Source organism: Aquamicrobium zhengzhouense (assembly GCF_016124105.1).
Taxonomy (GTDB): Bacteria; Pseudomonadota; Alphaproteobacteria; order Rhizobiales; family Rhizobiaceae; genus Aerobium; species Aerobium zhengzhouense.
In genome coordinates, this window is record NZ_JADGMQ010000013.1 from 55,483 (window position 1) to 111,113 (window position 55,631).

60 protein-coding genes (1 of these 60 running past the window's edge) are annotated in these 55,631 nt (G+C 59.1%); 37 read left to right on the plus strand and 23 right to left on the minus strand.

The genetic code is table 11. The features are described 5' to 3' along the window. From IOD40_RS15725 to tesB, 4 genes are all read right to left on the minus strand, one after another. Nucleotides 1–208 carry the beginning of an FtsK/SpoIIIE family DNA translocase gene (locus IOD40_RS15725; RefSeq protein ID WP_198477646.1) on the minus strand. The gene continues 2,423 nt to the left of window position 1, outside the view, so the window shows 208 of its 2,631 coding nt (coding positions 1–208); its start codon is at nt 206–208; its stop codon lies beyond the left edge, outside the window. A gap of 192 nt (nt 209–400) precedes the next feature. Next, nucleotides 401–1,741: an ammonium transporter gene (locus IOD40_RS15730; protein WP_198477647.1), complete on the minus strand. Its 1,341-nt coding sequence runs from the start codon at nt 1,739–1,741 to the stop codon at nt 401–403. 30 nt (nt 1,742–1,771) lie between these two features. Further along, nucleotides 1,772–2,110, minus strand: a complete 339-nt coding sequence (locus IOD40_RS15735) for a P-II family nitrogen regulator (RefSeq protein WP_198477648.1) — start codon at nt 2,108–2,110, stop codon at nt 1,772–1,774. A 216-nt stretch (nt 2,111–2,326) separates the two neighbouring features. Continuing rightward, nucleotides 2,327–3,199 (minus strand): acyl-CoA thioesterase II, encoded by an 873-nt coding sequence (gene tesB, locus IOD40_RS15740; protein ID WP_198477649.1) that lies wholly within the window; start codon nt 3,197–3,199, stop codon nt 2,327–2,329. 100 nt (nt 3,200–3,299) lie between these two features. Here tesB and IOD40_RS15745 point away from each other — a divergent pair, with 100 nt between their 5' ends. The 5 genes from IOD40_RS15745 (at nt 3,300) to IOD40_RS15765 (ending at nt 7,326) form a co-directional block, all read left to right on the plus strand. Next, entirely contained in the window at nt 3,300–4,544 is a 1,245-nt protein-coding gene (locus IOD40_RS15745) for a ubiquinone biosynthesis hydroxylase (RefSeq protein ID WP_198477722.1), read from the plus strand. Nucleotides 4,545–4,581: 37 nt separating this feature from the next. Beyond that, nucleotides 4,582–5,040 (plus strand): YbaK/EbsC family protein, encoded by a 459-nt coding sequence (locus IOD40_RS15750; RefSeq protein ID WP_198477650.1) that lies wholly within the window; start codon nt 4,582–4,584, stop codon nt 5,038–5,040. A 67-nt stretch (nt 5,041–5,107) separates the two neighbouring features. Next, nucleotides 5,108–5,533, plus strand: coding sequence for an OsmC family protein (locus IOD40_RS15755; RefSeq protein WP_198477651.1), 426 nt, complete (start codon nt 5,108–5,110; stop codon nt 5,531–5,533). Between the two features lie 391 nt (nt 5,534–5,924). Continuing rightward, the gene (locus IOD40_RS15760; RefSeq protein ID WP_198477652.1) at nt 5,925–6,959 is read left to right on the plus strand and encodes an aspartate-semialdehyde dehydrogenase; all 1,035 of its coding nucleotides are present in this window, start codon (nt 5,925–5,927) and stop codon (nt 6,957–6,959) included. A 115-nt stretch (nt 6,960–7,074) separates the two neighbouring features. Beyond that, the gene (locus IOD40_RS15765) at nt 7,075–7,326 is read left to right on the plus strand and encodes a GlsB/YeaQ/YmgE family stress response membrane protein (protein ID WP_198477653.1); all 252 of its coding nucleotides are present in this window, start codon (nt 7,075–7,077) and stop codon (nt 7,324–7,326) included. Between the two features lie 44 nt (nt 7,327–7,370). Here IOD40_RS15765 and IOD40_RS15770 read toward each other — a convergent pair whose 3' ends face one another. From IOD40_RS15770 to IOD40_RS15780, 3 genes are read right to left on the minus strand one after another with little or no spacing between them, the layout of a single operon-like run. Then, nucleotides 7,371–8,606, minus strand: a complete 1,236-nt coding sequence (locus IOD40_RS15770) for a TraB/GumN family protein (protein WP_198477654.1) — start codon at nt 8,604–8,606, stop codon at nt 7,371–7,373. Between the two features lie 45 nt (nt 8,607–8,651). Beyond that, nucleotides 8,652–9,095, minus strand: coding sequence for a DUF1801 domain-containing protein (locus IOD40_RS15775; protein WP_198477655.1), 444 nt, complete (start codon nt 9,093–9,095; stop codon nt 8,652–8,654). 56 nt (nt 9,096–9,151) lie between these two features. Continuing rightward, complete coding sequence (locus IOD40_RS15780) at nt 9,152–10,090, minus strand: tyrosine recombinase XerC (protein ID WP_198477656.1); 939 nt, start codon at nt 10,088–10,090, stop codon at nt 9,152–9,154. A gap of 97 nt (nt 10,091–10,187) precedes the next feature. Here IOD40_RS15780 and rimM point away from each other — a divergent pair, with 97 nt between their 5' ends. The 15 genes from rimM (at nt 10,188) to lpdA (ending at nt 27,428) form a co-directional block, all read left to right on the plus strand. After that, nucleotides 10,188–10,724 (plus strand): ribosome maturation factor RimM, encoded by a 537-nt coding sequence (rimM, locus tag IOD40_RS15785; protein WP_198477657.1) that lies wholly within the window; start codon nt 10,188–10,190, stop codon nt 10,722–10,724. Continuing rightward, nucleotides 10,721–11,416: a tRNA (guanosine(37)-N1)-methyltransferase TrmD gene (trmD, locus tag IOD40_RS15790; RefSeq protein WP_198477658.1), complete on the plus strand. Its 696-nt coding sequence runs from the start codon at nt 10,721–10,723 to the stop codon at nt 11,414–11,416. The genes rimM and trmD overlap by 4 nt, the downstream gene beginning before the upstream one ends. Next, the gene (locus IOD40_RS15795) at nt 11,413–11,766 is read left to right on the plus strand and encodes a DUF4260 domain-containing protein (RefSeq protein ID WP_198477659.1); all 354 of its coding nucleotides are present in this window, start codon (nt 11,413–11,415) and stop codon (nt 11,764–11,766) included. The genes trmD and IOD40_RS15795 overlap by 4 nt, the downstream gene beginning before the upstream one ends. A 168-nt stretch (nt 11,767–11,934) precedes the next feature. Continuing rightward, nucleotides 11,935–12,426 (plus strand): 50S ribosomal protein L19, encoded by a 492-nt coding sequence (gene rplS / locus IOD40_RS15800; RefSeq protein ID WP_198477660.1) that lies wholly within the window; start codon nt 11,935–11,937, stop codon nt 12,424–12,426. Between the two features lie 126 nt (nt 12,427–12,552). Further along, nucleotides 12,553–13,074, plus strand: a complete 522-nt coding sequence (locus tag IOD40_RS15805) for an MgtC/SapB family protein (protein ID WP_198477661.1) — start codon at nt 12,553–12,555, stop codon at nt 13,072–13,074. A gap of 221 nt (nt 13,075–13,295) precedes the next feature. Then, nucleotides 13,296–14,705, plus strand: coding sequence for a 3-isopropylmalate dehydratase large subunit (leuC, locus tag IOD40_RS15810; RefSeq protein ID WP_198477662.1), 1,410 nt, complete (start codon nt 13,296–13,298; stop codon nt 14,703–14,705). A 184-nt stretch (nt 14,706–14,889) separates the two neighbouring features. Then, nucleotides 14,890–16,068, plus strand: coding sequence for a GGDEF domain-containing protein (locus IOD40_RS15815; RefSeq protein ID WP_198477663.1), 1,179 nt, complete (start codon nt 14,890–14,892; stop codon nt 16,066–16,068). Nucleotides 16,069–16,215: 147 nt separating this feature from the next. Continuing rightward, nucleotides 16,216–16,764, plus strand: coding sequence for a protease inhibitor Inh/omp19 family protein (locus IOD40_RS15820; protein ID WP_198477664.1), 549 nt, complete (start codon nt 16,216–16,218; stop codon nt 16,762–16,764). A gap of 95 nt (nt 16,765–16,859) precedes the next feature. After that, complete coding sequence (zapE, locus tag IOD40_RS15825; RefSeq protein WP_198477665.1) at nt 16,860–18,053, plus strand: cell division protein ZapE; 1,194 nt, start codon at nt 16,860–16,862, stop codon at nt 18,051–18,053. A gap of 208 nt (nt 18,054–18,261) precedes the next feature. Then, nucleotides 18,262–19,230, plus strand: a complete 969-nt coding sequence (gene mdh / locus IOD40_RS15830) for a malate dehydrogenase (RefSeq protein ID WP_198477666.1) — start codon at nt 18,262–18,264, stop codon at nt 19,228–19,230. Nucleotides 19,231–19,240: 10 nt separating this feature from the next. After that, entirely contained in the window at nt 19,241–20,437 is a 1,197-nt protein-coding gene (sucC, locus tag IOD40_RS15835) for an ADP-forming succinate--CoA ligase subunit beta (RefSeq protein WP_198477667.1), read from the plus strand. Nucleotides 20,438–20,443: 6 nt separating this feature from the next. Then, entirely contained in the window at nt 20,444–21,346 is a 903-nt protein-coding gene (gene sucD / locus IOD40_RS15840) for a succinate--CoA ligase subunit alpha (protein WP_198477668.1), read from the plus strand. Between the two features lie 146 nt (nt 21,347–21,492). Next, complete coding sequence (locus tag IOD40_RS15845; RefSeq protein ID WP_198477669.1) at nt 21,493–24,480, plus strand: 2-oxoglutarate dehydrogenase E1 component; 2,988 nt, start codon at nt 21,493–21,495, stop codon at nt 24,478–24,480. 42 nt (nt 24,481–24,522) lie between these two features. Next, the gene (gene odhB, locus IOD40_RS15850) at nt 24,523–25,749 is read left to right on the plus strand and encodes a 2-oxoglutarate dehydrogenase complex dihydrolipoyllysine-residue succinyltransferase (RefSeq protein ID WP_198477670.1); all 1,227 of its coding nucleotides are present in this window, start codon (nt 24,523–24,525) and stop codon (nt 25,747–25,749) included. 272 nt (nt 25,750–26,021) lie between these two features. Next, on the plus strand, nt 26,022–27,428 hold the full coding sequence (gene lpdA / locus IOD40_RS15855; protein ID WP_198477671.1) for a dihydrolipoyl dehydrogenase: 1,407 nt from the start codon (nt 26,022–26,024) through the stop codon (nt 27,426–27,428). 13 nt (nt 27,429–27,441) lie between these two features. On the opposite strand, the gene IOD40_RS15860 is transcribed toward lpdA, so the two are convergent. Next, nucleotides 27,442–27,828 (minus strand): hypothetical protein, encoded by a 387-nt coding sequence (locus IOD40_RS15860; protein WP_198477672.1) that lies wholly within the window; start codon nt 27,826–27,828, stop codon nt 27,442–27,444. Nucleotides 27,829–27,953: 125 nt separating this feature from the next. Between IOD40_RS15860 and holA the strand changes: the two genes are divergently transcribed. Continuing rightward, the gene (gene holA / locus IOD40_RS15865; protein ID WP_198477673.1) at nt 27,954–28,994 is read left to right on the plus strand and encodes a DNA polymerase III subunit delta; all 1,041 of its coding nucleotides are present in this window, start codon (nt 27,954–27,956) and stop codon (nt 28,992–28,994) included. Nucleotides 28,995–29,009: 15 nt separating this feature from the next. Here the strand turns inward: holA and IOD40_RS15870 are convergent, their stop codons facing one another. The 8 genes from IOD40_RS15870 to hemE form a co-directional block, all read right to left on the minus strand. Continuing rightward, nucleotides 29,010–29,888, minus strand: coding sequence for a ParB/RepB/Spo0J family partition protein (locus IOD40_RS15870; RefSeq protein ID WP_198477674.1), 879 nt, complete (start codon nt 29,886–29,888; stop codon nt 29,010–29,012). Nucleotides 29,889–29,927: 39 nt separating this feature from the next. After that, nucleotides 29,928–30,740, minus strand: a complete 813-nt coding sequence (locus IOD40_RS15875) for a ParA family protein (protein WP_407649213.1) — start codon at nt 30,738–30,740, stop codon at nt 29,928–29,930. 8 nt (nt 30,741–30,748) lie between these two features. Continuing rightward, nucleotides 30,749–31,393 (minus strand): 16S rRNA (guanine(527)-N(7))-methyltransferase RsmG, encoded by a 645-nt coding sequence (gene rsmG, locus IOD40_RS15880; RefSeq protein ID WP_198477676.1) that lies wholly within the window; start codon nt 31,391–31,393, stop codon nt 30,749–30,751. After that, nucleotides 31,393–33,261: a tRNA uridine-5-carboxymethylaminomethyl(34) synthesis enzyme MnmG gene (gene mnmG, locus IOD40_RS15885; protein ID WP_198477677.1), complete on the minus strand. Its 1,869-nt coding sequence runs from the start codon at nt 33,259–33,261 to the stop codon at nt 31,393–31,395. Before mnmG ends, rsmG begins: the two co-directional genes overlap by 1 nt. Nucleotides 33,262–33,375: 114 nt before the next feature. Continuing rightward, complete coding sequence (gene mnmE / locus IOD40_RS15890; RefSeq protein ID WP_198477678.1) at nt 33,376–34,683, minus strand: tRNA uridine-5-carboxymethylaminomethyl(34) synthesis GTPase MnmE; 1,308 nt, start codon at nt 34,681–34,683, stop codon at nt 33,376–33,378. 337 nt (nt 34,684–35,020) lie between these two features. Continuing rightward, nucleotides 35,021–36,286: a transcription termination factor Rho gene (rho, locus tag IOD40_RS15895; RefSeq protein WP_198477679.1), complete on the minus strand. Its 1,266-nt coding sequence runs from the start codon at nt 36,284–36,286 to the stop codon at nt 35,021–35,023. A gap of 200 nt (nt 36,287–36,486) precedes the next feature. Then, nucleotides 36,487–37,008, minus strand: a complete 522-nt coding sequence (gene hemJ, locus IOD40_RS15900) for a protoporphyrinogen oxidase HemJ (protein WP_198477680.1) — start codon at nt 37,006–37,008, stop codon at nt 36,487–36,489. A gap of 1 nt (nt 37,009) precedes the next feature. After that, entirely contained in the window at nt 37,010–38,035 is a 1,026-nt protein-coding gene (gene hemE / locus IOD40_RS15905) for a uroporphyrinogen decarboxylase (protein WP_198477681.1), read from the minus strand. 407 nt (nt 38,036–38,442) lie between these two features. On the opposite strand from hemE, the gene IOD40_RS15910 reads away from it, so the two are divergent. Genes IOD40_RS15910 through dnaQ form a run of 5 tightly spaced genes read left to right on the plus strand, consistent with a single transcriptional unit; the run spans nt 38,443 to nt 42,090 of the window. Further along, entirely contained in the window at nt 38,443–39,264 is an 822-nt protein-coding gene (locus IOD40_RS15910; RefSeq protein WP_198477682.1) for a pyruvate, water dikinase regulatory protein, read from the plus strand. A 23-nt stretch (nt 39,265–39,287) separates the two neighbouring features. Then, a complete protein-coding gene (locus tag IOD40_RS15915) occupies nt 39,288–39,887 on the plus strand; it encodes a Maf-like protein (RefSeq protein WP_198477683.1) in 600 nt (199 codons plus the stop codon). Continuing rightward, nucleotides 39,880–40,725 carry a shikimate dehydrogenase gene (locus IOD40_RS15920; RefSeq protein WP_198477684.1) on the plus strand — a complete coding sequence of 282 codons (846 nt, stop codon included), beginning with the start codon at nt 39,880–39,882 and terminating at the stop codon, nt 40,723–40,725. The genes IOD40_RS15915 and IOD40_RS15920 overlap by 8 nt, the downstream gene beginning before the upstream one ends. Continuing rightward, the gene (gene coaE / locus IOD40_RS15925; RefSeq protein WP_198477685.1) at nt 40,722–41,312 is read left to right on the plus strand and encodes a dephospho-CoA kinase; all 591 of its coding nucleotides are present in this window, start codon (nt 40,722–40,724) and stop codon (nt 41,310–41,312) included. Before IOD40_RS15920 ends, coaE begins: the two co-directional genes overlap by 4 nt. A 52-nt stretch (nt 41,313–41,364) precedes the next feature. Next, nucleotides 41,365–42,090 carry a DNA polymerase III subunit epsilon gene (dnaQ, locus tag IOD40_RS15930; protein ID WP_198477686.1) on the plus strand — a complete coding sequence of 242 codons (726 nt, stop codon included), beginning with the start codon at nt 41,365–41,367 and terminating at the stop codon, nt 42,088–42,090. Nucleotides 42,091–42,145: 55 nt separating this feature from the next. On the opposite strand, the gene secB is transcribed toward dnaQ, so the two are convergent. Continuing rightward, complete coding sequence (secB, locus tag IOD40_RS15935; protein WP_198477687.1) at nt 42,146–42,652, minus strand: protein-export chaperone SecB; 507 nt, start codon at nt 42,650–42,652, stop codon at nt 42,146–42,148. A gap of 96 nt (nt 42,653–42,748) precedes the next feature. Further along, nucleotides 42,749–43,243 carry an FxsA family protein gene (locus IOD40_RS15940; RefSeq protein WP_198477688.1) on the minus strand — a complete coding sequence of 165 codons (495 nt, stop codon included), beginning with the start codon at nt 43,241–43,243 and terminating at the stop codon, nt 42,749–42,751. A 154-nt stretch (nt 43,244–43,397) separates the two neighbouring features. Here IOD40_RS15940 and IOD40_RS15945 point away from each other — a divergent pair, with 154 nt between their 5' ends. Genes IOD40_RS15945 through IOD40_RS15960 form a run of 4 tightly spaced genes read left to right on the plus strand, consistent with a single transcriptional unit; the run spans nt 43,398 to nt 46,127 of the window. Then, nucleotides 43,398–44,099 (plus strand): Tim44/TimA family putative adaptor protein, encoded by a 702-nt coding sequence (locus IOD40_RS15945; protein ID WP_198477689.1) that lies wholly within the window; start codon nt 43,398–43,400, stop codon nt 44,097–44,099. A 20-nt stretch (nt 44,100–44,119) separates the two neighbouring features. Next, entirely contained in the window at nt 44,120–45,217 is a 1,098-nt protein-coding gene (mltA, locus tag IOD40_RS15950; RefSeq protein WP_198477690.1) for a murein transglycosylase A, read from the plus strand. Continuing rightward, entirely contained in the window at nt 45,214–45,771 is a 558-nt protein-coding gene (locus IOD40_RS15955) for a Smr/MutS family protein (RefSeq protein ID WP_233714021.1), read from the plus strand. Before mltA ends, IOD40_RS15955 begins: the two co-directional genes overlap by 4 nt. Beyond that, entirely contained in the window at nt 45,768–46,127 is a 360-nt protein-coding gene (locus IOD40_RS15960) for a helix-turn-helix domain-containing protein (protein ID WP_198477691.1), read from the plus strand. The genes IOD40_RS15955 and IOD40_RS15960 overlap by 4 nt, the downstream gene beginning before the upstream one ends. A 9-nt stretch (nt 46,128–46,136) precedes the next feature. On the opposite strand, the gene IOD40_RS15965 is transcribed toward IOD40_RS15960, so the two are convergent. From IOD40_RS15965 to hslV, 4 genes are all read right to left on the minus strand, one after another. Next, nucleotides 46,137–47,096 (minus strand): DUF1402 family protein, encoded by a 960-nt coding sequence (locus tag IOD40_RS15965; RefSeq protein WP_198477692.1) that lies wholly within the window; start codon nt 47,094–47,096, stop codon nt 46,137–46,139. A 172-nt stretch (nt 47,097–47,268) separates the two neighbouring features. Continuing rightward, nucleotides 47,269–48,579, minus strand: coding sequence for an ATP-dependent protease ATPase subunit HslU (gene hslU / locus IOD40_RS15970; RefSeq protein ID WP_198477693.1), 1,311 nt, complete (start codon nt 48,577–48,579; stop codon nt 47,269–47,271). Nucleotides 48,580–48,581: 2 nt separating this feature from the next. Next, nucleotides 48,582–49,172: a DUF2585 domain-containing protein gene (locus tag IOD40_RS15975; RefSeq protein ID WP_198477694.1), complete on the minus strand. Its 591-nt coding sequence runs from the start codon at nt 49,170–49,172 to the stop codon at nt 48,582–48,584. A 532-nt stretch (nt 49,173–49,704) separates the two neighbouring features. Beyond that, nucleotides 49,705–50,253 (minus strand): ATP-dependent protease subunit HslV, encoded by a 549-nt coding sequence (hslV, locus tag IOD40_RS15980; RefSeq protein ID WP_198477695.1) that lies wholly within the window; start codon nt 50,251–50,253, stop codon nt 49,705–49,707. A 150-nt stretch (nt 50,254–50,403) separates the two neighbouring features. Here hslV and hisB point away from each other — a divergent pair, with 150 nt between their 5' ends. From hisB to coaA, 7 genes are read left to right on the plus strand one after another with little or no spacing between them, the layout of a single operon-like run. After that, the gene (gene hisB / locus IOD40_RS15985) at nt 50,404–51,003 is read left to right on the plus strand and encodes an imidazoleglycerol-phosphate dehydratase HisB (protein ID WP_198477696.1); all 600 of its coding nucleotides are present in this window, start codon (nt 50,404–50,406) and stop codon (nt 51,001–51,003) included. A gap of 8 nt (nt 51,004–51,011) precedes the next feature. Further along, a complete protein-coding gene (locus tag IOD40_RS15990; RefSeq protein ID WP_198477697.1) occupies nt 51,012–51,485 on the plus strand; it encodes a DUF2628 domain-containing protein in 474 nt (157 codons plus the stop codon). A 2-nt stretch (nt 51,486–51,487) separates the two neighbouring features. Beyond that, complete coding sequence (hisH, locus tag IOD40_RS15995; protein ID WP_198477698.1) at nt 51,488–52,138, plus strand: imidazole glycerol phosphate synthase subunit HisH; 651 nt, start codon at nt 51,488–51,490, stop codon at nt 52,136–52,138. Further along, nucleotides 52,135–52,872: a 1-(5-phosphoribosyl)-5-[(5-phosphoribosylamino)methylideneamino]imidazole-4-carboxamide isomerase gene (gene hisA, locus IOD40_RS16000; protein ID WP_198477699.1), complete on the plus strand. Its 738-nt coding sequence runs from the start codon at nt 52,135–52,137 to the stop codon at nt 52,870–52,872. The genes hisH and hisA overlap by 4 nt, the downstream gene beginning before the upstream one ends. Beyond that, nucleotides 52,869–53,654 (plus strand): imidazole glycerol phosphate synthase subunit HisF, encoded by a 786-nt coding sequence (gene hisF / locus IOD40_RS16005; RefSeq protein ID WP_198477700.1) that lies wholly within the window; start codon nt 52,869–52,871, stop codon nt 53,652–53,654. Before hisA ends, hisF begins: the two co-directional genes overlap by 4 nt. A gap of 9 nt (nt 53,655–53,663) precedes the next feature. Beyond that, nucleotides 53,664–53,987, plus strand: a complete 324-nt coding sequence (locus tag IOD40_RS16010) for a phosphoribosyl-ATP diphosphatase (RefSeq protein WP_198477701.1) — start codon at nt 53,664–53,666, stop codon at nt 53,985–53,987. A 12-nt stretch (nt 53,988–53,999) separates the two neighbouring features. Next, nucleotides 54,000–54,971 carry a type I pantothenate kinase gene (coaA, locus tag IOD40_RS16015; RefSeq protein ID WP_198477702.1) on the plus strand — a complete coding sequence of 324 codons (972 nt, stop codon included), beginning with the start codon at nt 54,000–54,002 and terminating at the stop codon, nt 54,969–54,971. 8 nt (nt 54,972–54,979) lie between these two features. Here coaA and IOD40_RS16020 read toward each other — a convergent pair whose 3' ends face one another. Beyond that, nucleotides 54,980–55,600, minus strand: coding sequence for an alpha-ketoglutarate-dependent dioxygenase AlkB (locus IOD40_RS16020; protein ID WP_198477724.1), 621 nt, complete (start codon nt 55,598–55,600; stop codon nt 54,980–54,982). Between the last annotated feature and the right edge of the window lie 31 nt (nt 55,601–55,631).

Here is a 55,631-nt window from a genome sequence, read left to right on the forward strand (position 1 = left end):
CCGGATAGCCCATCGCATTCTGAACGACATTGTCGGTCGCATGGCTGAAGCTTGGATCGGCAACATTCCAGGTCCCCAGCGCAGCGAGGCAGAACGCCACCAACGTGAATGCAACGAGTCCAGATGCGCGCGTCAACATTCGGCGGATGAAGCCCCTCAGGCCATACCCGTCATCGATCGTCAATTGCGCGGTCGCACTTGAACGCATGAGACATCCCCGTACTAACTCGAACGGCGCCCGATGGGGCGCACTGAATCGAGCCAAACTTACGAAGGCGATGGTTAAGACCCCTTTAACCATGATGGGGTCCCGGCCAAACAAAAAGGAGCCCAGATGCCTCCGGGCTCCAACTGAGTTTTTCAGGACACACCCTTTCGGGCGCGCCGCCGCAATGATCGGTCAGGCGTGGTAGGCAACTTCCCCGTGCGAGGAGAGATCGAGACCCGCTGCCTCGTCTTCCGGTGCTGGGCGCAGTCCGACGAGCGCATCGACCAGCTTGTAGAGAATGGCCGAAACGACGCCGCACCAGATGATGGTGATCGCGACAGCGAGGATCTGGGTCCAGATCTGCGCACCCATCGTCACCCCTTCGGCATAACCGACACCGCCGAGAGTGGGCGAGGCGAAGATCGCGGTACCGATCGCGCCAACGATGCCCGCAACGCCGTGGATTCCGAACACATCAAGCGAGTCGTCATAACCCAGCCTGTGCTTCACCACCGCCACGAAATAATAGGCAACGACGCTGCCCAGCGCGCCAAGAGCGATTGCACCGACCGGGCCGACGAAACCGGCTGCCGGCGTCACAGCGACAAGACCGGCAATGACACCCGAGGCCCCGCCAAGCAGCGAGGACTTGCCACGAGCAACCTTCTCGACCAGCGCCCAGGCAATAACGCCGCCCGCAGTTGCGGTGAAGGTGTTGATCATCGCAAGACCTGCCGCACCACCAGCGGCCAGCGCCGAACCTGCATTAAAGCCGAACCAGCCCACCCAAAGAACGGCAGCACCGGTCAGTGTCAGCGGCAGGTTGTGCGGCGCCATGTTCTCGCGTCCATAGCCATCACGACGACCGATAATGATCGCACCAACCAGAGCTGCGATACCGGCGTTGATATGCACGACCGTGCCACCCGCAAAGTCCATCGCATCCCATCCGAAGAAGAGACCGTTCGCGTCCCATGCCATGTGGGCGATCGGGAAATAGACAATGCTCACCCACAAGATGACGAACATGACCACCGCGCCAAACTTCACACGCTCGGCAAAGCCGCCAATGATCAGGGCTGAGGTGATACAGGCGAAAGTCATCTGAAAGCAGATGAAGACAAGTTCCGGGATCGTTCCCGATGCCGAATCCGGCGTTACGCCAGCAAGGAACAGCTTGTCGAACCCGCCAAAATAAGCGCTCTCGCTGCCGCCAAAGGCGAAGGAATAGCCCCACAGCACCCAGACAACGATCACGGTCGCCGTGATCATGGTGGTCTGCATCAGCACAGACAGCATGTTCTTGGCGCGTACCAGGCCACCGTAAAACAGCGCGACACCGGGCAGGATCATGAACAGGACCAACAAGGTCGAGACAAGCATCCAGGCCGTGTCGCCACTGTCGATAGCTGGTACTGCCTCAGGTGCCGCTTCGACAGCTTCCTGCGCCCATAAGGGCAAGGCTGAACCAGCCGACAGCGCGATCGCGCCGAGAGCGGCACGAGAGTGCGAAGAAAAATCTGCAAGCTTCATATTGCAATCTCCATGAGAGGACTGCGCCGCTCAAAGCGCGTCGGTGTCTGTTTCGCCGGTACGGATGCGAACGGCCTGATCGATGCCGAAGACAAAGATCTTGCCGTCGCCGATCTGGCCCGTTTTGGCGGCTGCGGAGATCGCTTCGACTGCCTTGTCGACGAGCTCGCTGGCCACAGCGATTTCGATCTTGAGTTTTGGAAGGAACGAGACCGCGTATTCTGCGCCGCGGTAAATCTCGGTATGCCCTTTCTGGCGACCGTAGCCCTTCACTTCAGTAACGGTCAGGCCCTGGATCCCGATGCCGGTTAGCGCTTCGCGCACCTCGTCGAGCTTGAACGGCTTGATGATGGCCATCACGATTTTCATCAAGTTCACCCTTTGCTTATGCGGGTCCCCGCGTTGCCGTACTTCACCGGCTGCGTCAGCAACCGGAGGTGCAAAGGGCAATTCAAGACGCGTGCCAATTTGGCTGCTGCGGCTTAGATCTTTGAAATATCTCAAGAAATGCAAACGGCGACCCAAAGGGCCGCCGTCAAATGCGCGTCATATCAGTATGATTTTTAGGCAGCTAATTGTGCATGCCTATTTTTTAGCCGTGCGCAGACGGATAAGCCCTTCCTGTACAGTGGAAGCGATCAAACGACCGTCGCGGCTGTACAGAAATCCACGCGCCAGACCGCGCGAGCCAATGGTGGTCGGGCTGTCATGGGTATAGAGCAGCCAGTCATCGAGCTTGTGCGGCCGATGAAACCACATTGCGTGATCAAGGCTCGCCATCTGGATTTCCGGATCAAACCCGATGCGCCCATGCGCAAAGGTCGCGGTGTCGATCAAAGTCATATCTGACGCGTAAGCGAGGATTGCAGATTGCAGCTGCCGGCTGTCCGGCACCGGCCCGTTCATCCGCATCCACACGCTCTGGTAAGGCGGAAGCTTTTCGCGGGTGGTATAGTGCTTGGTGTTGACAGGCCGAATTTCCAGCGGCCGCTCACGCGCCCAAAATTTGCGCACCGATTCCGGGATTTCGTGGCCCGTATTTTCGAGAAGCTCGAAATAGGAGGCCAGTTCCTCAGGCTGCGGCACGTCGAGCGGTGCGGGCAGCTGATGCTCGAGCCCTTCCTCTTCGACCTGGAATGAGCATTCCAGCGAGAAGATCGCATGGCCATGCTGGATGGCGGTCACGCGCCTTGTCGTGAACGAGCCACCGTCGCGCAACCGATCCACCTGGTAGATGATCGGCACCGCCGGATCGCCGGCCCGCATGAAATAGCAGTGAAGCGAGTGCACAAACCTGTCATCGGCAACGGTGCGCTGCGCTGCAATCAGCGACTGGCCAATGACCTGCCCGCCAAAAACGCGCTGCCATCCCACCTGCGGGCTGCGACCACGATAAAGGTTGTGTTCCAGCTGCTCGAGGTCGAGTATGTCGAGAAGTTCGTGAATTGACTGCGTCACCACACCTAGTCCCGTCCTGCAAATCAAGTTGGGTTTCTGCTAGATGGGAGGCGGGAGTCAAGGTGGCATGACTGCATGCCAGGAGAAGGTATTCGGATCGATGACTGATAAGGCGGACAGCTTCGACGTGATAATTGCCGGGGCCGGCTACGTCGGTATGGCGATGGCGGTGTCACTGGCTCACGCTCGGTCGAGCATGTCCATTGCGGTTGTCGATGCTGCCCCAGCGGGAGTGTGGAAGAAGGACGGCCGGGTTGTTGCCATTGCGGCGGCGGCGGTGCGGATGCTTGAAACGCTTGGTTGCTGGGAAGAGATCGCTCCGCGCGCGCAGGCAATGACCGAGATGCTGATCACGGACTCAAAGACTGCCGATCCTGTCCGCCCGGTGTTTCTAACCTTCGATGGCGAGGTCGCGCCAGGTGAGCCTTTTGCCTACATGGTCGCAAACAAGGACCTGAACGCGGCATTGCGCCGGCGCGCCGACGAACTGGGCGTGGCGCTGATTGAAGGCGTTGGTGTCACCAGCTTCGATACTCTCGCCAAGGATACCATCGTTCACCTCGCCGACGGGGTATCGCTGAACACCCGCTTGCTCGTTGCCGCCGACGGCGTGCGGTCGCGGCTGCGTGAAATGGCCGGCATCCGCACCGTTCAGTGGGACTACGGCCAGTCTGGTATCGTTTGCACGGTCGCCCATGAAAGGCCCCACGACGGACGCGCGGAGGAGCATTTCCTGCCCGCGGGCCCCTTTGCGATCCTACCGCTTGCCGATGACGAAGAGGGCAATCACCGCTCCTCGATCGTCTGGTCGGAACGCACCGAAGATGCAAACCGCTTGATCGCGGAAGACGAGATCGTCTTTGAGGCGGAACTTGAAACACGTTTCGGGCTCAAGCTTGGCGAGATCCGCGTCCTCGACAAGCCACGCGCCTGGCCGCTGGGCCTCACTCTCGCCCGTGACTTCGTCAAGCCGCGCTTTGCGCTCGCTGGCGACGCAGCGCATGGCATTCACCCTATTGCCGGGCAGGGCCTCAATCTTGGCTTCCGGGATGTCGCGGCGCTTGCCGAGATCGTGGTCGAGGCAGATCGCCTCGGTCAGGACATCGGGGCCATTGACGTTCTGGAGCGTTACCAGCTCTGGCGCCGCTTCGACACGTTCCGCATGGGGGCAACCACGGACGTGCTGACACGCCTGTTCTCCAACGACTTCGCACCGGTTCGCGCGGTCCGCGATATCGGGCTTGGCTTTGTCGACCGCCTGCCTAAGCTGAAGAACTACTTCATCAAGCAGGCCTCCGGTCTGTCGGACAAGTCCCCGCGCCTCCTGCGCGGCGAGCCGATCTGACCCGCCACATTTCCCGTCATTAACTCAGGTGCAACGCATGAGCCTTGAATCCGTACGTGCATTTTTTGCCGAGAAAGCTCCCGAAATCGAAGTCATCCTCACTGAACAGAGCTCTGCGACCGTCGAACTGGCCGCCATCGCCCATGGGGTCGAGCCGGACCAGATCGCAAAGACGATCTGCCTGCGGGCAGGCGACCAGGTCATGCTGGTGGTCGCAAAGGGAACCGCCCGCCTCGACAACCGAAAGTTCAAGGACGCATTCTCCGCCAAGCCGCGCATGCTGGGTGGCGACGATGTCGTTGAACTGACGAGCCATCCGATCGGCGGCGTCTGCCCGTTCGGTTTGCCTCAGCCGCTACCTATCTATTGCGACGTTTCTCTCAAGGCATTCGACATTGTGGTGCCCGCCGCCGGCGCTACCAATTCCGCCGTACGCATCGCGCCGCAGCGGATCGTTGAACTGACATCTGCCGAATGGGTCGACGTCTGCCAGTAGACGCAAGCCGAACCTCCTCTATCTTGGTCGCTGGGGCGCCTCGCCCCGCAACCAGATGGAGGAAGAGATGGATCGTCATGCAACGGCAGTCTGGCAAGGCAATTTGAAGGAAGGCTCCGGCACGATTGACAGCCAAAGCGGCGCGCTTTCGCAAATGGCCTATTCATTCAAGGGCCGCTTTGAAGATGATAGCGGGCGCGCTGGCACAAATCCGGAAGAGTTGATTGCCGCAGCCCATGCAGGCTGCTTTGCAATGCAGCTGTCGCACTTCCTCGCCGAAAACGGGACTCCTGCGGAAAAGCTCGAAGCCAAGGCCGTCGTTACGCTTGTCCCCGGCACCGGCATCACCCGCAGCGCACTTGAACTTGTCGGGACCGTCCCCGGCATCGATCAGGACAAGTTCACGGAACTGGCCAACAAGGCGAAGGAACGCTGCCCTGTCTCGCAGGCGCTGGGCGCAATTGAAGTGTCCCTGAATGCACGTCTTGCCTGATCTTCAAAACTAGGCATTCCGCGCGTCTCGTTGACTATGGAACCGAAATGCGCCATAGGCACCGGCGGAACTGGAAACCAACGCGATGCGCGGCATTCTTTCTGCATATCTGGCGCTTTACTTCCCGAGCGGAGTCTCCTTCGCTTCGCGTGGGGCACCGATGCGCGCACGTTCCTCCAAAACCACGGCCAAAACGACCGCAAAAACGGTCTGACTCTCCTTTTGGCCCGCTCGTTCTCTCCCCGGGTCTGGCCAAGGGGATGAAGAGTCGGGAGGCGGGATCCGATGGCCGGGGGTTCCTCTCCAGACGCAGCAAGCGGAGAGATTGGGCATGATACCCGCATTCAACTGATGCCACCGGGTAGATCATGCTCTGAAAAGGAGCACGGGAATGGGTTTCAAGATTGCAATCGCCGGCGCCACGGGCAATGTCGGGCGCGAAATGCTCAACATCCTCGAAGAGCGCGGCTTTCCGGCTGATGAAGTCGTCGCACTCGCATCGCGCCGTTCGGTCGGCACCGAGGTGTCGTATGGCGACAAGACGCTGAAGGTCAAAGATCTCGCAACCTATGACTTTTCCGACACCGACATCTGCCTGATGTCCGCTGGCGGCAACATCTCCAAGGAATGGTCGCCGAAGATCGGCGCACAGGGCTGCGTCGTCATCGATAACTCGTCGGCGTTCCGCTACGACCAGGACGTTCCGCTGATCGTTCCAGAAGTGAATCCGGACGCGGTGGAGATGTTCAAGCGCAAGAACATCATCGCCAATCCGAACTGCTCGACCGCCCAGCTCGTGGTTGCACTGAAGCCATTGCACGACAAGGCGAAGATCAAGCGCGTCGTGGTTTCGACCTATCAGTCGGTTTCCGGCGCTGGTAAGGAAGGCATGGACGAGCTGTTCACGCAGACCCGCGCCGTCTTCGTCGCCGATCCGGTCGAGAACCAGAAGTTCACCAAGCGCATCGCGTTCAACGTGATCCCGCACATCGATTCCTTCATGGAAGACGGCCAGACCAAGGAAGAGTGGAAGGTCACGGCCGAGACCAAGAAGATGCTCGACCCGAAGATCAAGGTCACCTGCACCGCCGTGCGCGTGCCGGTCTTCATCGGTCACTCCGAAGCCGTCAACATCGAGTTCGAGAACCCGATCACTGCGGACGAAGCACGCGATATCCTGCGCGAGGCTCCGGGCTGCCTGGTCGTCGACAAGCACGAGGACGGTGGCTACATCACCCCGCTCGAGGCTGCTGGCGATGACGCGACCTACATCTCGCGCATTCGCGAGGACTCCACCATCGAGAACGGCCTCAACATGTGGGTCGTCGCAGATAATCTGCGCAAGGGTGCCGCTTTGAACACCGTTCAGATCGCCGAGCTTCTGGTTGCACGCGGTCTGGTGAAGCCAAAGAAGCAGGCTGCCTGATTTACTTGCATGCGCGGGGCCTTCGGGCCCCGTTCTTCTTTGGCATGGGGAACTTTCAACCTGATCGCGCATTCCACTCCTTGCCTTCAATTGTGAGGGAACGAAGGAGAGGACTATGGACGACGCAGGAATTGGCTGGATTGCAGCCATTATTATCGGCGGTCTTGCGGGCTGGATCGCCTCGAATTTCATGAAGAGCGACACGGGCATCTTCATGAATGTCATTCTCGGCATAATCGGCGCAGCAATCGCGAGCTTCCTCTTCGGTCTGCTCGGCGTGTCTTTCGGCGGCTGGCTCGGTTACCTGATCGCCGGTTTCATTGGTGCCTGTATCCTTATTGCAGGCGCGCGAGCGGTCAGAAGCTGACACGGAACGCGCTGGAAAGGCCGGAAGCACAACCGGCCTTTCATCTATTTGGAGCTGCAGAATTCCGCATATGCCTCAGCGCTGGGCTCAAAGCCCTGCGTTTGTGCAAGCTCCCATGGCCGCTCGCATCGGCCAGTCTTCTCACACCATTGATAGCCGGCTGACCTTTTGCAGCCGTGATCGTCAAGGTCAGCGCCGACTATCGGTGTGGCATCAACTTTTTCAACTTGAAAGCCGGCCTGTCTCAGCAGTGAGATCAGGCCTTCTTCACCCGGAAGGTGCATCGCGCCAACGGCAATGAAAGCTGCTCCTCGCTCAATGAACGGGACGGCATTTTGTGCCATCGTGTGGTTGCGAGCAACGATGAGCCGCTCCTCAAAATCCGCAAAGCCCCCATCGATCCCTGCCTGTTCAGGAAGAGCAACCCGGAAGAACGGCCAGAAGGCTGCGGTTTCGCCATTGAGATATAGCTGAACCATCGTCTCCATGACATCCTCGACGCGATCGCCGAGTTCGAGTGTCTCGACGAGACCCCGCAGATGAAAATCCATCGGCAAGGAGGCCATTGCCTCAAGCTGATCGATCGCCGTCTCAAGACCGCCGAGTTGCTTCCCGTCAGCCAGCGCATCCTGCGCAAGTTTCGCGTCGAGGACCGGCTCCCCTGCCGCCTTGCGGGCAAGTTCGCATTGTGGAAGCGCCAGCATGGTCGCAAGCATCCACGGCTTCATCCTGGCAACGCTGGAAGGCGGAATGTTGCGCGCTGCCAGCGCCTTTTCGACCGCCTGACGATCAGCTTCGTTCAGCAATGAGAACAGGCTGGTGCCATCCGTAAACATCATCAGCTCCGGCCGCTGGGCCATCGCTTCCATCATCTTCGACTGGTCGAGGATGTCCGTCGTCTCGATGACGATTGTCTTGGCACCCTCGAAGGCCTCGCTTGCGGCTGCGGGAAGCTGCACCACCCGCGGATCGGAAAGATGCATCGTGCCAAACAGATAGGATGGCGCGATGCCGGCCTTCTCGATGCGCCACAACAGCGCTCCGCCATTTGCAACAGAAGCGGCTTCCTCACGGATCTTCCGCAACTCGTCCGGACGATCCCGCTCCATCGCCTCCAGCATGTTCTCCCCGCTGCAGGCCGGATATTTTTCCGTCTCGGCGTGGGCAACCGCGAGCAGCAAACCGAGATAAAAGCCCGCCAGGGCCAGAAGATTGAAGATACTCAGCAAGCGCAAGCTCTTGTCTGCAAGCCGATCGGCGAAAGAAACGGACTGTGTCATAGCCAGACGATAGAAGTGGAAGCGTGAAGAAAGGTTAAGCAGTGCTCACATCTTCGCGCCGGGAATACGGGCAGCCTGTGACACCCAGTCAGCGAACTGCGCTTCATCTAATGTCTTGTTTTCAAAGAGATGAAAATAGCGAACCTCAGGATGCTTTGAACCTTCCGGCGGCTCGGGAACGAGCGAGGCTCCACGGAAGAAGGCGACCTTGATGTACTTCGCCATGCAGTGAAAGCTCAGGAACCAGATATCGCGCTCCATCCCGTAAAAAGGGGAGTTCCACTTCACCGCCTTGGTAACTTCAGGCACGGTTCGCGAGACGATCTGGTCCAGTTGCCGACCAGCCGCCTGCTTCCAGCCGGGCATCGCCTCGAGGTAGGCCGCTACCGGTTCTTCGCCATATCCCTTCGGGATCTGCGGATTTCCGCCGCTGAGAAGCACAGGCGGGCCGGACGGCTTGACCCATTTGTCCTCGCCCTTGCCTTTCATCCGCGATCCTCCTGTTGCAATTTGCACCAGTTCAGAGAGGCGAAAATACGGCGGCCTCAGGCGCGCGGATGGGCTGCGTCATATATGTCGAGGAGCCGCGCCGTATCGACGCCGGTATAGACCTGCGTCGTCGACAGGCTGGCATGGCCCAAAAGTTCCTGGATCGTACGAAGATCGCCCCCCTTGGCGAGGAGGTGTGTTGCAAAGGAGTGGCGCAGTGCGTGCGGTGTTGCCGTATCCGGCAGATTCAGTGCGGAGCGAAGCTTCTGCATCTCGCGCTGGATGATGGCAGGTTGCAGCGGCCCTCCCCTTGCCCCCCGAAACAAGGGCTTTTCATCCGCAAGATCGTAGGGACAAAGTTTCCGATATTCGCTGACCGCCCTGGCGGCTGCCGGAAGAACCGGAACCAGACGCGTCTTTCCCCCCTTGCCTGCGATGCGAAGGACCGACTGCGCTTCGTCCTTTAACTCCTCGCCTAAAAGTCCAAGTGCCTCAGAGATACGCAATCCGCAGCCATAGAGAAGCGTCAGGACCGCTGCATTCCGGGCGGCAATCCAGGGTTCTTCGGCCAGTTGCTCGCCAGCTTTTACGACCTTTTTGGCGTCCGCAGCAGTCAACGGCTTTGGCAATGACTTCGGTTGTTTCGGCGCTCGCATGGCGTTTGCGCCGGCTGCGTTCGCCAGCCCTCGCCGTTCCATGAACCGGATGAATGAGCGAATGCCTGCAAGGCCTCTGCCAAGCGAGCGAGCCCCTGCCCCGTCATTGCGTCGCTGTGCGAGGAAGGCACGAAGATCTGCCGGCTTGAGCGAGGCGACGTCGCTGATGCCCGGAGCTTCGCCATGGTAGCCTGTCAAGAACTGCAGGAACTGACGTGTGTCCCGTTCATAGGCATCCACCGTCAATGGCGATAGCCGTCGCTCGGACGCCAGGGAATTCAACCACTCAGTGCGGATCGCCTGAAGATCAGGCTTTGCCGGAATCAGAAAGTTCTCCATGTCCGGATCTTGCGCCTTGGCGGTTAGCGATGAATGAAATTGCAACAGGCGGGCGCAGAAGATTGAAACCCGCCTGCGGCAAATGTAGAGACGCCTGATGAAAAATCTTGCAAAGCCTGTTCAGCTGGCCGTCATCGGTGCTCCCCATGGTGTAAGGGGCGAGGTACGCGTGAAGAGCTTCACGGAAGATCCATTGGCGCTCGGAGACTACGGCCCCCTCACCTGCGAAGATGGCCGCACCCTGACGGTCGCCTCGATCCGCCCGGCCAAGAATGTCGTTGTTGTCCGCTTCAAGGAAATCACCTCGCGGGAACAGGCCGAGGCAGTTACCGGGATCGCCCTCCATGTGGACCGCTCCGTTCTGCCGGACGATCTGGACGAGGAAGAATTTTATCACGCCGACCTCGTCGGCCTGGAGGTTCGTGACGAAACGGGCGAAAAAATCGGCAAGGTCACGGCCATCCAGAATTTTGGCGGCGGCGACATCGTTGAAGCAAATCTTGCCGGGCGACGCTCGGTTATGATCCCATTCACTCTGGCGGCGATCCCGGAAGTTTCGATATCCGGCGGCTACATTCGGATCGACAGCGTCGCGGCGGGACTTGTTTCCGACGGCGAGGACGAGGGGCAATGAGTTTTTCTGCAACGGTCCTGACGCTTTATCCGGAGATGTTTCCCGGAGCGCTCGGCATGTCGCTGGCGGGGCGAGCGATGGAAGCAGGAACCTGGTCGATCGAGACTGTCCAGATCCGCGACTTTGCAACCGACAGGCACCGCACCGTCGATGATACTCCGTCGGGAGGTGGCGCGGGAATGGTGATGCGGGCAGACGTTGTGGCGCGCGCGATAGATCATGCGGCTCCCGCGGCTGACCCGCGACCGAAGCTCCTCATGAGCCCTCGAGGCATGCCGCTGACGCAAGCTCGTGTGCGCGAACTCGCCGCTGGCCCCGGCGTTGTAATCGTTTGCGGGCGCTTTGAAGGCATTGACCAGCGCGTGATCGACGCGCGCGATCTCGAGGAAGTGTCGATCGGCGACTATATCCTCTCGGGAGGCGAACCGGCTGCGCTGATCGTGCTTGATGCGATCGTCCGTCTCTTGCCTGGCGTCATGGGCAACGAAGCGTCAGGAACCGAAGAAAGTTTTGAAAGCGGCATGCTGGAACACCCGCATTACACCCGCCCGCAGATTTTCGAAGACATTTCTATTCCCGAGGTTCTGACTTCGGGCAACCACGCAAAAATTGCCGAATGGCGCCGCGAGCAGGCATTGAAGCTGACGCGGGAACGCCGCCCTGACCTTCTGGCAGACAAGGATCGCGCGTGAGCCTGCTCCTGCGCCTCGAGCATCTTGCGCTCACGGTGCTGTTTGTCGTGCTTTACGCAGCGTCTGGTATGAGCTGGTGGCTGTTCGCCGCGTTGTTCCTGGCCCCTGATCTGGCCTTCGCGGCCTATCTTTTTGGTCCGCGCATCGGCGCTATGATCTACAACGCCGTCCATAGCTGGATCGGCGTCGTTCTGCTGGCGGCAATCAGCTGGGCCGCAGATCTGCCTGCCGGCTATGCAATCTGCCTGATCTGGGCAGCGCACATCGCCTTTGATCGCACCCTCGGCTACGGGCTCAAATATCAGACAGATTTCAAAGACACTCATCTTGGCCGCATTGGCAGGAGTTGATCTTTCCCCGGAAATTGTGTATCGCCGCCGCAGTTCCGGAAACTGCCGGACATCCGCAACCAAAGAATGGTGCACCGCTCCTGCCTGAGGGCATAGTCACACGGCAAAAGACTGATGTGGCAAGTGTCGAGCGCTCTGACTGTTTGAGAAGAATGAAGGATCAGGACGATGGACATCATTCGTCAGCTCGAAGCCGAACAGGCAGCCAAAATCGAAGCAAAGCGCAAGCTTCCAGAGTTCCAGCCGGGCGACACCGTGCGCGTGCTCGTTCGCGTTACTGAAGGTTCGCGTACCCGCGTTCAGGCCTATGAAGGCGTTTGCATCGCTCGTTCGGGCGCAGGCATCCATGAAAACTTCACCGTTCGCAAGATCTCCTACGGCGAAGGTGTTGAGCGTGTCTTCCCGATCTACTCGCCACTGGTCGAGGGCGTTGAAGTCGTTCGTCGCGGTAAGGTTCGTCGTGCGAAGCTCTACTACCTGCGCGATCGCCGCGGTAAGGCTGCACGTATCGTCGAGAACACCGGCACCCGTGCTCGCAAGCTGAACGAAGCTGAGCGTGAGGCCGCCCAGGCTGAGCGTGCACGCATCGAGGCCGAGAAGGTCGCTGCTGCTGAGGCTCTGGCTGCAGAAAAGGCAGCTGCTGAGGCTTCCGCAGAATAAGAATTTCCCCATCGGGATGAAAATGGCGGCTCCGGCCGCCATTTTTGTTTGTGGCGGAGTTTTCAGGGCGACCGGAACAAGCCTTTCGCACCAGCGTTCTTCTCAGCTTTCAAGGTTGAGGGGATCATGCAGGAAATTCTGGACGACATCGGCCACGCCACGTCCCTGCCGTTCGCGGTCATCGCTGCGCGGCTGGCTATCGCGACGGTGCTTGGGGCTATCATCGGCTTTGAGCGCGAGTGGCGGAACCATCCCGCAGGGCTGCGCACCCATATTCTGGTCGCCCTTGCAGCTGCGTCCTTCACGCTGATCGGCATTGAGATCGTCCATTCGCCGCAATTCGAAGACGACGGCGCACGGCAGGACCCGCTGCGTCTGATCGAAGCCGTCACGGCGGGCGTCGCATTTCTTGCAGCAGGAACCATCATCGTCGCACGTGGCCAGGTGAAAGGTCTGACCACTGGCGCCGGGCTTTGGCTCGCGGGCTCCGTCGGCCTCGCCGCCGGGCTCGGCTTCTGGCAGATCGCTGCCCTGGTCACAGTGCTGGCCGTCATCGTTCTTGGTCTGCTGCACCCGTTCGAGAAGGTGATCGTGCAGAAGCGCCCTGGTCGATCACCTCCCGAGAACAGCGACGAACGCGCGGATTGAGCACATTGTCGGGACTGCCAAACGCTGGTAATAGGCAGTTCTATGGAAGAACTTTTCGGACATCCGGGCTACAAGCACTTCGTGCTGCAGGACGTGAAGCGCCTGCCGGCGCGTTTCTACGCCCGAATTTCCGCTGCGCTACTTGGTGCCACAGCCTGAGCGCTTTCGCCTCCGGCCGTTGCCGGCCTCTTCCACCTTCCATATCGACGGATTGACGCAAAATGACCGCACCGCGCACCCTCTACGACAAGATTTTCGACGACCACGTTGTTGATCGTCAGGACGACGGCACCTGCCTGCTCTACATCGACCGCCACCTCGTGCACGAAGTCACGAGCCCGCAGGCGTTCGAAGGTCTGCGTTTGACCAACCGCAAGGTTCGTCAGCCAGAAAAGACGCTGGCCGTTGTCGACCACAACGTTCCGACCTCGCCGGACCGCAAGCACGGCATCAAGAACGAGGAAAGCCGCATCCAGGTCGAGGCACTGGCTCGCAACGCGGCCGACTTCGGCGTGGAATACTATTCGGAGAACGATATCCGTCAGGGTATCGTCCACATCGTCGGTCCTGAGCAGGGCTTCACCCTGCCGGGCATGACCATCGTTTGCGGTGACTCGCACACCTCGACCCACGGCGCGTTCGGCGCACTCGCCCACGGCATCGGCACCTCGGAAGTCGAGCATGTGCTCGCGACCCAGACGCTGATCCAGAAGAAGGCGAAGAACATGCTGGTCCACGTTGACGGCCAGCTGCCGGAAGGCGTCACCGCCAAGGACATCGTCCTCGCCATCATCGGCGAGATCGGCACTGCCGGCGGCACCGGCTACGTCATCGAATATGCGGGCGAAGCCATTCGCGCGCTGTCGATGGAAGGCCGCATGACCATCTGCAACATGTCGATCGAAGGCGGCGCGCGCGCTGGCCTGATCGCTCCCGACGAGACGACCTTCGCCTACGTCAAGGACAAGCCGCGCGCGCCGAAGGGCGAGGCGTGGGATGCAGCTCTTGCCTATTGGAAGACCCTGCACACCGACGAAGGCGCGCATTTCGACAAGGTCGTCGTGCTCGATGCAGCCAAGCTGCCTCCGATCGTCACCTGGGGCTCTTCCCCTGAGGACGTCACGGCGATCACCGGCGTTGTTCCAAACCCGGACGAGATCGAGGACGAGAACAAGCGCAACTCCAAGAAGCGCGCGCTGGAGTACATGGGTCTCGAACCCGGCACCAAGATGACGGATATATCGATCGACCGCGTCTTTATCGGCTCGTGCACCAATGGCCGCATCGAAGATCTGCGCGCTGTCGCCAAGGTCGTTGAAGGCAAGACCGTCGCCTCGACAGTCAGCGCCATGATCGTCCCGGGCTCGGGTCTCGTAAAGGCGCAGGCAGAAGCCGAAGGCCTCGACAAGATCTTCATCGAAGCTGGCTTCGACTGGCGCGAGCCGGGCTGCTCAATGTGCCTTGCGATGAACGACGACCGTCTGAAGCCGCATGAGCGTTGCGCGTCGACCTCGAACCGCAACTTCGAAGGCCGTCAGGGCTTCAAGGGCCGCACGCACCTCGTCTCCCCGGCTATGGCTGCTGCTGCTGCAATTGCAGGCCACTTCGTCGACATTCGCGAGTGGAACTGACCTGATTACTGCGCGGGCAGGGGCAATGCTTCTTCCCGCGCAGAATATTTTCCCCTCTACTGCATTATAATCTTCACCTTAACTGGCTGTTGTACTTTTACTTGCTACCTCCGGTTCCGGGTGAACTGGAGGGGGGCTGGTCACTGTGAACACCGGGGTATTTACCGCACTGATAAACCCCGGCATGTCGCTGATTTTTTCAGCGTCGTTCTTCCTGCTTTGGAGACACCAGAGAGACCGCCGCTTCATCGCCGTTCTGAGCGCGGCATTTCTTGCGATCTCGATCGGCTTCTTTCTTCAGTATTTCACCCTGATCAGCCTGACTTTTTCGAAGCTGGTATCGAACCTGTTGCTGCTTCTGGGCGCAGTTGGGCTGGCCGCAGGAACGTTTTCCCGATTCAAGTGCCGGCCGCGTCTCACCCTGGTCTATGTCGCCGCCTTGACGGGTTACGTGGCCTTCGCATGGTTCATTTTCATTGATCCTGACATTACGACCCGTATCTACGCGATCAACTTTGCGGCCGGCGCCATCTGCCTCCTGATCACCGCCGAACTAAGGCGCTCGCCCCGCACCTTCCATCTGATCGACAAGTTGCTCCTGGGGCTCCTGATCGTTTTCGGGCTCGGATGTTTCATCCGCCCGATCCTGGCGGTCATGATTGAAGGGCCCTACACCAGCTATGAGCGGTTTCACGAGACGATCTACTGGACCACCATGTCGGTCGCGACGTCACTCTTCCTCTTGCTGATCGCCCTGCTCCTCGTCACCGCAATCGCGCTGGATCTCATGGATCAGCTCAAGCGGGAGTCGCTGACCGATCCGCTTTCCGGTCTTTTCAACCGCCGCGGTCTGGAGGAGGGAGCCGAGAAGATGGTCCGTACCGCGACGCTCCACAAGATGCCGCTGACAGTCGTCATCTGCGATATCGACCACTTCAAGAGCATCAATGACACTTATGGACATGCCTGCGGCGATGCCGTTTTTGCCGCTTTCGCACATTGTCTGCGAGATTTTATCGGCCCTCATCACTTATGTGCACGGATTGGCGGCGAGGAGTTCGCCATCTTGCTTCACGGTGCCAATGCCGCGCTCGGGCGTCTTTTCGCTGAAAGCCTTCGCACCACATTGAGTGTCATGTCCCTTCCCTGCCTTCCTGACGAACGGCGCTTGTCCGCAAGCTTCGGCGTGGCGGAATGGACCAGTGGTGAAGATCTGTACAGCGTGTTGCTGCGTGCAGACGATGCGCTTTACCAGGCAAAGAATGCGGGGCGTGACAGGGTCCACGTGGCTCGGCGAGAAGGCTCTGCGCAAGATGCGCCAAGCCGCAGCCGCCTTGAAGATAGCGCCGCAGCCAAAGGCTGACCGGGCGCAGTCAGCACCTGTTGCAAATAGGTCGCACAAACGGTTCTTTAACCACAATTATTGGATTGTAGGTGTGAACGCCATTATCTTGGCGAGTTATCAAATTTAATTGCCTGCCGGGCGACTGTCGCCCCGACGGAGGGACTTATGATTTTAAGGACGAGCGGCGTAGTTCTCACCTCTCTTCTCGCGCTTTCGCTAGCCGGCTGTCAGAGCGAGCGTTTTTCGCCTTATGGTGCGCGCTCGAACGCCCCTGCCCCACTGGTTGCCGCTCCCTCTGGTCAGGTCACGAGCGGCCAGCTGCCGCCGCCGGCCCAGCCCGGCATGAGCGATCCCTCCCAATTCCCTGCAGCCCCCGGCGCGGATACGGCACCGACCCAGAACACCCAGGTCGCAGCTCTCGAGCAAGGTGCAGCGGACATTTCCACCGGCTCCGTTGCGGGCGTGTGGAATGCCAGTGTCGCAGGTCAGAGCTGCCGTATCGCCACGCCGCAGACGCGCTTTGGCCAGGGCTATCGCGCGGGACCGTTGCGCTGCCCCGCCCCGCTTGATGGCGTGAAGTCCTGGAATGTCGAGGGCAAGCAGCTCGCGCTTTATGACGCGAATGGCAGTGTCCTTGCACGCCTTTACTCCTCGGGCGGCAGCCGTTTTGACGGTCAGACGACCAGCGGACAGGCGGTATCGCTGTCGCGTTAGGCGCGATCGTTTGATGCCTCGTAGAAATTGAAGATTTTTTTCGTCACCGCGCACCCCTCTGCGCGGTGACTTTACAATGGGGTAAGGGTGGCGCCATGTCCTCGTTCGACGGAATGTCGAACTTTCGTACCGTGCGTGAAGAGTACGCCCACCGCGAAAGCACCGGCTTGTTGAAGAGCGATCCACGTCAGATCGCAGTTGTTGAGGCACTGGACCGGCTGATCGAGGAAATCTCGATCAAGCGCCTTGCCGCCAAATCCAGCGCCCTTGGATGGCTGTTTGGAAAACGTCGGCCGGCGCGTGAGCCCGTGAAGGGGCTTTACGTTCATGGCGAGGTCGGCCGCGGCAAAACCATGCTGATGGACCTTTTCTATGAGTTGGTTCCCGTCAAGCGCAAGCGTCGTGCCCATTTCAATGATTTCATGGCGGACGTTCATGACCGCATCCAGAAGCATCGCGACAAGCTGAAGCGAGGCGAAACCAAGGAAACGGACCCCATCCCGCCCGTCGCCAAAGCGCTTGCATCCGAAGCCTGGGTCCTGTGCTTCGACGAGTTCACCGTAACCGACATCGCCGATGCCATGGTCCTCTCGCGGCTGTTTTCCAGCCTGTTCGACGAGGGGGTGGTGCTGGTTGCCACCTCGAATGTCAGGCCACAAGATCTGTATCGCGACGGCCTGAACCGTTCGCTGTTCGAGCCCTTCATCGCAATCCTGGAGCACCACACTCACGTCATGAACCTTGACGGAGAGCTGGATTATCGCCGGCGCAAGCTGGACCGGATGCAGGTTTATCTGACGCCCCTCGGCCCTGAAACGGACCGCCAGATGGACGAGGCGTGGGCTGCCATGACCGTGGGCCGCAAGGTTGAGCCCTCAACCATTGCCCTCAAGGGACGCGAGATCCCGGTGCCGCTTGCTGCCGGAACCGCCGCCCGGTTCTCCTTCAACGATCTTTGTGCCCAGCCGCTGGGTGCACGCGATTACCTCGCTATCGCTGCCCGTTTTGATACGCTGTTCGTCGACCACATCCCGGTGTTGTCACAGGCGCAGCGAAATGAGGCAAAGCGCTTCATCCTGCTGATCGACACTTTGTACGACCAGCACATGCGCCTTGTTGCGAGTGCAGAAGCAGCGCCGGAGAAACTTTATTCCGGCACGATCGGGACCGAAAGTTTCGAGTTCACCCGTACGGCCTCGCGCCTTACCGAGATGCAGAGCAAGGAATGGCTGGACAATGTACGGTCTCCCGATAGCCGCGCTCGCGCAGATACACCGGCTGAAATGTAACGCATCCGTTACAAAATCTCTTACGTTTACGTAAGAGTTTTTGGTTCTAAACGATTGAAAAAACTGGCGTGGTAAGAACCGGTTGAGTTTTTTCGCTTATGGGTCTATGCGAAGACCGGATCTTGGACGGCCTCCCGTGTCCAAGGATCAGTTTCGGCATTACCGTTTCAGCCGGCCGAGGCCGGCGCCACACAGGGGAAACCACTACATGGCTCGCAACAAAATTGCCCTCATCGGCTCTGGCATGATCGGCGGCACCCTCGCCCATATGATCGGCCTCAAGGAACTCGGCGACGTTGTTCTGTTCGACATTGCCGAAGGCACCCCGCAGGGCAAGGGCCTCGACATCGCCCAGTCCTCCCCGGTTGATGGCTTTGACGCAAACTTCGTCGGCGCCAACGACTACTCGGCCATTGAAGGCGCTGATGTTTGCATCGTCACCGCCGGCGTGCCCCGCAAGCCGGGCATGAGCCGCGACGACCTTCTCGGCATCAACCTCAAGGTCATGGAGCAGGTCGGCGCCGGCATCAAGAAGTACGCGCCGAACGCCTTCGTCATCTGCATCACCAATCCGCTCGACGCTATGGTCTGGGCGCTGCAGAAGTTCTCCGGCCTGCCGAAGAGCCACGTTGTCGGCATGGCTGGTGTTCTCGACTCCGCGCGCTTCCGCCTGTTCCTGGCAGAAGAGTTCAAGGTTTCGGTGGAAGACGTCACTGCCTTCGTTCTCGGCGGCCACGGCGACACCATGGTTCCGCTGACCCGTTATTCGACCGTTGCCGGCATCCCGCTGCCGGATCTGGTCAAGATGGGCTGGACCTCGCAGGAGAAGCTCGACCAGATCGTCCAGCGCACCCGCGACGGCGGCGCAGAGATCGTTGGCCTCCTCAAGACCGGTTCGGCTTACTACGCACCGGCATCCTCGGCCATCCAGATGGCCGAAGCTTATCTGAAGGACAAGAAGCGCGTTCTGCCTTGCGCGGCAAACCTTTCGGGTCAGTATGGCCTCAACGACATCTATGTCGGCGTTCCGACCGTGATCGGTGCTGGCGGTGTTGAGCGCGTCATCGAGATCGACCTTAACAAGGACGAACAGAAGATGTTCGAGAGCTCGGTGGATTCGGTGCGTGGCCTGTGCGAGGCCTGCATCAATATTGCCCCGGCCCTCGGCGAAAAGTGAGGCTTTCTGCATGAACATTCATGAATATCAGGCCAAGCAGCTGCTGAAGGGTTACGGAGCCCCGGTCGCTGATGGCGTCGTAATCTTCAACGCTGACGAGGCTGAAGCCGCTGCAAAGCAGCTTCCCGGCCCGCTCTATGTCGTGAAGAGCCAGATCCACGCTGGCGGTCGCGGCAAGGGCAAGTTCAAGGAACTCTCCGCCGACGCCAAGGGCGGTGTACGCCTCGCCAAGTCGATCGAGGACGTCGTTGCCAATGCCAAGGACATGCTCGGCAACACACTCGTCACCAAGCAGACCGGCGAGGCTGGCAAGCAGGTCAATCGTCTCTACATCGAAGACGGCGCCGACATTTCGCGCGAGCTGTACCTGTCGCTTCTGGTTGACCGCACCGTTGGCCGCGTTGCCTTCGTCGTCTCGACCGAGGGTGGCATGGACATCGAGGCCGTTGCCGAAGAGACCCCGGAAAAGATCATCACCGTTGCGATCGATCCGGAAACCGGCGTGACCGACGCTGACATTGCCAAGCTGAACGAAGCCCTGGCTTTGACCGGCGAGGCGGCAGAGGACGGCAAAAAGCTGTTCCCGATCCTCTACAAGGCCTTCGTCGAGAAGGACATGAGCCTTCTTGAGGTCAACCCGCTGATCGTTATGGAAAACGGCCGCCTGCGCGTCCTCGACGCCAAGGTGTCGTTCGACGGCAACGCGCTCTTCCGCCACGAAGACGTGCGCGAGCTGCGTGACGAGAGCGAGGAAGACTCCAAGGAGATCGAGGCCTCGAAATGGGACCTCGCCTACGTTGCGCTCGACGGCAACATTGGCTGCATGGTCAACGGCGCAGGCCTTGCCATGGCGACGATGGACATCATCAAGCTCTACGGCGCAGAGCCCGCAAACTTCTGTGACGTCGGCGGTGGCGCTGGCAAGGAGAAGGTCGCGGCTGCGTTCAAGATCATCACTGCTGATCCGCGCGTCGAAGGCATTCTCGTCAACATCTTCGGCGGCATCATGAAGTGCGACGTCATCGCAGAAGGCGTTGTCGCAGCCGTCAAGGAAGTTGGCCTCAAGGTTCCGCTGGTTGTCCGTCTCGAGGGTACCAATGTGGAACTGGGCAAGAAGATCATCGATGAGAGCGGCCTGAACGTGATTTCGGCCGATGACCTCGACGATGCCGCCCAGAAGATCGTCAAGGCCGTGAAGGGAAACTGATCCGCGATGTCTATTCTGATCAATAAGGACACCAAGGTTCTGGTTCAGGGCCTGACCGGCAAGACCGGCACCTTCCACACCGAACAGGCACTGGCCTATTTCGGCACCAAGATGGTCGGTGGCATTCACCCGAAAAAGGGTGGCGAGAACTGGGCTGGTTCCAAGGGCGAGACCCTGCCGATCTTCGCAACTGTCGCTGAAGGCCGCGAGCGTACCGGTGCAACCGCATCGGTCGTCTATGTGCCGCCGGCAGGCGCTGCAGACGCGATCATCGAGGCTATTGAAGCCGAGATGGAGCTCATTGTCTGCATCACCGAGGGCATCCCGGTCTCGGACATGGTCAAGGTCAAGGCTCGTCTCGAGAAGTCGAAGTCGCGCCTGATCGGCCCGAACTGCCCGGGTATCGTGACCCCGGAAGAGTGCAAGATCGGCATCATGCCGGGCAACATCTTCCGCAAGGGCTCAGTCGGCGTCGTCTCGCGTTCGGGCACGCTCACCTATGAAGCTGTGTTCCAGACCTCGAACGAGGGCCTTGGCCAGACCACCGCAGTCGGCATCGGCGGCGACCCGGTCAAGGGCACCGAGTTCATCGACGTGCTGGAGATGTTCCTGGCTGACCCGGCAACCGAGTCGATCATCATGATCGGTGAAATCGGCGGTTCGGCTGAAGAAGAAGCGGCTCAGTTCCTGATCGACGAAGCCAAGCGCGGCCGCAAGAAGCCTATGGCCGGCTTCATCGCTGGTCGCACGGCACCGGCTGGCCGCACCATGGGTCACGCTGGCGCTGTGATTTCCGGCGGCAAGGGCGGCGCGGAAGACAAAATCGCGGCGATGGAAGCAGCGGGCATCCGCGTGTCGCCGTCGCCTGCACGTCTCGGCACGACGCTGGTCGAGGCAATCAAGGGCTAAGAATTTGCGCCGGGCTGCCCTCAGCCCGGCGCAATCTGAAGCGAATGGGGGCTGTTTGTCCCCTGGGGAAGTTTCTGTGTGGCTCTGGGCACAGCCCAGGTCTTTAATTTCGGAGAAGGAGCGGGGAGCTCCCAAAGGATTAAAAGATGGCGCGGCAAGACCAAGCGAACGATCAGTTTTCGCTTACATCGTTCCTGTACGGCGGCAACGCCGACTATATCGAAACGCTCTACGCGGCATGGCAGAACGATCCCTCCTCGGTAGATCCCGAATGGCGTGAATTCTTTGCCGCTTTGAAGGATGACGCCAAAGACGTCATCAAGAGCGCAGAAGGCGCCTCCTGGACCAGGCAGAACTGGCCGGTTGAGGCCCGCAACGAACTTACCTCCGCGCTTGATGGCGACTGGGGCCAGGTCGAGAAGCATTTCGAAAAGAAGGTGAAGGACAAGGCCGCCGCAACCGGCGCCAAGCTTTCCGATACCGATCTTCTTCGTGCGACGCGGGATTCCGTTCGCGCAATCATGATGATCCGCGCCTATCGCATGCGCGGCCACCTTCACGCTGATCTCGACCCGCTGGGTCTTGCTGAGGCCAAGGAAGACTACAACGAGCTTTCACCTGAGACCTACGGTTTCACGGAAGCCGATTACGACCGTCCCATCTTCATCGACCATGTGCTGGGTCTCGAATACGCGACTGTCCGGCAGATGCTCGACATCCTCAAGCGCACCTATTGCTCGACGCTTGGCGTCGAGTTCATGCACATCTCCAACCCGGAGGAAAAGGCATGGATTCAGGAACGCATCGAGGGTCCGGACAAGGGCGTTACCTTCACTCCGGAAGGCAAGAAGGCGATCCTGTCCAAGCTGATCGAGGCGGAAGGCTTCGAGCAGTTCATCGACGTCAAGTACAAGGGCACCAAGCGCTTTGGTCTCGACGGCGGTGAAGCGCTGATCCCAGCGCTCGAACAGATCATCAAGCGCGGCGGCGCGCTCGGCATGAAGGAAATCGTGCTCGGCATGGCGCACCGTGGCCGCCTGAACGTTCTGACGAACGTGATGGCAAAGCCGCACCGTGCGGTGTTCCACGAGTTCAAAGGCGGCTCCTTCGCACCGGACGATGTCGAGGGCTCGGGCGACGTGAAGTACCACCTCGGTGCTTCCTCCGACCGTGAATTCGACCACAACAAAGTTCACCTGTCGCTGACGGCAAACCCGTCTCACCTTGAGATCGTCAACCCGGTGGTGATGGGCAAGGCCCGCGCCAAGCAGGACCAGATCTTTGGCCGCACCCGCGAAGAGGTCCTTCCGATCGAAGCACGTGCTTCGGTCTTGCCTCTGCTGATCCACGGTGACGCGGCATTTGCGGGGCAGGGCGTTGTTGCCGAGTGCCTTGGCCTGTCGGGTCTGCGCGGTCACCGCGTTGCCGGAACGGTGCACTTCATCATCAACAACCAGATTGGTTTCACCACCAATCCGCGTTTCTCGCGCTCGTCGCCTTATCCATCTGACGTTGCGAAGATGATCGAAGCTCCGATCTTCCACGTGAATGGCGATGACCCGGAAGCTGTCGTTTACGCAGCCAAGGTTGCGACCGAATTCCGGATGAAGTTCCACAAGCCGGTCGTCATCGACATGTTCTGCTACCGCCGCTTCGGTCATAACGAAGGCGACGAGCCGGCATTCACCCAGCCGATGATGTACCGCGCAATCCGCGCGCATCGCACCACGCTCCAGCTTTACAGCGACAAGCTGATTGCCGAAGGCCTGATCAGCCAGGCTGAAATCGACAAGATGAAGGCTGACTGGCGCGCGCATCTTGAAGCTGAGTTCGAAGCCGGCCATTCCTACAAGCCCAACAAGGCCGACTGGCTGGATGGCGCTTGGACCGGTCTTCGAACCGCGGATAACCAGGACGAGCAGCGCCGCGGCAAGACCGCCGTACCGCTGAAGACGCTGAAGGAAATCGGCAAGAAGCTGACGGAAGTTCCGGAAGGCTTCGAGGTACACCGCACCATCGGCCGCTTCCTCGACAACCGCCGCAAGGCGATCGAGACCGGCGAGGGGATCGACTGGGCAACCGCGGAATCGCTCGCGTTTGGCTCGATCCTGATGGAAGGCAATCCGATCCGCCTTTCGGGGCAGGATTCCGAACGCGGCACCTTCTCGCAGCGCCACACCGTGCTTTACGATCAGCGCGAAGAGAACCGCTACATCCCGCTGAACAATCTTGGACCCCAGCAGGCCAACTACGAAGTCATCAACTCGATGCTTTCGGAAGAGGCCGTGCTTGGCTTCGAATATGGCTACTCGCTGGCAGAGCCGCGTGCCCTGACCCTCTGGGAAGCCCAGTTCGGCGACTTCGCCAACGGTGCGCAGGTTGTCTTCGACCAGTTCATTTCGTCGGGCGAGCGCAAGTGGCTGCGTATGTCGGGTCTCGTCTGCCTTCTGCCGCACGGCTACGAAGGGCAGGGACCGGAGCACTCGTCCGCCCGTCTCGAGCGCTTCTTGCAGATGTGCGCGGAAGACAACATGCAGGTTGCCAACGTCACCACGCCGGCGAACTACTTCCACATCCTGCGCCGTCAGTTGAAGCGTGACTTCCGCAAGCCGCTGATCCTGATGACGCCAAAGTCGCTGCTGCGCCACAAGCGGGCTATCTCGACGATGGCGGAAATCTCCGGCGAGAGCTCCTTCCACCGTCTTCTGTGGGACGATGCACAGTATCTTGGCGATCAGCCGATCAAGCTGGTCAAGGATTCCAAGATCCGCCGTGTCGTGCTGTGCACCGGCAAGGTCTATTATGACCTTTACGAGGAGCGCGAGAAGCGCGGTATCGACGACGTTTACCTGCTCCGTATCGAGCAGCTCTATCCGTTCCCGGCCAAGGCACTCATCAACGAACTGTCGCGTTTCAAGAACGCAGAGATGGTATGGTGCCAGGAAGAGCCCAAGAATATGGGCGCATGGGCGTTCATCGACCCCTATCTGGAGTGGGTGCTCGCTCACATCGACGCCAAGCACAAGCGCGTGCGTTACACCGGACGTCCCGCAGCCGCATCGCCGGCAACGGGCCTCATGTCCAAGCACCTGGCGCAACTCGAGGCATTCCTCGAAGATGCGCTGGGCGAATAACCAACGGAACCACTGAAGCGAAGAAGGCTACGGAAAAGAAAAATGGCTACCGAAATTCGCGTGCCCACACTCGGTGAATCGGTCTCCGAGGCAACCATTGGCAAGTGGTTCAAGAAGGTCGGCGACTCCATCGCTGCCGATGAGCCGCTGGTCGAACTTGAAACCGACAAGGTCACCATCGAGGTACCGGCCCCTGCGGCTGGTACCCTGTCCGAAATCACTGCCAATGAGGGCGACTCGGTCGAGCCGGGCGCTTTGCTGGGCATGATCGCCGCTGGTGCTGGCGCAGCCGCAGCTGCACCGGCTGCCGCCAAGGCCGAAGCACCGAAGGCCGAGGCCGCAGCGCCAGCCGCTGCTGCTGCACCGGCTGGCCAGACATCGATGCCGGCGGCTCCGTCGGCAGCCAAGGCTGCTGCAGAAGCTGGCATCTCGACCGATCAGGTTGCTGGTTCGGGCAAGCGCGGTCAGGTCCTCAAGGGCGACGTTCTCGAGGCAATCGCAAAGGGCGTCACCGCTCCGGCCGCTTCTGCTCCGGTCGCAGCACGTCCGGCTTCCTCGGAAGGCGATGCCGTCCGTGAAGAGCGCGTTCGCATGACCAAGCTGCGCCAGACCATTGCGCGCCGCCTCAAGGACGCTCAGAACACCGCTGCCATGCTCACCACCTTCAACGAGGTGGACATGAAGCCGGTGATGGATCTGCGCGCCAAGTACAAGGACCTTTTCGAGAAGAAGCATGGCGTCAAGCTCGGCTTCATGGGCTTCTTCACGAAGGCCGTGACGCACGCGCTGAAGGAAATCCCGGCGGTCAACGCCGAGATCGACGGCACTGACCTCATCTACAAGAACTACGCGCACATTGGCGTCGCCGTTGGCACTGCCAAGGGTCTCGTGGTTCCAGTGGTTCGCGATGCCGACCAGATGTCGATCTCGGAAATCGAGAAGGAAATCGGACGTCTGGGCCTTGCTGCCCGTGACGGCAAGCTGTCGGTTGCAGACATGCAGGGCGGCACCTTCACGATCTCAAATGGCGGCGTCTACGGCTCGCTGATGTCGACCCCGATCCTGAATGCTCCGCAGTCCGGTATCCTCGGCATGCACAAGATCCAGGAGCGTCCGGTCGTTGTCGGCGGTCAGATCGTCATCCGTCCGATGATGTACCTGGCCCTCAGCTACGATCACCGCATTGTTGACGGCAAGGAAGCCGTGACCTTCCTCGTCCGCGTCAAGGAAACGCTGGAAGATCCGGAGCGTCTGGTTCTCGATCTCTAATTTAGATCAGTCTTCGAAAGGCGGCGATGTCGGGCAAGCCCAGCTGAAACACGGTGAAAACCGCTGATTGGCCAGGTCCTTGTCCCACTCGCCGCCTTTTTCATGCGGGAAAACAAAACCTGAAGCGTGCGGAGCGAATCCGAAGGATCGCGACACGTTTTAGCCGAAGCGAACTTGATCAAGGTGCAGCCCGCCTGCGAACATCACGCTAAGCGGCCACCTTCTGAAGAATGAAGCTGCGGGCCGCGCCCGCGTCACAAGAGGAATTTGTCATGAGCTATGATCTCGTTGTCATCGGTGCCGGCCCTGGCGGCTATGTCTGCGCCATCAAGGCTGCACAGCTTGGCCTCAAGACCGCGATCATCGAGAAGCGCGACACCTATGGCGGCACCTGCGTCAACGTTGGCTGCATCCCGTCCAAGGCGCTCCTGCACGCTACCGAGATGCTGCTTGAGGCACGTCACTCGTTCGACGCACTCGGCATCGAGATCTCCGAGCCGAAGGTGAACCTCGAAAAGCTGATGGCGCACCGCGCTAACACGGTCGATCAGAACACGAAGGGTCTGGTCTTCCTGATGAAGAAAAACAAGATCGACACCTTCCACGGGACCGGTTCGATCGTCGCTGCTGGCAAGGTCGCGGTAACCGCCGCTGACGGTTCGGTTCAGGAAGTCGAAGCCAAGAACATCGTTATCGCCACCGGCTCCGACGTTGCTGGCATTCCGGGTGTTGACGTCGAATTCGACGAAAAGATCATCGTCTCGTCCACCGGTGCTCTCCAGTTCGAGAAGGTCCCGGGTCACCTCGTCGTTGTCGGCGGCGGCGTCATCGGTCTTGAGCTCGGCTCGGTCTGGGCACGACTCGGTGCCAAGGTCACCGTTGTTGAATATCTGGACAAGATCCTCGGCGGAATGGACGGCGAGGTTTCCAAGCAGTTCCAGCGCATGCTGGCCAAACAGGGCATGGAATTCAAGCTCGGCGCCAAGGTCACCGGGGTTGCGAAGTCGGGTGAGGGTGCGACCGTCACATTTGAGCCTGTGAAGGGCGGTGACGCGGTTACGCTTTCGGCCGATGCAGTTCTCGTCTCGACCGGTCGCAAGCCGTACACGGACGGCCTGGGCCTTGAGAAGGCAGGTATCGAGCTGGATAATCGCGGCCGTGTAGTTGTTGATGCCAATTTGCAGACCAATGTACCGGGCGTCTTTGCGATCGGCGACGTGATTGCAGGCCCGATGCTTGCTCACAAGGCGGAAGAAGAAGGCGTCGCGCTTGCCGAGCGCCTTGCAGGCCAGGCAGGTCACGTCAATTACGACGTCATCCCGGGCGTGGTCTATACGAGCCCTGAAGTCGCCGCGGTTGGCAAGACTGAGGAAGAGCTCAAGACTGCGGGCGTGGCCTACAGCGTCGGCAAGTTCCCCTTCTCCGCAAACGGCCGCGCGCGCTCGATGCTGCAGACGGACGGCTTCGTGAAGGTTCTGGCCGACAAGGCGACTGATCGCGTTCTCGGCGTCCATATCGTCGGTTTTGGTGCCGGTGAGATGATCCACGAAGCTGCGGTGCTCATGGAATTCGGCGGTTCTTCGGAGGACCTGGCGCGCACGTGCCACGCCCACCCGACAATGTCAGAGGCCGTGAAGGAGGCCGCTCTCGCGACCTTCTCCAAGCCTATTCATATGTAATCACGCTTGCCCGTTACTGGGCAGGTGCAGGTGCCGGGGCGGCAGGTTCAGCAGGAGCCGGAGCCGCCTCTGGTGCGGGGGCAGGGGTCGCCGGAGCAGTTGTCTCCGGTGCTGCCGGAACCGCGCTAGGCGCGTCCATGGTCGCTGGTGCCTCATCACTCTGCTCTGGAATGACTGCTGTCGTTCCCGGATCGGTCGAAGGTCCGGTATTAAACGCAATCAACGCAATCACCAGCAGCACGGCGATCACGCCTGCAGCGATCAGCCCGCCGCGCCCACGCTCAGCCGCTGGAATGGGACGATCTGTAATTAGCGGGTCCGCTGCCGGGTCGCTGTATGGTGCCCCGGCACGGGGGTAGTTCGGGTCAAGACGAGGGTCTGTGCTTCTCGGATCAGTCATCATACTCTCCGTTGTTCACCGCCCCCTAATCGCGTACCTAACGCACCAAGATAGTTCGAAGTTCCTTCCCTCATGAGATGGTTTCAAGGGCTTCCCCCGACGCGGTTCTATGATAGCCAGTCAGCATGGCGCAGAAAAAAGCTCACGAAGTAGATTCCTGGCTGAAGAAGCCGGACCCGGATGTTCGCATCGTCCTGATCTACGGACCCGATCGTGGTCTGGTGTCCGAGCGTGCTTCGGCTTACGTCAAGCAATTGGGTCTTGATCCCGAAGATCCCTTCTCGTCCGTCAGGCTGGACGCAGCAGAAGTCGAAGCCTCGCCCGGCCGTCTGACGGATGAGGCAGGGACGGTTCCAATGTTTTCCGACCGCCGCCTTATCTGGATCAAGGGGGCAGCCAGCCAGAAGCAGCTGGTTGAAGAGGTAAAGCATCTCTCTGCTTCGCCTCCACAGGATGCGGTCATCCTGATTGAAGCGGGAGATCTTAAGAAGGGCGCAGGGCTCCGCGGCATCCTTGAACCTGCCGTACGTTGCATGGCGCTTCCCTGCTATGCAGATGAAGGCCGCTCGCTCGACTCTATCATTGATGAGGTTTTTTCGCGGGAGGGCTTGAGCATCGCGATGGATGCGCGTCACGCTCTAAAGGCCGGGCTCGGTGGGGACCGGATCGCAAGCCGTGGCGAGATCGAAAAGATTGCTCTCTACTGCCATGGCCAACGTGAGGTGACCCTCGCCGACATTGAAGCGATCAGCGGCAATGTCGCCGGAGTGAGCGTCGACGATGCTGTGGATGCAGTGCTGATCGGGAACGCGCCAAACTTCGATACTGCATTCACACGCCTGGTGGGATCGGGTTCGCCGGCTTTCCTGATCCTCGCAGGGGCAATGCGCCAGTTCCATGCCCTACAGATGATGCGCGCAGAAATGGATTCGTCCGGCAAGCCGGCATCCGCAGCAGTCGCATCCGCACGCCCGCCCGTTTTCTTTGCCAGACGCAAACTGGTGGAGTCTGCGCTTCAACGCTGGAATGCTGCTTCTATCGCGCGGGCGCTGGAGCGCCTTCAGGCGGCAGTTCTCCTGACACGCCAGCGGCCGGATCTGACAGAAGCGACCGCAAGACAGGCGCTGATCGCGCTTGTAGTAGAGGCGGGGAGGGGCAGGCGGTAAAACCGCCCCATTAATTTAGCTCCGCAGACGGTGGCAGATTTCGTCGAGCTGCTCGAGCGTCTTGTAGGCGATGCGAAGTTCGCCGCCTTTCTTGCCATGATTGATCGCGACCCGCAGTCCGATAATATCCGTCAGCGTCTTTTCAAGAGCCACGGTGTCCGCGTCCTTTTCCACGGGGCCCTTGGTCTCTCGCTCCGGAGCCGGCTCAGCCGGCTGCTGGGCAAGTGCTTCGGCCTGACGGACCGAAAGACCCTCTTCCACAATCCGCCTTGCGAGCGTGACCGGATCTTCTGCCGTTACCAGTGTTCGGGCATGTCCGGCTGACAAGATCCCATCGACCAGCATCTGGCGCACTTCATCCGGCAGCTTCAAAAGGCGCAACGTATTTGCAACGTGGCTGCGGCTCTTGCCAATCACTTGGCCAAGATCGGCCTGGGTGTAGTTATGATCATCGATAAGCTGTTGATATCCAAGCGCTTCTTCGACTGCGTTGAGGTCGGCGCGCTGGACGTTCTCGATGATTGCGAGCTCAAGTGCGACGCGGTCATCAACGTCACGGATGATTACGGGAAGTTCTGCCAGACCCGCACGCTGCGCTGCCCTCCAGCGCCTTTCCCCGGCGATGATTTCATACCGCCCGGCCGGTGTGGTGCGCACAACCACCGGCTGAACGACGCCATGCTCGCGGATCGACTGAGCGAGATCACTCAGTTCGTCCTCGCCAAAACTACGGCGTGGGTTGCGCGGGTTGGGTGCAACGAACTCGATCGGAACCTTGTTGTCAGCCCCGATGCGCGGTGTGGCAGCCGTCGCGGCTTCAACCGGCTTATCCATCTCACCGATAAGCGCGGCGAGGCCACGTCCCAATCTGCGTCTTGATGGATCTTCGCTCATACCCGTGCCCGTCTCATTTCATTGGTGGAACGCATCGGATCAGGCAGCGCGCAGCTGCCGTTCCCGCCGAATGACTTCGGAAGCCAATTGAAGATAGGCCTGACTTCCAGTGCATTTCAGGTCGTACAAGATCGCTGGCTTTCCATGCGAAGGCGCCTCCGAAACACGAACGTTTCTGGGGATGACAGTGTCGTAAACCTTGTCGCCCATATGAGCACGCACGTCTTCGACGACCTGATTGGCCAGATTGTTACGCCCGTCAAACATCGTCAGCACAATACCCTGGATCGACAGGCCCGGATTGATCGAGCTACGGATCTGCTCAACTGTCTGAAGAAGCTGGCTCAAACCTTCCAGCGCAAAGAATTCACACTGAAGCGGAACCAGCACTGAATCAGCGGCGGCCATCGAATTCAGCGTCAGCAAGTTCAAGGATGGCGGACAGTCAATCAGGACATACGAATATCCGGCACCTTCGGTCGCAGATCGACGCAGCGCATTGCGCAGCCGCAGAACGCGATCCGGAGCAGAGGCAATCTCCATTTCGATGCCGAGAAGATCGAGGGTCGAGGCGATGATCGACAGCCCCGGCACTGCGGTATCAATGGCTGCGTCCATGACACCGGCGTGGCCGGTCAACAGATCGTAGGACGAAACCTCACGTTCTTGACGATCAATGCCCAGGCCGGTCGACGCATTGCCCTGAGGATCCAGATCAACGATCAGAACCTTCTCGCCGATGGCTGCCAATGCGGTCGCGAGATTGATCGTGGTCGTCGTCTTGCCGACGCCGCCCTTCTGATTGGCAACCGTTATGATCCGTGGGAGCGCTACCATATTGTTTCCAGCCATTCTGTTGATCAGGTCTCAGCCGAAACATTCGCGTCTGTAAGTCGCGAAATTTCCAGGATTCGACTCGTTGAATCGATCCTGCTCTCATGTTGTACCAGATCGAATCCGTAGGCGTAACGACTTTCCTCCACCTCTGCGGCATATTCCCGACCTTTATGAAACAAGGCGGTAGCGCCCTGTTGCAACCAGGGTTGCGAGAGCTTGATGAGGAGGGGCAGCGGCGCTAGCGCGCGTGCAGTAACGATCTGGGGCTGCGAAACTTTGCCGACGGCCTGCTCGATGCGGGAAACGTGAACCTTTGCACGTGCATCGAGCGATGCGAGGACAGACCTCAGAAACGCGGCTTTCTTGTTGTTGCTTTCGACAAGTTCGATTCGTGCCCCCGGGCGTTCGCGCAGGATCACCGCCATGACCGCACCTGGAAAACCGCCGCCAGAACCCAAGTCTAGCCATTGGAGTGCATCCGGTGCGAGGGCAGCCAGCTGCGCGCTATCGAGAATATGTCTTTGCCAAAGCGCATCAATCGTTGATGGTGCAGCAAGATTAATGCGGCTGTTCCAGCGTTTGAACTCGGATTCAAACTTCTCCAGGCGCTCAAAAGTTTCACGTGAAACTCCGGGAATCACATCCTGGAGCTGCTCGAATTTGCTCATTACGCGGCACCTTTTTCCCGCGCATGATGCTGAAGCGCTGATACCAATATTGCCAATGCTGCCGGTGTCATCCCGTCGATACGCTGAGCATCCGCCAATGATCGCGGACGCCGCGACATCAATTTCTGCTGGAGTTCATTCGACAGGCCGGGCAATGATCCAAAATCCAGATCGTCTGGAATGAGGCGTTCCTGCTCTCGCCGAAGCACCGCAAGATCGGATTGTTGTCGGTCCAGATAAACCGCGTAGCGCGCTTCCGTCTCCAGACGCTCGGCAGTTTTCTCGTCAAGATTTCCAAGCTCAGGCCAGATTTGAACCAGCCGCGCCAGATCAATCTCCGGGTAGGAAAGCAGGTCATAGGCCGATCGGCGTTGCCCATCGCGGTTGAGCGACAAACCGAATTTGGCTGCCGCGTTTGGCGTGAGCGTCAAACTCTTCGCCTGATCGCGGGCCTGGTTCAGATCATTCTGTACCGCTGCAAATTTCACCCGCCGCTCGCCACCGATTAACCCAAGTTCCAGTCCTCGTGGTGTCAGTCTTTCGTCTGCATTGTCCGCACGCAGCGAAAGCCTGAACTCGGCTCGCGAGGTGAACATGCGGTAGGGCTCACTGACGCCGCGTGTCACGAGGTCGTCGATCATGACGCCAATATACGCATCGCCGCGACCAAACACGATCGCATCCTGATTTCCGGCTTTCCGGGCGGCGTTCAGTCCAGCCATGATGCCTTGCGCCCCGGCTTCTTCATATCCGGTTGTGCCGTTGATCTGTCCGGCAAGAAATAGACCCGGCACGCGACGTGTTTCTAGCGATGGATGAAGCTCGCGTGGATCGACATGATCGTATTCGATCGCATAAGCGTATTGGAGGATTGTCGCTTTCTCGAGCCCAGGTACAGACGCTACCAATTCGTCCTGCGCGTCTTTAGGCAGCGAGGTGGAGATGCCGTTCGGATACACGGTATGATCATCCAGGCCTTCCGGCTCCAGGAAGATCTGATGCCCGTCACGGTCGCCAAACTTGACGATCTTATCTTCAATCGACGGGCAGTAGCGGGGGCCAATGCCCTCGATGTTTCCCGAATACATCGCGGTGCGCAAAAGATTGTCACGAACGATCTGGTGGGTACGCTCTGTTGTCCGGGTGATACCGCATTCGATTTGCGGCGTGGTGATCTTCTCTGTCAGAAGAGAGAAGGGCACCAGCTCATCATCTGCTGCCTGCATCTGCAGGGAGGCCCAATCAATTGTGCGCCCATCAAGACGTGCCGGCGTGCCGGTCTTCAAACGACCAAGCTCAAACCCGACTTCCGTCATTGTTCGCGACAGACCCGTGGAAGCTTTTTCACCCATCCGGCCGGCGGGGAAGCGCTCCTGGCCTATATGGATCAGACCACGCAGAAAGGTACCAGTAGTCAGCACAACAGCAGAACATTTGATCTTGCTGCCATTCGTCAACCGAACACCCGCAATCCGGCCATCAATCAAAATGAGGTCATCCACCTCACCCTCAATGACCTCAAGTCCCTCCTGCGCTGCAATTGCGTCCTGCATGGCCAGTTTGTACAGCTTGCGATCGGCCTGCGTTCGCGGTCCACGTACTGCCGGACCTTTGCGCCGGTTCAGCATTCTGAACTGGATGCCGGCCTGATCGGCGACGCGTCCCATCAAACCGTCGAGCGCATCAATCTCGCGAACGAGGTGTCCTTTGCCCAGACCACCAATCGCCGGATTGCATGACATGACGCCTATCGTATCGCGCTTCATTGTGACGAGCGCGGTGTTTGCCCCGACGCGCGCAGCCGCAGCCGCCGCTTCGCAGCCAGCATGTCCGCCGCCGACGACGACCACATCATAATGCATCGACATGTCTCATACCTCTTTGCCGCAGGCATTGGGTCGCGAATATCCGCGAGTCAAGCGGAATCTCGGTGTTTCACGTGAAACTTTTCCACTGCGAGCAAACTGTGTGTTTCACGTGAATCATTTGCCAATGCAGAATTCGGAGAATATCACGCCGAGCAATTCTTCGGAATCCACGGCGCCAACAATCTTGCCGAGCGCGTACTCAGCCAATCGCAATTCCTCAGCCCGCAGTTCGAGATCAAGGGCGTCCGACTGAGCTGCGACTTGAAGGTGCGATGCCGCGCGACGCAATAGGGAAACCTGGCGCGCGCGCGTTGGAACAACGCCTTCGGCGGGTTGAGCAGCCTCAGCTGCTATCTTTCGGATCGCTTCCTCAAGTTCGTCCACGCCAGCACCAGTACGCGCGGCAATTGCCAAATCATGGGTTGAACCTGCGAGGTGGCGGATATCCGCTTTCGTTGCGATTTTCAAATCTGGACAATCGGCATCGATCTTCACTGGCTCACCTGTGCCATCGTCAAGATGCAAGATGAGGTCCGCTGTTCTCGTGGCCTCAAGTGCTCGGTCGACACCGATGCGCTCGACCACATCATCCGTGTCCCGCAGCCCTGCCGTATCAGTCAGGATGATCTTGAGCCCAGAAAGATCAAGCGTCACTTCTACGAGGTCGCGCGTCGTGCCCGGAATATCGGTAACAATTGCAACGTCGCGTTTTGCCAGCACGTTCAGAAGGCTGGACTTTCCGGCATTCGGTCTGCCGGCCAGAACAACGCGAAATCCCTCACGCACAATCTCGCCTGCACGATACCCATCAATATGGTTAAGGATGTCTTGATGAAGGGCCTGGACACTCGACCAGACCTGATCGGAGACTGATCCAGGAACATCTGCCTCATCGGCAAAATCAAGTTCGGCTTCAATCAGGGCCCTCGCATTGAGAAGTGAGCGTCGCCACCCTTGATAGAGATCGCGCTGCTTTCCATCGGCATTCGCAATCGCAAGCCGCCGCTGTAGCTCAGTCTCTGCAGAAATCAGATCCGACAGTGCCTCGGCTGCGGTGAGGTCCATCTTGCCATTCAGGAATGCCCGACGGCTGAATTCGCCGGCTTCTGCGAGGCGTGTATCATCAAAGGTAGACAGTTCCTGAAGGATTGCTGCAACGGTCGCCTTACCACCATGCACCTGGAGCTCCGCCACGTCCTCACCCGTGAAGCTGGCCGGTGCCTGAAAATAGAGAACCAAGGCGTGATCGAGCAGGATGCCACTTTTTGTGCGTAGCTCGCGCAATGCCGCGCTCCTTGCAGCAGGAACCGCAACAGCCATTTGCCGGAGAATGTTTTGAACCGCAGGGCCGGAAATGCGGATGACGGCAACGCCAGAAGGAAGCGCACCGGACGACAGAGCGTATATCGTTTCCCTGAACAAATTTCTCACTCGATATGGTTGTCTTGGAAAAGCAATACGCGTCTGCTCATCCCAAGAGAAGTGGTCGCAGCCAGCATGGGCCGGACGACCAAAAGATATATCTTCAATCCATAGCGCGGCTGATCGCCGGTTGGACCTAGATATATCGTCGCGATCACTTTTGCTACGCAGGCTACAAATGGGAGTACCGCATCTGTGGTGGAGGCGCGAGCGGGTCGCCAGGCGTGCGATTTGATGTCTTTATTTCGGCCCCGAATCGATTCCTTTAAACCCGCACTAGGCGCAACAAAAAAGCGCGCCTCGCGGCGCGCTCTCGAAGATCGAAAATTTGTGCCGATCAGGTGTTCATTGAGTCGAAGAAGTCCGCATTGTTCTTCGTCTGCTTCAGCTTGTCGATGAGGAACTCGATCGCATCGGTGGTGCCCATCGGGGCGAGGATGCGGCGCAGGACGAAAATCTTCTGCAGATCCTGGCGCTTGACCAAGAGGTCCTCCTTACGGGTACCGGACTTGAGGATGTCCATTGCCGGGAAGATACGCTTGTCCGCGACCTTGCGATCAAGAACAATTTCCGAGTTACCCGTGCCCTTGAACTCTTCGAAGATGACTTCGTCCATGCGGCTGCCCGTATCGATCAGGGCCGTCGCGATGATGGTCAGCGAACCGCCTTCCTCAATGTTGCGCGCAGCACCGAAGAAGCGCTTCGGACGCTGGAGCGCATTGGCGTCGACACCACCGGTCAAAACCTTGCCTGATGAAGGGACAACCGTGTTGTAGGCTCGGCCAAGGCGGGTGATCGAGTCCAGCAGGATGACCACGTCGCGCCCATGCTCGACAAGGCGCTTTGCCTTTTCAATGACCATTTCGGCGACCTGAACGTGGCGGACAGCCGGCTCGTCGAAGGTCGAGGACACAACCTCACCCTTCACCGAGCGTTGCATGTCGGTCACTTCTTCCGGACGCTCGTCGATCAAGAGAACGATGAGATAGGCTTCCGGGTGATTGGTCGCGATCGCATGCGCAATGTTTTGCAGCAGGACCGTCTTACCCGTACGCGGCGGGGCGACGATCAGACCGCGCTGACCCTTGCCGAGTGGTGCGACCAGATCGATAACACGGGCCGACAGATCCTTCTTGGTCGGATCGTCGATCTCCATCCGCAGTCGCTCATTCGGGTAGAGCGGCGTTAGATTGTCAAAGTGGATCTTGTGGCGGATCTTTTCGGGATCCTCGAAATTGATCGTGTTGACCTTCAGCAGTGCGAAATAGCGCTCGCCTTCCTTGGGGCTGCGGATCGGTCCCTCGACCGTGTCGCCGGTCTTCAGCGAAAAGCGACGGATCTGCGAGGGCGAGATATAGATATCGTCCGGACCCGGCAGATAGTTGGCATTGGCGGAGCGCAGGAAACCGAAGCCGTCCTGAAGCACTTCAACGACGCCTTCACCGATGATCTCGACGTCTTGCGCTGCCAGCTTCTTCAAAATCGCGAACATCAGTTCCTGCTTGCGCAGAACGCTGGCGTTCTCGACCTCGAGCGATTCAGCGAACGCGATAAGGTCGGTCGGACTCTTGCTCTTGAGCTCTTGTAGTTTCATTTCCTGCATGATGCGGACTCTGATGGCGAGTAAGAAGGTGCGGGCGTCGGTGCGCTTGAAGAGCGTCGATGGTGACTAAAAGCACTACGCCATGCGGGGGAAGGGACCCCACTCATAACGTTCCTTACGTCAAAGCGCAACACAGGAATTTGGTTCCCGCTGACGCCAAATATGATTGGGTCGGAAAGTTTGCGTCGAGAAGTCGGAAATCAGAAGGGTTTGACGATCACGAGGATGACGATTGCCACCATCAGAACCGTCGGAACCTCGTTGATAATCCGCCAATGGCGGGAATTTTTGACGTTCTTGTCTTCGGCAAAACGGCGAACGGAAGCGGAGAGATAGCCATGGATCGCGGAGAGCGCCACGACAGCGGTCAGCTTGGCATGCAGCCAGCCGCCTGAAAAACCAAACATGCTCCAGGCCATCCAGAGGCCAAGAACCCAGGACACCATCATCGCCGGGTTGATGATGGCGCGAAGAAGGCGTCGCTCCATCACCTTGAAGGTTTCGGATTTCTCGGAACCAATCTCCGCCTCGGCATGGTAGACGAAAAGCCGGGGCAGGTAGAGCATCCCGGCCATCCACGAAATCACGGCGATGACGTGGAAAGCCTTGATCCATGGGTAGAGCCCGACCGGATTCAACCAGAACAGCAGCGCCGTCGCCACCGCGAATATCGCGAGCGCTATGACGGCACGGATCGCCGGTTTTCCGGTTGTTTCAGCCAAGTTAGGCCTTTCGGACGAGTTCTACCATTCGCGCCACATGCGGAATCGGGGTCTGCGGCGTGATACCATGGCCGAGGTTGAACACCAACGGGCCATTTCCAAGCTCGCCCAAAATGGCTTCAACCCCTTCATCGAGAGCCCGTCCGCCCGCAACGAGGCGCATCGGATCGAGATTGCCCTGAACTGCGCCCTCGCTCTGAAGCTTCCTTGCCTGTCCCCATGGCACCGACCAGTCAAGACCAAGCGCAGTTACACCGGTCTTGGCACGATAGGTATCGTAGAGCGATCCGGCCCCCTTCGGGAAGCCGATGATCGGCGTGTCGGGATAGACCGCACGAACGCGGCGCACGATTTCCGCGACCGGCTGCACGCAGCACAGCTCGAAGGTTGCCTCGTCCAGCACGCCCGACCAGGAGTCGAAAATCTGGACCGCATCTGCGCCAGCCTCGATCTGCCGGATCAGATATTCGGCGGATTTTTCTGCAAGCAACTGCAGCAGCGCCCGCATTTCCTCAGGATGGCTGTAGGCGAAGAGACGGGCAGGTGCCTGATCAGGCGTCCCGTGCCCGGCGATCATGTAGGTCGCCACTGTCCAGGGTGCGCCACAAAAACCCAGCAAGGTCGTTTCTTCGGGAAGCTCCCGGCGCAGTCGACGAACCGTCTCGTAGACCGCCTCAAGATTCACGTGAAACGCTCCGGGATCGAGTTGGCTAACTTCCTCAGCCTTGATCGGCGTCATCAGCGGGCCACGTCCTTCCTCGAAACGCAAATCACGTCCGAGAGCGTGAGGGACGACGAGAATATCTGAAAACAGGATCGAAGCGTCAAAGCCGAAGCGACGGATCGGCTGGAGTGTGACCTCGACCGCGAAATCCGGATTGTAGCAAAGGTCCAGGAACCCCCCGGCGTCAACGCGAGATTGGCGATATTCAGGCAGGTAGCGGCCAGCCTGACGCATCATCCAGATCGGGGGCGGGAATACGGTTTCGCCCTTCAGTACATCAACCACAATCCGCTTGGGGGCCATGCTTTGTCCTCACCGTCTATCTGCCAAACAAACAAATAGATTCTTCTGAGAAAGGAATCTTTTGATTCTTAGACTCTGTTGGAATCCGTGATTACGGTTTCATCCACGTTCGAGACGCAAACTGCAACGCGCAAAGCGACGCAAGCGGCTTGGGCACGGGATTGCGTAATATCGGGGATAACCCTGAATCCCCGTTTCAGATCAATATCTTCGCAAGCGAGCGAATTGCGAAAATTTAGGCGCTCTGTTCATAGATAGGGAATATCCCCAAAGTCGTCCACATGACGTCGTTCGATTGCACACTGGGCAAGTTTGTGGACAAGTCGGTGTTTGATACAGTCGTTTTCCCCAGCGGCGCCAAAAGGGCTCACTTATCCACACTTACCAACAGGACCCGGGCCAAAGCTGTGAACAAGCCTCAAAGCTTCTTTCATCTGCACCTGATTTCGGACGCCACTGGCGAGACCTTGATCGCCGCAGGACGTGCTGCGGCCGCGCAATACAAGGGCGCGCGGGCGATCGAACATATCTATCCGCTGATCCGAACGGAGCGTCAGCTGCTGAGCGTGCTCGAAGAAATCGACAATGCGCCAGGCATAGTGCTCTACACCGTGGTTGATCAGGAGCTGGCCTCCCTGATCGATCGGCGCTGCGCCGAGATGGGTTTGCCGTGTGTCTCGGTGCTTGAACCGGTGCTTGCGGTCTTCCAATCCTATCTAGGCGCACCAGCCGGTCGCCGTGTGGGCGCACAGCATGTCCTCGATGCGGATTATTTTCGTCGCATCGAGGCTCTGAACTTCACCATGGAGCACGATGACGGCCAGCTTATCCACGAGGTGGGGGATGCCGATGTCGTGCTGGTGGGGATTTCACGAACCTCGAAGACGCCGACCAGCATCTATCTCGCCAACAGAGGCATCAAGACCGCCAATTTGCCAATTGTAATGGGCGTCCCGGTACCTGACAGCGTCATCCACGCCGAAAAGCCTTTGATCGTTGGGCTGATCGCTACGGCTGAACGAATTTCTCACGTGCGCACGAACCGCATTTTGGGCACATCGATCGGATTTGATACCCAAAGCTACGTTGACCGTACCGTGATTGCGCAGGAACTTGGCTATATGCGCCAGCTGTGCTCCCGCCATGGCTGGCCGATCATCGATGTCAGCCGGCGTTCGATTGAAGAAACGGCCGCGGCAATCGTTGCATTGCGTGGCAAGGCACGCTAACCGCCCGTCAACAAGGAGGCCACATGTCTGACGCTATCGTATTGGCTTCGGGAAGTCCGTTCCGGAGAAAGATGCTCGCCGATGCCGGACTGTCTTTTGAGCAGGACAAGCCCGAGATTGATGAGCGCGCAGTGGAAAAGGCGGTGGAAGGTGCCGGGCTGACCCCCGAGGATCTCGCCTCCATTCTTGCGGAGGCGAAGGCTTTGGATGTCGCGCAGCGCCATCCGGGCAAGCTCGTCATTGGAACCGACCAGACCTTGTCGTTGGAAGAAGACGTGCTGCACAAGCCGAAGGATATGGAAGAGGCCCGCCGCCGCCTGCTTCTGCTTTCGGGCAAGACCCACCAGCTCAACAGCGCCGTCGTGTTGGTGAGGGATGGTGAAGTTCTGTGGCGTCATGTCGGAATCGCGCGTCTGACGATGCGACATCTCGATCCCGGTTTCATCGGCCGGCATTTGTCCGGCGTCGGCGACAAGGCACTGTCGAGCGTCGGCGCCTATCAGATCGAAGGTGAGGGCATCCAACTCTTCGAGCGTATTGAGGGTGACCATTTCACCATCGTCGGTCTGCCCCTTCTTCCCCTTCTCTCTAAACTGCGAGATCTTGGAGCCATTGATGGCTGACACAGGCAAAAAAGCATTCATAATCGGCCATCCCGTCGCGCATTCGCGCTCGCCAATGATCCATGGATATTGGCTGAAGCAGCATGGCATTGCCGGCAGCTATGAGCGGATCGACGTGGATCCGCTGCATGTGGAAGCTTTTCTTAGTGCATTGCCTGCCAGCGGCTTTGCCGGCGGAAATGTGACGATCCCGCATAAGAAAGCAGCATTTGGCGCTGCCGACGTCATCGATGAAGCCGCCGAACTGATCGGCGCGGCGAACACGCTCTGGCTCGAAGATGGCAAGCTTCATGCCAGCAATACGGATGCTTTCGGCTTTTCATCGGACCTTGACCAGCGCGCTGAAAACTGGCGCGAGGCTGAAACAGCTCTGGTTCTTGGTGCTGGTGGCGCCGCGCGCGCTATCCTCTTTGCTCTGGAACAGGCCGGGTTCAAGAATATTCACGTCGTCAATCGGACGGTGGCACGCGCACAGGAATTGGCAGATCGCTTCGGCGAACGCGTCAGTGCGCACGGCTTTGACGCCGTCAACGAACTGGCTCAGGATGCCCGCCTTGTCGTGAACACGACGGCTCTCGGCATGGGTGGCAAGGGCGAACTGCCCCTGGATGTGTCGAATCTTCCATCCGATGGGACAGCCGTGGACATTGTTTATACCCCGCTTGAGACCCCGTTTTTGGCCGCCGCCGCGAAACACGGTCTTCGCACGATAGACGGTCTTGGCATGTTGCTGCATCAGGCCATTCCCGGATTTGAGAAGTGGTTCGGCGTTCGCCCGCGGGTCACGGACGATCTGCGCAATCTGGTGGTTGCCGATCTTCACGGCGGGCAGGGATGATCGTCCTTGGACTCACCGGCTCGATCGGCATGGGCAAATCGACGACGGCCCAAATGTTCGAGGAAGAAGGTGTGCCGGTGCATGATTCAGATGCGACCGTGCACCGGCTTTATCGTGGTGCCGCGGTAGAACCGATACGCGCTCGATTTCCGGACGCGGTCGTCGATAATGTCGTCAACCGCGAGAAACTCGCCGCCGCAGTGTTGGGCAATGCTGCCGCCATGAAAGATCTTGAGGCCATTGTTCATCCGCTCGTGCGGGCAGAGACCGACGCCTTTCTTTCTCATCATCGGGAAGCTGGAACAGCGATTGTCGTTCTCGACATCCCGCTTTTGTTCGAAACGGATGGTCAATCGCGGGTTGACCAGATTGTCGTCGTCACGGCTCCGGCCGAAATTCAGCGCGAGCGTGTTCTCGCGCGACCTGGAATGAGCGAGGAAAAATTCGAGGCAATCCTGAAGCGCCAGCTTCCAGATGCTGAAAAGCGCGCCCGTGCTGATTTTGTAATCGACACCGGCGCCGGGATGGAAGCAGCGCGTGCGCAGGTCAGAGATATCGTTGGACGACTTGGCGGCCAACACGGCTGATCATTGCCTTTGTGGCGCGAGACGGCGATTTTGCATCCTATGGAGCTTTTGAATGCGTGAGATCATCTTCGATACTGAAACCACCGGCCTTGATTCCCGTGAAGATAGGATCATCGAGTTCGGCGGGATCGAGATGGTCAACAAATTCCCGACCGGTCGCACCTTCCATCAATACATCAATCCGGAAGGACGGCAGGTTCATCCGGACGCTCTTGCCGTGCATGGCATCAGTGATGAGCAGCTGGTGGGGCAGCCCACCTTCAAGGAAGTTGCCCCGGCCCTTGTCGAATTTCTCGATGGTGCAATCCTGATCGCTCATAATGCGAATTTCGACATCGGCTTCTTGAATGCCGAGTTTGCACGTCTTGGCCGCCCCGCGATCGATCCCGGCGTCGTTGTCGATACGCTCGCGCTTGCAAAGCGCAAGCATCCGATGGGGCCGAATTCACTGGATGCGCTTTGCCGCCGTTATGGCATCGATAACAGCCATCGTACCAAGCACGGCGCGCTGCTGGACTCCGAGCTGCTGGCGGAAGTCTATATCGAGCTGATGGGTGGCAAGCAGGCGACCTTCAGCCTGGATGCACAGGTCGAAACGAGCGCTTCCGTCACTGAAACTGAAACGATTTCGGTTATTCGCAAGCGCGAACGCCCGCTCTTACCCCGGTTGAGCCTCGATGAGATCGAAGCGCACCGAAAGCTGGTAGACACGCTCGGATCGGCGGCGATCTGGAAAGAGGTGGAGCCAGCCTACCGCGATCAGCTGGCAGCTGAATAAAACAAAGGCCCGATCATGCCGGGCCTTTTTCTTTTGTCACCTGAGGGTGAGAACTTTACGCAGTACCGACTGGCTGTGCCTTGGCCTGTTCCTGCGCGACGCGCTGCTGGAACATCTGCGCGAAATCGATCGGATCGATCATCAGCGGCGGGAAGCCACCATTGCGGGTGCAGTCGGCAACGATCTGGCGGGCGAACGGGAACAGGATCCGCGGGCATTCGATGAACAGGATCGGCAGCATGTGCTCCTGCGGGAAGCCGGCAACGCGGAAAACGCCACCATAGATCAGCTCGACATTGAACAGGACCTGGTCGCCGTCGGTTGCCTTGGCGTTCATCGTCAGCTGAACGTCATATTCGTGTTCGGCAACCGGATTGGCGGTAACGTTCACGTTGATATTGATGTTTGGGGCCTTGTCGCGCGCACGAAGCGAGGCCGGAGCCAGCGGGCTCTCGAACGACAGGTCTTTTACATACTGAACCAGAACGTTGAGCGCCGGAGCAGCGCCATTGCCAGCTTGCGGAGCGGCGGCAGGCTTGGTTTCGTCGGTTTGATTGGCCATCAGCCGGAATCCTCTTTCTTTCAGCCGTTCCCGGCCGGGAATGAAATCGCGGGTTTGGCTAACATGCTCAACCCATCTGTGACAAGCTGAACGTGTTTAGAGATCGTTTGGAAGCCGCGGTCGCGATGGGGGATCTCGGTGGTCGTCATCGCGACGATAGTCATCCTCATCTAGATCGATGGTCTGGGAGGAGCGGCGCGAAAAGCCTCCAGTGTAGCCGCCAGCTGCGTTGACGACGATAATTCGGCTCGACAAGAACCGCCAGACCGCCTCGCGAACCGGAGGAATGAACAAGAGGATGCCAAACGCGTCCGAAATGAAACCCGGCAGGATCAGCAGAATACCTGCAAGCATGATCATCACGGCGTGGACCATGTCACGGCCGGGCGAGACGCCGCTTCGCAGCGCGTCCTTCATTTTGTCCATGGCGCCGAGACCCTGAATGCGCAGCAACACTGCACCCAGCACCGTCGTCGCCAGAATGAGAGCAATCGTCGCCAGGACACCGATTTCACTGCCGACGACGACGAAGCCCGCAATCTCAGCGAGCGGCAATACGAGAAATAACAGCGGCAATAGGGGAAGCCTCAACGGTTCATCTTTCCGTGTTTAAGCCCGAAAGGGCGATCCTTGTGTAGATAGGGTGACGCCGCTTTAGTTTGAATGATGGTATGATGCGTTCTATATGCAAAAAACAAGCTGGCGATAGCGGAACGTCGTCGGACCCGGGATATTGGCGGACGTCATGGAATTTTTTGATTTCGGTACGATTTTCTTCATGATCGCGGCAATCGTGATCTTTTTTCAGCTGCGCAATGTTCTGGGGCGCAGGACCGGCCACGAACGCCCGCCATTTGATCCCTACACAAATGCTCGCAAGGATGCGCAGGCAGACGCGGCAGCGGGAGAAAACGTCGTTTCCCTTCCGCGCCGAAAGGGAAGCGAGAACCCGGCGAGCTATGCTACCATTGATGCAATTGCGGCACCCGGCACCGAACTGAACCGTGGCATGCGCGCGGTGCGCGATGCCGATGCCTCGTTCGAGCCGAACACTTTCGTCGACGGCGCGAAGATGGCCTACGAAATGATCGTCATGGCCTATGCCGACGGTGACCGGAAGACGCTGAAAAATCTTCTGTCGCGTGAAGTCTACGAAGGCTTCGTGGCTGCGATTGCTGACCGTGAGGGCCGCGACGAGAAAATCGAATCCTCCTTCGTGGGCATCAATCGCGCTGAAATCACCAACGCCGAGCTCAAGGGCACCGAAGCACACATCACGCTGCGCATTGTCAGCGAGCTGATCTCGGCGACACGCAATGCGTCCGGCGAAGTGATCGATGGCGATCCGGAGACGGTTGCCGAGGTCAAGGATGTATGGACTTTCGCGCGTGATACCCGTGCCAAGGATCCGAACTGGAAGCTGGTCGCCACCGAAGCCGACGACTGATCGCTCGGCGTTTCCCGGCCATGAGCGCGACCCTGACACCCGCCAGCTTTGCCGATCTGGCGGGTTGGGAAGACGATTTACACGACGAGGCTTTTCAGGCGTTCCAGCGCTCGGCCATCTACGGATTGCAGCAGAGCTACAAGACGGGCGCGCTGGGCATTGCCTTTGACAGCTTTCTGCCTGCCTACCGTGCTGCAGCCGCTGTCACCGAAAAACTCCCACCGACAGAAGCGCGCCAGTTCTTCGAGCGTTTCTTTGCGCCTTTTCATGTACGCCCGCTGGATGGCGAAAGCGGCTTCGTCACCAGCTATTACGAACCCGAAATAGAGGCTTCTGCGGTCCGGACCGAACGGTTCACCGTGCCGCTCCTTTCCGTTCCCGATGATCTGGTGAAAATTGATGGCACCAATCGTCCTGACGGGATGGATCCGTATCTCGCTTTTGGTCGCAGAACCGAAAACGGTGTTGTCGAATATCATGATCGCGCGGCGATAGAGGGCGGGATTTTGGGAGACAAGGCGAAGGCGATCGCCTTCGTGTCAGATCCGGTTGATGCCTTCTTCATCCATGTCCAGGGCTCGGCCCGTCTGGTCATGCCGGATGGGACGGTGCGCCGCATCACATACGCGGCAAAATCAGGTCAGCGCTTCACCGGCCCCGGAAAGATGCTTATCGAGCTTGGCGAACTTCCCGCTGACGAAGTGACGATGCAGTCCATTCGGGCATGGCTGGCCGATAATCCTCACCGTGTTGGCGAGATCCTGCATCGCAACCGCTCCTATATTTTCTTTCGTGAAGCCGAAGTTGCCGATCGAAATCTGGGCCCCATCGCAGCGGCGAAGGTTCCGCTGATGCGCGGTCGCTCTCTGGCTGTTGATCGCCTTTTGCACACGTTCGGAACGCCATTTTTCATTCAAGCGCCTTCCTTGACGGCTTTTAACAATGCGCCGTTCCAGCGTTTGATGATTGCACAAGACACCGGCTCGGCAATAATCGGCCCTGCACGCGGCGATCTTTTTGCCGGTTCGGGGGATCCGGCAGGAGAGATTGCCGGGGTCGTCCGCCACCAGGCAGATTTCTACGCGCTGGTGCCACGCTCGGCGGAGGTGGCGGTTTGAACAAGAAATATCTTTCGGTCGAGGATCGGATCCTGTGGGGCAGGGTTGCCCGTTCTACCCGCCCCATGCCGGGAAAGTCCGTCGATGCGATCGCGCGCGAGCTGGAGGATTTTGCGGCTCTGCTTGATCCAGCACCGGTCCAGGAGACGCCGCGCACCAAGCCGGACAGCACCGCTCATACGATTGATCCGACACCGTCGAAGCGTGCAGTGTCGCCGCCAAAGGCCATCGATTCTCCCACGCGCCAGAAGATTGCCAAGGGGCGTCTGCCCATCGAAGGTAAGGTTGACCTTCATGGCCTGACGCAAAGCGAAGCCCACTCGCTGCTTCTGTCCTTCCTTCGGCGTGCATTTGGCGATGGGCGGCGTTACGTCCTCGTCGTCACCGGAAAGGGATCTCCCTCGCGCGGAACCGGCGTTTTGCGCCAGGCCGTTCCGGGCTGGCTTTCAACACCTCCTTTCCGTACCCTCGTGAGCGGGCATGAGCAGGCCGCGCGCCATCATGGCGGGGAGGGCGCGCTCTATATTCGTTTGCGCAAGCAGGTAGCTCCGTGACTCCCTTCGGGCTGAAAATGCGGGAAATGCGGGCGGTAAAAGGTGTCTCGCAAAAGGAAATGGCAGAAGCGCTGGGGGTGAGCGCTGCTTACCTTTCCGCGCTGGAACACGGCAAGCGCGGCGTGCCGAACTGGGCACTCGTGCAGAAGATCGTCGGCTATTTCAATGTCATCTGGGACGAGGCGGAAGAACTCCAGAATATCGCAGCTTCGTCGCATCCGCGGGTGGTTGTCGACACGACGGGCTTGTCGCCGAAGGCGACCGCCTTTGCCAATCGGCTTGCAGGTGAAATTGCGCGCCTTGATGGCGCTACTCTGGACGAATTGATGGCTGTGCTCGACAGCCGCTCAGCCTGATGACTGGGCTCAAAAGAGCTTTTTCAACTCATCAAGACGGTCATTGACCAGCCAGCCATAGTAGTTTTCCTGAGGAAAGCGTGGTGAACGGCCATCCGCCCGACGCTTCTGGTTCTCGGCTTTCAGCGCGCGCGCGCGCTGTTCCGGTTTGCCGAGATTGTATAGCGTTGCGGTAAGGCCGGGGTTCTTGGAAATGTCGAAGCCGGCAATATCACGATACGCATCGATCGATTTTTTCAGGGTCGCGCCAACATAGGCGAGCGTAAGGTCCGGATCCATGATTGTCCGGTAAACCTGTTGCGCGTTGTTGTGGTCAAGCTTCGGCAGCTTTGACACCTTCGTGACGAGGTCGCTCATCTGGAGTGCAGTCAGCGGATTGAGCTGGCCGATCCCGAAGGTCTGTCCTGCATAGAAGGGCTGAAAGAACACTGCGCTGAAACGGTCGTTCGGAAACGATTCTCCATCGACCTTCTTGCCGCGGAAAGAGCGATCCCAAACCGTCTCGCGGCATGTCCACTGCTCATAGCTGCCGCTCAAGCCGTCACATGAAGCAAATTCCGGACGCTTGATGAAGTCTGACACAGACTCACCATTATAGGCGAACTTGAAGCTCGTCTGAAAATAAGAGACCGCTTTCACATAATAGGTCTGCAGCCGGTCGTAGGCATCAACGTTGTACGTGTGTTCTCCGACAATGGCGCCAACCATATGCAGCGGGTCTATCCCATATTGCGCCGAGACTGACTTTATCTTGTTCCGCAGCCCGGCATCATTTTGCAGCAGCGCATATACTTTGCGGTACTTGGCTTCATACGTCGAATGAGATGCGCGGGTGCGGTTGGCGGAGGCGCTCGGAACAGGCGGCTGTTTCTCAACCCGGTTTCCAGGAGGCACCAGGGTCGCAGCATGGGCGATTGCCGGGAGTACGAACAGGCACAGACAGGCGAAAGACCGGATTGCAAAGTTCATGAAAGGCCCAAAACCGGGTCAGGGGACGACTTTGGCGGCAAGCTATCGCCTGGCCGGCTGAATTTCGAGTGCCCCACGTTCAATCATACGTCAAGTCGTGGCAGCGCAAACTGGGCGCATTTGTCGGCAGCGCGCCATTTTTCCCACGGCGCGCTGCTCTTTCAATCCTGGATCAGAGGATAAATCTGGAAAGATCGGTGTTGCGGGCAAGATCTCCAACGAACTTGTCGACATAGGCCGCGTCGATGACGATCTCCGCGCCTGACTGATCTGGCGCGGTGAAGGAAATTTCATCCAGCACCCGCTCCATCACCGTCTGCAGCCGACGTGCACCAATGTTCTCGACACTGGCGTTAAGGTCGACCGCAATCGCGGCAAGCCGGTCAATGGCGTCATCGGTGAAGCTCAGCTTCACGCCTTCGGTCCCGAGAAGCGCAATATACTGCTTGATGAGGCTGGCCTCGGTTTCGGTGAGGATGCGACGGAAGTCGTCCTTCTCCAGTGCGCGCAGCTCGACGCGGATCGGCAATCGGCCCTGCAACTCGGGCAGAAGGTCGGATGGCTTGGCCACGTGGAATGCGCCGGAGGCGATAAACAGGATATGGTCGGTCTTCACCGGCCCGTATTTGGTCGCAACCGTAGTGCCTTCCACGAGAGGCAGCAGGTCACGCTGGACGCCTTCGCGGGACGGGCCGCCGGAAATGTCAGAGCGCACTGCAACTTTGTCGATCTCGTCCAGGAAGACGATGCCATCGTTTTCGGTCGAGGAAATGGCGCGGCGCACCACCTCTTCCTGATCGAGCAACTTGTCGGACTCGTCATTGATGAGAAGTGCGTAGGAATCCTTGACGGTGGTCTTGCGCATCTTGGTGCGCTGGCCGCCCATCGCCTTCTGGATCATGTCGTTGATGTTGAGGACACCGATATTGGCGCCGGGCATACCGGGAATATCGAAACTGGGCATACCGCCATTGCCGGTGTCCGCCACCTCGATCTCGATCTCCTTGTCATCGAGCTCGTTCTCTCGCAGCTTTTTGCGGAAAGAGTCGCGCGTTGCGGGGCTCGCATTCTTGCCAACCAAAGCTTCAAGGACCCGCTCCTCGGCTGCAAGATGGGCGCGCGCCTTGACGTCCTCGCGCATTTTCTCGCGCGTCAGGCCGATCGCGGCTTCAACGAGATCGCGAATGATCTGCTCGACGTCACGGCCAACATAGCCAACCTCGGTGAATTTGGTGGCTTCAACCTTGATGAAGGGCGCGCCTGCAAGCCTGGCAAGGCGGCGGGAAATCTCGGTCTTGCCCACGCCGGTCGGCCCGATCATCAAAATATTCTTTGGCATCACCTCTTCGCGCATCTGGCCATCGAGCTGCTGCCGGCGCCAGCGGTTGCGCAGGGCGATTGCCACCGCGCGCTTCGCCTCTTTCTGGCCGATAATGTAGCGGTCGAGTTCGGAAACGATCTCTCGAGGAGAAAAATTGCTCATCACTATAACCCACTTTGCCACTGCTTGATGAACTCGAACGGATGCAGCAGCATGATCACGTTGAGTGTCAGATTGTCCCGGATGATGTAGCCGGTGCCGATCTCGAAGAGGAGCGCGATGGCCACGATCACGAATATAGGTAGCCGCCAGGCCATCGCAAACCCCACCATCATCGCCACCGTGTCTGCCACGGAATTGACGATGGAATCTCCGAAATAGTCGAGCGAGATCGTCGATTCCCGGTAACGGTTGATGATGAAATCGCTGTTCTCGACGATCTCCCACGCGACCTCGATGCCAACCGCGCACGCAAGCCGCATCAGGATCGGAGCGCGCGGAAACAGGAACCAGGCGAGCGCGTAGAACAGAAAGCCGTGGATGATATGCGAGGGCGTGTACCAGTCGGAAAGGTGCTGGGAGTTTTCCGAACTCACCACCACGCCATGCCACAATTTGACGTAGCCACACTCACAGATCGGAACCCGCCCCATCAGGTAAAGGGTCACTGTCTGAGCGGCGATCAAGGCCAGAACGAGCACCAGTCCCAATTTCTGCCAGTTATCGGATCTGGACCGTTCAATGTGCGCTGTCATGGCGACCCTTCTTTGCCGATTCATGGTCAGCGGGATCAGTCCTGCAGTGAACCCCGCCTCATTGTGCATCAGCAGTACATCAGGACCGCTTTTCCCCACAAGCGAGGTGATCGGACGTGGGCAAGGATCAGCGTCGAAGCTTTCGCGCATTAGGGAAAACACTCTGCCTGGATCCCTTGGCAAACCGCCTCCGGGATCTTCCCCCGCCTGCGGGGGAAGTGTCGCGAAGCGACGAAGGGGGCGGCAAGGAACCACGCCACGAACACCAGCCGCAACTCCGGCGCTGCGATAATCTCTGAGCGATTTCCCTCCACAAGCCCCCTCCGGTCCTCTGGACCACCTCCCCCACCCGTGGGGGAGGATCAGCGGCGACGTCCGCGCATCATGGCAAACCGCCTCTCCGGGATCTTCCCCGCTTGCGGGGGAAGTGTCGCGAAGCGACGAAGGGGGCTGCGCCCGACCACTCCCGAAGATGAGGCTCGTTCAGGAGTGAGCAATCCGGCGTAAACGGAATTAATCGACTGCGCGGTCGCTATCCGGCATCCAGCGTTTCGATAATGAAGCTGCCATTGGTGTAAACGCAGATCTCTGCGGCGATCTCCATCGCCTTGTGGGCAATTTCTTCAGCCGATTTGTCTGTGTCCATCAGGGCTCGCGCGGCGGCCAGGGCGTAATTTCCGCCCGATCCGATCGCCATCACGCCGTGCTCCGGCTCTAGGACGTCACCATTACCCGTCAGCGCCAGCGTCACCGATTTGTCGGCAACCAGCATCATGGCCTCAAGGCGGCGCAGATAGCGGTCCGTGCGCCAATCCTTCGCAAGCTCCACCGCGGCGCGGGTAAGCTGGTCGGGATATTGCTCCAGCTTTGCCTCAAGCCGTTCCAGCAGTGTAAATGCATCGGCGGTCGCGCCCGCAAAACCGGCGATCACATTGCCCTTGCCGAGGCGGCGCACCTTGCGCGCATTGCCCTTCATGATGGTCTGGCCAAGGCTGACCTGACCGTCACCGGCGATGACGACCTTGTCACCTTTTCTTACGGTCACGATCGTCGTCGCGTGCATTGTCAGTTCGTTCGACATCTCTGCTCCGATCCTGTGCGCCGAAGCGCTCGAGGCTTATGTATGCGCCTCAAGCGTGAATGCAAACGCGCAAGTGTAGCTCACGCTTTCCATTAACCGGCCATGCTGGTAAGACGCAGGCGCTTTTCTTCGGTTTTGTAGGTGATAAATATGTCTGGGCGCACAGCAAGCGTTTCCCGCAGCACCAAGGAGACCCAGATCTCCGTGTCGGTGGATCTCGACGGCAAGGGCCTTAACGAGATCTCGACGGGCGTTGGCTTCTTCGACCATATGCTGAATCAGCTGTCGCGTCATTCTCTGATCGACATGAAGATCGACACCAAGGGCGATCTGCATATTGACGACCACCACACGGTCGAGGATACCGGCATCGCCATCGGCCAGGCAATCTCCAAGGCGCTGGGCGAGCGCCGCGGCATCTGCCGCTATGCCTCGATTGACCTTGCCATGGACGAGACGCTCACCAGCGCGGCGATCGATGTCTCGGGCCGGCCCTTCCTCGTCTGGCATGTGGAATTTTCCGCACCCAAGATCGGCACGTTCGATACCGAGCTGGTGCGTGAATTCTTCCAGGCGCTGGCGCAAAATGCGGGTATCACCCTGCACGTTCGCAACCAGTATGGCGTGAACAACCACCACATTGCGGAGACCTGCTTCAAGGCAGTGGCCCGCGCATTGCGGGCAGCAATCGAAGCAGATCCGCGTCAGGAAGGAGCGATCCCTTCGACCAAGGGAACGCTCAACGGGTAGGAGCCGCGATGGCCAGCTATGTAGTGATGGAACCGCCAGTGCGCGATGGCGCGGAGAAGGCCATCCTCATACGGGACGGCTTCCACTTTCTGGCATTTGTCTTCCCCGTCTTCTGGCTGCTGTTCCACCGGCTGTGGCTTGAGGCGCTGGGTGTTTTGGCAGCAGCCCTCGCACTGGGCGCTGCCAGCTCCTATCTGGGCTACGATCCGCTGGCGATCATTGCCTCTTTGGCATTGGGCATCTTCATCGGGCTTGAAGGGGCGGCGTTGAAAACGCATGCGCTTTCCCGCCGTGGCTGGCGTCATTGGGGCGTCGTCGAGGCAGAAACGCGCGATGATGCCGAAATTCGCTATCTTGCCTCGAATGAAGTTGTGGCGCAGGTCGAACCGGTTCTGGCATCGGCGGCGGTCAAACCCGTAAGAGGGTCTCCAGCGGGTGCTGTCCCGGCACTTGGAATGCTGGGCTATCCCGGAAGAGGCTGATAATGCGCGTTGCACTTATAGATTACGGATCGGGCAACCTCCGTTCCGCGCTCAACGCCTTTCAGCGTGCTTCACGTGAATCAGGCATCGCCGCCGACATCGAACTCACCGGGCATGCCGAGCGTGTGCTCAGCGCGGACCGGATCGTGCTTCCCGGAGTGGGTGCCTATGCAGATTGCCGCGCAGGCCTCGACGCTGTGCCTGGCATGGTTGAAGCGCTGCGTGAAGTGGTCGAAATCAAGGCCCGACCCTTCTTCGGTATCTGCGTCGGCATGCAGTTGATGTCCTCGCGCGGGCTTGAGAAGACCGTGACCGAGGGTCTTGGCTGGATTGAGGGGGACGTTAGGGCGATGGTTCCCACGGATCCATCGCTGAAGATCCCGCAGATCGGCTGGAACACGATTCACGTGAAACAGGATCATCCTCTCTTTGCCGGAATAAGAACCGGCGATGATGGCCTGCACGCCTATTTCGTCCATTCCTATCATCTAGATGCGAAGCGACAGGACGACGTGATTTCGACCACCAATTACGGTGGCCAGGTCACGGCTGCTGTCGCTCGCGAGAACATGGCTGGAACGCAGTTCCATCCAGAAAAAAGTCAGGCACTCGGCCTGGCTCTCATTGCCAATTTCCTGAGGTGGAAGCCGTGATCCTTTTCCCCGCCATTGATCTTAAGGAAGGTCGTTGCGTACGCCTGAAACTCGGCGAGATGTCGAGTGCGACTGTCTACAACGAAGACCCGGGCGCGCAGGCTGCAGCGTTTGAAGCTCAGGGCTTCGAATGGCTGCATGTTGTTGATCTCGACGGCGCTTTTGCCGGTGAAAGCCGCAATGGCGACGCCGTGGAAGCCATTTTGAAGTCCACCAAAAACCCGGTGCAGCTGGGCGGTGGCATCCGCAATATGGGGCACATCGAGGCCTGGCTCGACAAGGGGCTTGCCCGCGTCATCCTCGGCACCATTGCCGTGCGCGATCCGCAGCTGGTTATCGAGGCCTGCAAGGCATTTCCCGGTAAGGTCGCGGTGGGCATCGATGCGCGCGGCGGCAAGGTTGCGGTTGAAGGCTGGGCGGAAGAATCCGAACTTGGCGCGATCGAGCTTGCGAAAAAGTTCGAAGGAGCTGGCGTTGCAGCGATCATCTACACCGATATCGACCGCGATGGCGTCCTTGCCGGCATCAATTGGGATTCAACCATCGAGATGGCCCGTGCAGTCAGCATCCCGGTGATTGCATCAGGCGGTCTTGCCTCCATGGCCGACATTGAACGTATGATAAAGCCTGACGCAGCCATTCTTGAGGGTGCAATTTCCGGACGAGCGCTTTATGACGGCCGCATCGATCCGGCAGAAGCGCTCGCAGTCCTGCGCAAGGGAGCACAAGCATGACCCTCAAGGCCCGCATCATCCCCTGTCTGGACGTCAAGGACGGCCGGGTCGTCAAGGGCGTCAACTTCGTCGATCTGATTGATGCAGGTGATCCGGTCGAGGCCGCGCGCGCCTATGATGCAGCAGGGGCCGATGAACTGTGCTTCCTCGACATCACCGCGTCGTCCGATAATCGGGAGACGATTGTCGATATCGTTGCCCGCACGGCCGAGCATTGCTTCATGCCGCTGACCGTCGGTGGTGGCGTTCGCCAGGTCGCCGATATCCGCAAGCTTCTGCTTGCGGGGGCTGACAAGGTTTCGATCAACACCGCCGCTGTCAACAATCCCGACTTCGTTTCTGAAGCAGCCGACAAGTTCGGCAATCAGTGCATCGTCGTTGCTATCGACGCCAAGAAGGTCTCGGGTGAGGGCGAACAGGATCGCTGGGAGATCTTCACCCATGGCGGACGCAACGCGACGGGTCTCGATGCGGTGGAATTTGCGGTCGACATGGTTAAGCGTGGCGCTGGCGAGATCTTGCTGACCTCGATGGACCGTGACGGCACCAAGGCAGGTTACGACATCCCGCTGACGCGCGCGGTCGCGGATGCTGTCTCCGTGCCTGTCATTGCCTCAGGTGGCGTTGGAAATCTCGATCATCTCGTCGAGGGCGTCCGCGACGGTCATGCTGCCGCCGTTCTGGCTGCTTCCATTTTCCACTTTGGCACCTACACCATTGCGCAGGCCAAGGAGCACATGGCAAAAGCTGGTCTTGCCATGCGGCTCGACCCCACGGCCTGAGGAGAAGCCATGTCCGAGTTTACGCTCTCCGAGCTTGAACGGATCGTCGCTGAGCGCGGCCGTTCGGGTGATGCCAATTCATGGACGGCCAAGCTTTTCGCCAAGGGTGTCGACAAGGCAGCCCAGAAGCTCGGCGAAGAGGCGGTGGAGACAGTCATCGCTGCGGTGCGCGGCGATCGGGCTGGTGTCGTCAGTGAATCCGCCGATCTTCTTTATCATCTGATGGTTACGCTCGCTCTTGCCGATGTCCCTCTGGACGAGGTGATGGGCGAGTTGCAAAGGCGGACTGGCCAGTCCGGCATTGCTGAAAAAGCCGCACGTAGCGCTGACTAGCCGAGAGGCCCCATGTCGATCGCCCTGGACCATCTCGTCGCCAGCGAGAAATATTCACCCTATCGCTTGTTCACGGCAGAGCGATGGGCGGAATTTCGCGCTGACACTCCGCTAACTTTGAGTGAAGACGAAGTCCGGCGGCTGCGTTCGCTGAACGACCCGATCGATCTGGACGAGGTGCGGCGGATCTACCTGTCCGTGTCTCGTCTGCTTTACGCGCATGTCGAGGCAACGCTTCAGCTTTACCGCCAGCGACAGGTCTTCTTCGGTGCAAATGGCTCAGTGAAGACGCCCTTCATCATCGGCATCGCCGGATCGGTCGCGGTCGGCAAGTCGACAACGGCCCGTGTTCTGAAGGAGCTTTTGCAGCGCTGGCCATCCAGCCCAAAGGTGGATCTCGTCACGACAGACGGCTTCCTCTTGCCCAACGATGTGCTGCGTCGCGAGAACCTGATGGAGCGCAAGGGCTTTCCGGAAAGCTACGATGTCGGCGCGCTTTTGCGTTTCCTGTCCGCCATCAAGTCAGGTGAGCGGGATGTGAAGGCACCCATCTACTCGCACCTGACCTACGACGTTCTGCCAGGCGAATATGTCACCATCGACCGCCCGGATATCCTCGTGTTCGAAGGCATTAACGTGCTTCAGACACGCGAACTTCCCAAGGACGGCAAGTTCGTTCCATTTATCTCGGATTTCTTCGATTTCTCGATCTATATCGATGCGCCCGAGGATCTCATCCATCAATGGTACATCGACCGTTTCATGCGCCTGCGTGAAACCGCGTTCCAGAACCCCGAATCCTTCTTCCATCGCTATTCGCAACTGTCGCAGGATGCGGCGCTGGCGATTGCCGAAAGCCTTTGGGCAAACATCAATCTGAAGAACCTGCGCGAGAACATTCTCCCGACGCGACCACGTGCAGATCTGGTGCTTCGAAAAGGCGCCGATCATCTGATCGAGGAAGTGGCACTGCGCAAGCTTTAGCTTGCGCCTTACGCCTTGGGTGGCGTCACTCGCCTCAGCGTCAGATTGATCCTGCCGCCGTTCTTGAGCAGCGTTGATGTCGTCGGGTAGATGCGGTCGACGCCGTGGAAAGCCAGACGGCCTTCATTGCCCAGGACGACAATGTCGCCGCTCCGGAGACGGAAGGAGACGGTGCGCCCGGAACGTGTGTTCTCGCCAACCCGGAACAGACAATCATCTCCGAGCGAGATCGAGACGACCGGTGCCGACAGATCCTCTTCGTCACGATCCTGATGAAGGCCCATCTTCGCGCCCACCTCATAAAAATTGACGAGGCACGCTTCGGGTTCGTGCGGGTACTGGGAGATTTCCTGCCACAAATCCAGCGGGGTCTGCGGGATCGTTGGCCATGGCTGATCGGTGAGTGGATGGTGAGGCTGATAGCGATAACCGCCAATCTTGTCGGTCACCCAGCCCAACGTTCCGCAATTGGTCATGCGCACGCTGAGCGGTTTTCCGGTGCGCGGCATGGTGGGGACGTAAAGCGGCGCCGCTTTGACGACTGCACGCACCTCTTCCAGCAATGCCTCCTGGGCCTTCCGGTCCAGATAGCCGGGTATGTGGCGCACGCCGCGTGGCAGAACCTGCACCATGATTGCGCCTCGAAATCATGCGCCCGGT

Bases quoted from the DNA above. Each gene is read 5' to 3' on its own strand.
- IOD40_RS15730 (WP_198477647.1), bottom strand. From the start codon at position 1,741: ATGAAGCTTGCAGATTTTTCTTCGCACTCTCGTGCCGCTCTCGGCGCG.
- IOD40_RS15735 (WP_198477648.1), bottom strand. From the start codon at position 2,110: ATGAAAATCGTGATGGCCATCATCAAGCCGTTCAAGCTCGACGAGGTG.
- IOD40_RS15745 (WP_198477722.1), top strand. From the start codon at position 3,300: ATGACTGATAAGGCGGACAGCTTCGACGTGATAATTGCCGGGGCCGGC.
- IOD40_RS15750 (WP_198477650.1), top strand. From the start codon at position 4,582: ATGAGCCTTGAATCCGTACGTGCATTTTTTGCCGAGAAAGCTCCCGAA.
- IOD40_RS15755 (WP_198477651.1), top strand. From the start codon at position 5,108: ATGGATCGTCATGCAACGGCAGTCTGGCAAGGCAATTTGAAGGAAGGC.
- IOD40_RS15760 (WP_198477652.1), top strand. From the start codon at position 5,925: ATGGGTTTCAAGATTGCAATCGCCGGCGCCACGGGCAATGTCGGGCGC.
- IOD40_RS15765 (WP_198477653.1), top strand. From the start codon at position 7,075: ATGGACGACGCAGGAATTGGCTGGATTGCAGCCATTATTATCGGCGGT.
- IOD40_RS15770 (WP_198477654.1), bottom strand. From the start codon at position 8,606: ATGACACAGTCCGTTTCTTTCGCCGATCGGCTTGCAGACAAGAGCTTG.
- IOD40_RS15775 (WP_198477655.1), bottom strand. From the start codon at position 9,095: ATGAAAGGCAAGGGCGAGGACAAATGGGTCAAGCCGTCCGGCCCGCCT.
- IOD40_RS15780 (WP_198477656.1), bottom strand. From the start codon at position 10,090: ATGGAGAACTTTCTGATTCCGGCAAAGCCTGATCTTCAGGCGATCCGC.
- rimM (WP_198477657.1), top strand. From the start codon at position 10,188: ATGAAAAATCTTGCAAAGCCTGTTCAGCTGGCCGTCATCGGTGCTCCC.
- trmD (WP_198477658.1), top strand. From the start codon at position 10,721: ATGAGTTTTTCTGCAACGGTCCTGACGCTTTATCCGGAGATGTTTCCC.
- rplS (WP_198477660.1), top strand. From the start codon at position 11,935: ATGGACATCATTCGTCAGCTCGAAGCCGAACAGGCAGCCAAAATCGAA.
- IOD40_RS15805 (WP_198477661.1), top strand. From the start codon at position 12,553: ATGCAGGAAATTCTGGACGACATCGGCCACGCCACGTCCCTGCCGTTC.
- leuC (WP_198477662.1), top strand. From the start codon at position 13,296: ATGACCGCACCGCGCACCCTCTACGACAAGATTTTCGACGACCACGTT.
- IOD40_RS15815 (WP_198477663.1), top strand. From the start codon at position 14,890: ATGTCGCTGATTTTTTCAGCGTCGTTCTTCCTGCTTTGGAGACACCAG.
- IOD40_RS15820 (WP_198477664.1), top strand. From the start codon at position 16,216: ATGATTTTAAGGACGAGCGGCGTAGTTCTCACCTCTCTTCTCGCGCTT.
- zapE (WP_198477665.1), top strand. From the start codon at position 16,860: ATGTCCTCGTTCGACGGAATGTCGAACTTTCGTACCGTGCGTGAAGAG.
- mdh (WP_198477666.1), top strand. From the start codon at position 18,262: ATGGCTCGCAACAAAATTGCCCTCATCGGCTCTGGCATGATCGGCGGC.
- sucC (WP_198477667.1), top strand. From the start codon at position 19,241: ATGAACATTCATGAATATCAGGCCAAGCAGCTGCTGAAGGGTTACGGA.
- sucD (WP_198477668.1), top strand. From the start codon at position 20,444: ATGTCTATTCTGATCAATAAGGACACCAAGGTTCTGGTTCAGGGCCTG.
- IOD40_RS15845 (WP_198477669.1), top strand. From the start codon at position 21,493: ATGGCGCGGCAAGACCAAGCGAACGATCAGTTTTCGCTTACATCGTTC.
- odhB (WP_198477670.1), top strand. From the start codon at position 24,523: ATGGCTACCGAAATTCGCGTGCCCACACTCGGTGAATCGGTCTCCGAG.
- lpdA (WP_198477671.1), top strand. From the start codon at position 26,022: ATGAGCTATGATCTCGTTGTCATCGGTGCCGGCCCTGGCGGCTATGTC.
- IOD40_RS15860 (WP_198477672.1), bottom strand. From the start codon at position 27,828: ATGACTGATCCGAGAAGCACAGACCCTCGTCTTGACCCGAACTACCCC.
- holA (WP_198477673.1), top strand. From the start codon at position 27,954: ATGGCGCAGAAAAAAGCTCACGAAGTAGATTCCTGGCTGAAGAAGCCG.
- IOD40_RS15870 (WP_198477674.1), bottom strand. From the start codon at position 29,888: ATGAGCGAAGATCCATCAAGACGCAGATTGGGACGTGGCCTCGCCGCG.
- IOD40_RS15875 (WP_407649213.1), bottom strand. From the start codon at position 30,740: ATGGCTGGAAACAATATGGTAGCGCTCCCACGGATCATAACGGTTGCC.
- rsmG (WP_198477676.1), bottom strand. From the start codon at position 31,393: ATGAGCAAATTCGAGCAGCTCCAGGATGTGATTCCCGGAGTTTCACGT.
- mnmG (WP_198477677.1), bottom strand. From the start codon at position 33,261: ATGTCGATGCATTATGATGTGGTCGTCGTCGGCGGCGGACATGCTGGC.
- rho (WP_198477679.1), bottom strand. From the start codon at position 36,286: ATGCAGGAAATGAAACTACAAGAGCTCAAGAGCAAGAGTCCGACCGAC.
- hemE (WP_198477681.1), bottom strand. From the start codon at position 38,035: ATGGCCCCCAAGCGGATTGTGGTTGATGTACTGAAGGGCGAAACCGTA.
- IOD40_RS15915 (WP_198477683.1), top strand. From the start codon at position 39,288: ATGTCTGACGCTATCGTATTGGCTTCGGGAAGTCCGTTCCGGAGAAAG.
- IOD40_RS15920 (WP_198477684.1), top strand. From the start codon at position 39,880: ATGGCTGACACAGGCAAAAAAGCATTCATAATCGGCCATCCCGTCGCG.
- coaE (WP_198477685.1), top strand. From the start codon at position 40,722: ATGATCGTCCTTGGACTCACCGGCTCGATCGGCATGGGCAAATCGACG.
- dnaQ (WP_198477686.1), top strand. From the start codon at position 41,365: ATGCGTGAGATCATCTTCGATACTGAAACCACCGGCCTTGATTCCCGT.
- secB (WP_198477687.1), bottom strand. From the start codon at position 42,652: ATGGCCAATCAAACCGACGAAACCAAGCCTGCCGCCGCTCCGCAAGCT.
- IOD40_RS15945 (WP_198477689.1), top strand. From the start codon at position 43,398: ATGGAATTTTTTGATTTCGGTACGATTTTCTTCATGATCGCGGCAATC.
- mltA (WP_198477690.1), top strand. From the start codon at position 44,120: ATGAGCGCGACCCTGACACCCGCCAGCTTTGCCGATCTGGCGGGTTGG.
- IOD40_RS15965 (WP_198477692.1), bottom strand. From the start codon at position 47,096: ATGAACTTTGCAATCCGGTCTTTCGCCTGTCTGTGCCTGTTCGTACTC.
- hslU (WP_198477693.1), bottom strand. From the start codon at position 48,579: ATGAGCAATTTTTCTCCTCGAGAGATCGTTTCCGAACTCGACCGCTAC.
- IOD40_RS15975 (WP_198477694.1), bottom strand. From the start codon at position 49,172: ATGACAGCGCACATTGAACGGTCCAGATCCGATAACTGGCAGAAATTG.
- hslV (WP_198477695.1), bottom strand. From the start codon at position 50,253: ATGTCGAACGAACTGACAATGCACGCGACGACGATCGTGACCGTAAGA.
- hisB (WP_198477696.1), top strand. From the start codon at position 50,404: ATGTCTGGGCGCACAGCAAGCGTTTCCCGCAGCACCAAGGAGACCCAG.
- IOD40_RS15990 (WP_198477697.1), top strand. From the start codon at position 51,012: ATGGCCAGCTATGTAGTGATGGAACCGCCAGTGCGCGATGGCGCGGAG.
- hisH (WP_198477698.1), top strand. From the start codon at position 51,488: ATGCGCGTTGCACTTATAGATTACGGATCGGGCAACCTCCGTTCCGCG.
- hisF (WP_198477700.1), top strand. From the start codon at position 52,869: ATGACCCTCAAGGCCCGCATCATCCCCTGTCTGGACGTCAAGGACGGC.
- IOD40_RS16010 (WP_198477701.1), top strand. From the start codon at position 53,664: ATGTCCGAGTTTACGCTCTCCGAGCTTGAACGGATCGTCGCTGAGCGC.
- coaA (WP_198477702.1), top strand. From the start codon at position 54,000: ATGTCGATCGCCCTGGACCATCTCGTCGCCAGCGAGAAATATTCACCC.